Here is a 45,300-nt window from a genome sequence, read left to right as displayed (position 1 = left end):
AGCCGAGGCTGGCGGTGGCGGCCAAAGCAAGCAGGGTGATGCGGGAGACTTTCATGTTGCGTCCTCCAAAAGACATGACCGCGCACCGTGCCGGTCATCCGGGAAGCACGCTAAGGGAACTCCAAACGGGAGACCGTGACCCTGCTCACGCGGGAGCGAGGCGATGGCTTCGCTGTTTCGAACAGATCCCGCCAACGATTGCTGGTACCGGCTCCCCCGTCAGGCTATCGGTTTCGCAACAGCTACAAGCCGAGGTTCGACATGAGCGCTGCCATCTTCGCAAGACACGATGGTGTCTGGCTGAACCAACCAAAACGGTGGACCGCGCAGGGCGACAGCCTCGAGCTCGTCACCGACAAGGCCACCGATTTCTGGCAGAAAACGCATTACGGCTTCTGCCGCGACAGCGGTCATTTTCTGGGCTTTCCGACCGCGGAGGCGTTTACCGCCGAGCTGCGCATCCAGAGCGATTTTCGGGAACTCTACGATCAAGCCGGCATCATGGTGCGTATCGATGCGGAGCATTGGATCAAAGCCGGAATCGAATTTTCGGACGGGCGCGCGATGCTCTCGAGCGTCTTGACCATTGGGCAGTCGGATTGGGCAACCGCGCCCTATGAGCACGCGGCCGGCGATTTCCGGATGCGCGTCACCGTCGCCGACGGCGTTCTGCGATTGCAGACCTCGGCTGACGGCAAGACCTGGCCTCTCGTCCGATTGGCTCCGTTCGCCGCGGCGCGATCCTGTCTCGTCGGTCCAATGGCTTGCACACCGGAGCGCGAGGGATTGCGGGTCAGGTTCAGCGGATTTTCGCTGAAGCCGCCGCTCGGCAAGGATCTGCACGATCTCAGCTAGCGACCAGTGTGGGCTGTTCGCGGCGACGGCCGTCCGCCGTAGCGATGACAACCGACCAGTAAAATTCGTCCGAGAAACAAGCCGTCGCAGCTTCCGGCCCAAAAACAAAAATGGCCCGCATCAAGCGGGCCATTTTCGTATCGGAACCGGTGAAGTCCGAATTTGGTTGCGGGGATAGGATTTGAACCTATGACCTTCAGGTTATGAGCCTGACGAGCTACCGGGCTGCTCCACCCCGCGTTAAACCGTTGCGCGCCTTCGCAAGAATGCCGGGGACGTTGGATTGAGGGCCAACGCGGTGCGCGTGGCTTGCTTCTCCCGTCCCGAAGGCTTCCCTGGAAGGCAACCCCGGGGCCAAGCCCGTCGGGTGCGGGGGGTATGTACCAACCCGGACCGTCTTTGGAAAGGGCTGTGGGGACGTTTTTTTCGACTTTATGACGGCGAACGGGCGCGGATTCCGGGCGATTTGTCGCACACTTGCCAGAAGTTCCACAAACCGCCAGCTTGTCGCAACAAAACAGCGGCGAAACGGCCGTGGGGAGGGAGCGCCGATTCATGTCCTAGAAGCAGTCGTTCCGAGGCGCGAAGGGAACCCGGAACCTCGAGATTCCGGGTTCGATGCTACGCATCGCCCCGGAATGACGAGAAGAAAAATGGGGGGAATCATCAATGACTGACGCATTCGATTTCATCGTGGTGGGGGCGGGCTCCGGCGGTTGCGCGGTGGCGGGGCGGCTGTCGGAGGATGCGGCGACGTCAGTGGCGCTGCTCGATGCCGGCGGGCGCAACGACAGCTGGCGGATCACCACGCCATTCGGGCTCGCCCTGCCGTACAAGACGGCCAATTGGGCCTTCGATACGGTGCCCCAGAAGGGCTTGAATGGCCGCATCGGCTATCAGCCGCGCGGCAAGGGCCTCGGCGGCTCCTCGGCGATCAATGCCATGGTCTATATCCGCGGCCACAAATCGGACTACGACCACTGGGCCTCGCTCGGCAATCAAGGCTGGTCGTACGCGGACGTGCTGCCCTATTTCAAGCGCTCGGAAAACAATTCCGACTTCGACGGCGAATATCACGGCAAGGGCGGCCCGCTGCATGTCAACAGGCTGCGCTCGGACAATCCGATCCATGAGATCTTTCATCAGGCCGCGCGCGAGGCGCAGTTCCGCATCCGCGAGGACTTCAACGCAGAGGATCAAGAAGGCCTCGGCAGCTATCAGGTGACGCAGCACAGGGGCGAGCGCTGGAGCGCGGCGCGGGCCTATGTGACTCCCCATCTGGACCAGCGCGGCAATCTGCGCGTCGAGACCGGGGCGCACGCAACGCGCATTCTGTTCGAAGGTGGGCGCGCGGTCGGCGTCGAATATGTGCAGGGCAAGCAAAGGAAGCAGCTGCGCGCGCGCCGCGAGGTCATCCTCGCCTCCGGCGCGTTCCAATCGCCGCAAGTCTTGATGCTGTCGGGTATTGGCGATGGCGAAACGCTGGCCAAGCACGGCATCGGCGTCGTCAGTCATCTGCCGGGCGTCGGGCGCAATCTGCAGGACCATCCGGATTTCGTGTTCGTCTACGCCTCCGACTACCCGCATTTCGTTCACGCCTCGCTCGGTCGGTTGCCATCCCTGCTCCGCGGCATCCAGCAGTACCGCAAGGAGAGACGTGGCCTGATGACCACCAATTTCGCCGAATGCGGCGGCTTCCTGAAGACGCAGGCCCGCCTCGACGTGCCTGACATTCAGCTCCACTTCGTCATCGCGATGCTCGACGATCACGGCCGCAAGAAGCACAAGGAGCCAGGCTTCTCATGCCACGTCTGCCTGCTCAGGCCGAAGAGCCGCGGCAGCGTTTGGCTGAAAAGCGCCGACCCACTCGCTGCACCGATGATCGATCCGAATTTTCTGGGCGAAGCGGAGGATCTCGAGGCGATGGTCGCGGGCTTCAAGACCACGCGGCGCCTGATGGAGACGCCCGCGCTGCGCGCGCTGCAGAAGAAGGACATGTTCACGGCGGATGTCCGCACCGACGACGACATCCGCAACGTTCTGCGCAATCGCGTCGACACCGTCTATCACCCGGTCGGCACCTGCAAGATGGGCACGGATGCGATGGCCGTGGTCGATCCGAAGCTGAAGGTGCATGGCGTGGACGGCTTGCGCATCGTCGATGCCTCGATCATGCCGACGCTGATCGGCGGCAACACCAATGCACCAACCATTATGATCGGGGAGAAGGCGGCGGATATGATCAAGGGAGAGATGCGGTAGAGCGAAGCCCGCAATCTCCGCCGGCGTCCCGGCCCCGTGCGCAATTGCGCGCCAGGCCGGGACGACGCCTAAGACATTTCTTTACTGACCTCAAATAAACCTGAAACGAACAACACCCCTCAGCCGCCGGAGCCACAAAAATACGGACGATTTTAGCGATCTGAAACGGAACGATCGGTTTGGCGTTCATACGTTCCATTGGCAGGGCTTCGCTCATGAACAGTTTCGATCTCGCCGTGTATACGGCGCTCGCAATTGCCATCGGCTTCGGCTTCAGGACCGGCCTGATCGGCAGCGCCATGACCATCCTCGCTTATCTGCTCGCCGCCCCCATCGCTGTCGCACTGATGCCGCTGATCGTGCCGCAGGTCGCCGGCAATCCGAACGCGCCGCTCGTTCAAAACTGGATCTGCTTCTTCGGCATCTTCATCGTGGTCGGCATGCTGTTCGGCTATATCGGCCGCCTCGCGCTGAGCGACACCATTCGCGACGCCGGGATCGGCGACCGCCTTGGCGGGGCTGCGCTCGGCGCCATCAGGGTGGGCCTCGTCGCCACCACACTTGTGCTGGTGTTCGACCAGATCGTGCCGGCCAACCACCAGCCGCCCTTCCTTGCCGGCTCGCATCTGCGGCCGCTGTTCTCGGCGGTCGGGCAGATGGGGTTCAAGTCGCTGCCGCCGGAGGCCGCCGAGGCGATCGACCGCCTCAAGCAGGAGCGGCGCATCTGAAGCGCGATGGGATCGCGCTCTTTTCTATTGCTTGGACATGATCTTCTCGGAAAACCGCGGCACACTTTTCCGGATCATGCCCCCACATTTGCATCGCAGCGCCAACCCGCATGCATTTTGACGCGGGCACCGCCCTTATCAGCGGCACTGATGTTGGCTAGAGTGCGCCCCATCGAAAACCTGCCTGCTATTGTTCGGGAGTGAAACAGTGGATCTTGGGATCAAAGGTCGCCGCGCCATCGTCTGCGCATCCAGCAAGGGCCTGGGGCGCGCTTGCGCCTTCTCGCTGGCCGAAGCCGGCGTCGACGTCACGCTGACCGCGCGCGGCGCTGATGCGCTGAAGAAGACGGCCGACGAGATCCGGAAGGCCTATCCAGACGTGAAGGTCACCGAGATCGTCGGCGACATCACGACGCCTGCGGGGCGCGAAGCCGTGCTCAAGGCCTGCCCCGAGCCTGATATCCTGATCAACAATGCCGGCGGCCCGCCGCCCGGCGATTTCCGCAACTGGACCCGCGACGACTGGATCAAGGCGATCGACGCCAACATGCTGACGCCGATCGAGCTGATCAAGGCGACTGTCGACGGCATGATGGCGCGCAAGTTCGGCCGCATCGTCAACATCACCTCGGCCGCAGTGAAGGCGCCGATCGACATTCTCGGCCTCTCCAACGGCGCGCGCGCCGGCCTCACCGGCTTCATCGCCGGCCTGTCGCGCAAGACCGTGATCAACAACGTCACCATCAACGGGCTGTTGCCGGGCCCGTTCGAGACCGATCGCCTGACCGGCACCGCCAAGGCCGAGGCCGACAAGCGCGGCACGACGCCGCAAGCGATCCTGGCCGAGCGGGCCAAGCTCAATCCCGCCGGCCGCTTCGGCCAGCCCGACGAGTTCGGCTACGCCTGCGCCTTCCTCTGCGGCGCCAAGGCCGGCTTCATCACCGGCCAGAACATTTTGCTCGACGGTGGTGCGTTCCCGGGAACGCTGTGAGGCCAAGTGGTGCTTCAACCTCTCCAAAGGAGAGGTTGAAGCGAGCTCGCGGCTCGACTGATCAAACTCGAAGCGATTTGCCTTACGACACCGGCGTGGTCCGCTCGTCGCTCCAGTCGATGCCGAGCTCGTCCATGCCGTCGGCGAGCAGATCGCCGAGCATCGGCTCACCCAAGAGGTATCGCACCGTCTCGCGTCGCGGCGACTTGTACTCGCTGCGCGCCTCCACCGCGCGGGCGCGCAAATCGTCCCACTCCTCGACATCGCCGTCGCCACGGCCCAGCCACATCAGCGTGACCAGGTCGACTTGCTCGTCCTCGTTCAGCGCCCGGATGAAGCTGCCGAGTTCGGCTGCGACCGGATCGGAATTGTTGTCCTCGAGCACGTCGATCTCGTCGTCGTCGGCGGGGTTGGAGCCGGAATCCGGATCTGAGTCGGATTCCTTGACGTCGAATTCGCGCGCCTTCTCGATGATAAAGGCGACCTTGTCGGCGGAAATCGCAAGCTCGGGCATGGGCTCCCCCTGTGGATCTCGACGGGTTCCTCACATAACGCAACATCACGACAGATGATCCATTGCGTTTTGCGGCGGAAAATGTGCATCTTTCGGCGCCAATGTCCCCGTCATTCCGGGGCGATACGTGAGCATCGAGCCATGGTGCGCAGTTGCGCACCTGAGAATCTCGAGATTCCGGGTTCGTGACTTCGTCACGCCCCGGAATGACGGTGAGGGTACAAGCAAGAAGCTGGGGGTACGCCCGATGCGGTGGAGGGTCGGCCAGGTCAAAATCACCAAGATCGTCGAAATGGAGACGGTGGGCTCGACCCGCTTCATCCTGCCGGCCGCCACCAATGACGAAATCCGGAAGCTGCCCTGGCTGATCCCGCATTTCGCCACCGAGGAAGGCCGGCTGAAAATGTCGATCCATTCGCTGGTGGTGGAGACGCCGGCGCGCCGTATCGTGGTCGACACCGGCCTTGGCAACGACAAGCAGGGCCGCGGCGTCCCGGTCTGGAATAACCGCAACACGCCGTTCCTGGAGATGATCACCGAAGCGGGCTTTCCGCCCGACAGTATCGACACCGTGCTGTGCACGCATCTGCACGTCGATCATGTCGGCTGGAATACGAAGCTGGTGGATGGCAAATGGGTGCCGACCTTCCCGAAGGCGCGCTACCTGTTCGGCAGGACCGAATATGACTATTGGCGTGACTACAGGGCCGAGCCGGACAAGGTCGCGGTGTTCGACGATTCCGTGAAGCCTATCATCGATGCGGGCCTGGCCGAGCTGATCCCGAGCGATCATCGGCTCTGTGAGGAGATCAGCGTTATCCCGACGCCCGGCCACAGCCCGGGGCACATGAGCGTGCTGATCGAATCCGGCGGCGAAGAGGCGCTGCTCAGCGGCGATGTCGCCCATCACCCCTGCCAGATGGCGCATCTCGACTGGTGCTCGGTCGTCGACACCGACACCGCTCAATCGGCCGCGAGCCGGCACAAGGTGTTCTCGCGCTTTGCCGACACCCCGACGCTGGTGATCGGCGGGCATTTCTCCGCCGGGCACATCAAACGGGACGGGGAAGCGTTCAGGTTCGAGGCGCTGGGATTGTCGTCTTCGTAGGGTGTAGCCTGCGGCTGCGCGAAGCGCAGTCGAGGGCGTAAACCACCCTACGATCCCGGACCACCCCACAAAGTAAGGGCTGCAATGCATCCCTTTTCGGCGGTTGAATTTCCCGCCGTGCTGTTCCATGAAGCTGTTCAACCGATCAGTCCATGCCAAGGGAGAAACCAGAATGAAGCTTGTTCGTTACGGCGAAAAGGGTGCGGAAAAGCCCGGCCTGATCGACAAATCCGGCCAGTTGCGCGACCTGTCGGCCCATCTGAAGGACCTCACCGGCGAGGCCTATTCCCCGGAATCCCTGAAGAAGCTCGCTGCCATCGACCCCGCCTCACTGCCCGCCGTCTCCGGCAAGCCGCGCTTCGGCGCACCCGTCACCGGCATCTCGAAATTCGTCGCGATCGGCCTCAACTACAGCGACCACGCCAAGGAGACCGGCGCTGCCATTCCGACCGAGCCGATCATCTTCATGAAGGCCAACACCTCGCTGTCGGGCCCGAACGACAACGTCGAGAAGCCGCGCGGCTCGACCAAGCTCGACTGGGAGGTCGAGATCGCCGCCATCATCGGCACCCGCGCCAAATACGTCTCGGAAGCCGACGCACTGAACTACGTCGCGGGCTACTGCGTCTGCAACGACGTCTCCGAGCGCAACTTCCAGATCGAGCGCCTGGGTCAGTGGACCAAGGGCAAGTCGCACGACACGTTCGGCCCGCTCGGCCCCTGGCTCGCCACCAAGGACGAGATCAAGGACGTGCAGAACCTGTCGATGTGGCTCGACGTCAATGGTCAGCGCCGCCAGACCGGCTCGACCAAGACCATGATCTTCTCGATGGCCAAGTGCGTGTCCTACGTCTCGCAGTTCATGACGCTGCTGCCGGGCGACATCATCACCACGGGCACCCCGCCCGGCGTCGGCCTCGGCATGAAGCCGCCGACCTTCCTCAATGTCGGCGACGTCGTCACCCTCGGCATCGAAGGCCTCGGCGAGCAGCGTCAGGAGATCGTGGCGGCGTAGGGCCGGTAGGACCTCTCCCCGTCATTGCGAGCGAAGCGAAGCAATCCAGAATTCCTCTGCGGAAACAGACTGGATTGCTTCGTCGCTTTGCTCCTCGCAACGACGATCGCAATTTTCATTTTCGGATGCTCGCAATGAAACTCTCCTTCTCCGCCGCCTCCCCTTTTGCCCGCAAGGTGCGCATCGCCGCGATCGAGCTCGGGCTGATCGACAAGATCGAATTCATGCCGGCGACGGTCGCGCCGGGCACGGCCAACGAGGACTATTCGAAGATCACGCCGCTGAAGAAGCTGCCGGTGCTGATCACCAATGACGGCGACGTCATTCTGGATTCCTACGTCATCGTCGAATATCTCAACGAGATGGCCGGCGGCAGCCTGATCCCGGATTACGGCCCGCGGCGCTGGAAGACCAAGACCAATCACTCCCTCATCAACGGCATGCTCGATTCCATGCTGCTGTGCCGCTACGAGAAGATGGTGCGGCCGCAGGGCCTGCAATGGCAGGCGTGGTCGGACGACCATTGGAACCGGGCCTGGACCGGCATGGCGCGCTTCGAGAACATGCCCGAGGTGCTGAACGGCCCGTTCGACATCTCGCAGATCGGCCTTGTTTGCGTGCTCGGCTATGCCGACTTCCGCTTCGCCGATTGCGGCTGGCGCAAGGCCTATCCGAAGCTCGATGCCTTCTACCAGAAGATGCTGGAGCGGCCCTCGGTGAAGATCTCGGTGCCGCCGGCCGCGTAGCTGGATGATCATCATCTCGCTTTAGGCTTGTTGTTGAGCGGGATCCTGTCGGAAAACCGCTGCACAGTTTTGCGGATCATGCTGCAACCAGCGGGAGTTCCTTATGAGCCTGAAATTTTCCGTCGGCGACCTCACCATCCATCGCGTCATCGAGCAGGAAACTTCCTTCGTGCCGGCACTGGACATGCTGCCGGGACTGACGCCTGAGGTCCTGGCCGAGAACCGGGCGTGGATGCGGCAGGCCAAAGCACTGGACGAGCAGGACGTGCTGCTGCTGTGCTTCCAGTCCTATGTGGTGAAGACGCCTCACCACACCATCTTGATCGACAGCTGCATCGGCAACGACAAGCCGCGCCCCAATCGCGCGAAATGGAACATGAAGACCGACGACACCTATTTGCGCGCACTCAATGCCGCGGGCGTCTCGGTCGACGACATCGACTTCGTGATGTGCACGCATCTGCATGTCGATCACGTCGGCTGGAACACGCGGCTGGAGAACGGCCGCTGGGTGCCGACCTTCCCCAGGGCGCGCTACCTCTTCGCCAAGCAGGAATACGATCACTGGTTCGAGCAGAATACAAAGACGGCGGTCCCGCCCTTCGTCGACAGCGTGCTGCCCGTGGTCGAAGCCAAGCGCCACGAGCTCATCGGCAACGACCACCAGATCGGCGACCACGTTCGTATCCTGCCGACGCCCGGCCATACGCCGGGCCACATCGCTGTTACGATGGGCCGCGGCAAGGACGATGCGGTGTTTTCAGGCGATCTCATGCACTCGCCCTTGCAAACGCTTTATCCGGAGCTGTCGATCAAATTCGACGTCGATCCGGCCAAGGCGGCCACGACGCGCCGCAGCTTCCTCGAGCGTTATTGCGACACCGACACGCTGTGCTGCACCGCGCATTTCCCCTCGCCGTCGGTGGGAAAGATCAGGCGCAAGGGCAACGCGTTCGTGTGTGCGGCGGTTTAGCGCAGTGCCGTAGGGTGGGTTAGCTCTGCGGCTGCGCAAAGCGCAGTCCCCGAGCGTAACCCACCTCGTTAGTGTCCGCGGAAGCCGGAATGGTGGGTTACGCCCCGCGGTTTGCGCTTCGCGCGATCCGCGGGACTAACCCACCCTACGAATCCGCCCGAGTGGAGAGAAGCAATGACATCACTCCCCGACATTCCCCTGCCCGCCGGCATCCGCTCGCGTTATGTCGACGGCATCAACGGGCTGCGCATGCATGTGCTCGAGGCCGGCTTCGAGACCAAGGGCCGTCCCTGCATCCTGCTGCTGCACGGCTTTCCCGAGCTCGCCTTCTCCTGGCGCAAGGTGATGCCAGCGCTGGCCGCGACCGGCTATCACGTGCTCGCACCCGATCAGCGCGGCTATGGCCGCACCACCGGATGGACCGCGAATTACGACGGCGATCTCGCACCGTTCTCGCTCCTCAATCTGGTGCGCGATGCACTCTCGCTCGTATCGGCGTTCGGCTACAGGCAGGTCGATCTCGCCGGGCATGATTTCGGCAGCCCGGTCGCGGCCTGGTGCGCGCTGATCCGGCCCGACGTGTTTCGCTCGGTGACGCTGATGAGCGCACCGTTCGGCGGTGCGCCGCCACTGCCGTTCAACACCATCGATGCGCCGGCGAAGCCTGCGGTCGAAGATCCCGTGCATCGTGAGCTTGCCGCGCTGCCGCGCCCGCGCATCCACTATCAATGGTACTATTCGACACGCGCGGCCAATGCCGACATGCTGCACGCTCCACAAGGCCTGCATGATTTCCTGCGCGCCTATTATCATCACAAGAGCGCGGACTGGGCGGACAACAAGCCGTATCCGCTGAAATCATGGTCGGCGAACGAGCTTGCAAAACTGCCGACCTATTATGTGATGGATCTCGGCGAGACCATGGCCGAGACGGTCGCGAAGGAGATGCCATCGCGCGATGCGATCGCCGCCAACCGATGGCTGCCGGACAGCGATCTTGCTTTTTACAGCGCCGAATATAGCCGGACCGGATTCCAGGGCGGGCTGCAATGGTATCGCTACGGCACGTCGGGCATGCTCAACGACGAGATGCAGCTGTTCGCCGGGCGCAGCATCGACGTGCCCTCCTGCTTCATCTCGGGAAAGCAGGATTGGGGCACCTATCAGCGCCCCGGCGTGTTCGAAGCGATGCAGGGCCGCGGCTGCACGAAGCTGCTCGGCTGCCATCTCGTCGACGGTGCCGGTCATTGGGTGCAACAAGAGCAGCCCGCGGAAGTCAGCCGATTGCTGCTGCAGTTCCTCCGCCGCGCCGCCACAGTCTCCGCAAGCTGAACGACGCCACCCTCCCGCCACAGGGCATTAATCGGCGGTTCAGGGAACATTCGGCAATATCTGACGTTGCGAGATACCGGAGCTGGGTCCGGCGACCATGGAGAACGACATTGGACAAGAAGATCGCCGGACTGTTGGGAGCGGTGGCCGCGCTCGGAACGCTAGGAGCCGCGCAGGCTGCGCCCGCGCCTACGGACGTGCTCCAGGCGAATTCATACGCGGACCTGCTCGAGCCGATTGCGAACGCCAGCGCCTTGCTGCAAGCCATCGATGAAGCGGCTCCGCCAAAAGCGAGCGAAAATGTTCAGCTCGCTCAATTCTACCATCATCATCATCACCATCACCACCACAGCTTCTATCGTCGGCGCTATTACGACTACGACGCGCCGGTCGTGGTGGTCCCGCGATATCGGCGGTATTATTACCACCATCATCACCATCACCACCACCATCATCACAGCTTCTATCGCCGCGACTACTACTGAGGTCGCGATACCAGGATCGAGATGAACAGGACCTCCGGGTCCTGTTTGCATTTGATGACGGGAAACCAGGAAAGGGACGGCACTGCCCAGGAATGGTCATCCGCCCTACCCGTTACGAGCCTTCTCCTTGGCCGCGCGGTGCAGGTGCCGATAGGTACCATCGAATACCGTATCAGATGACGACGTCCACTCGGTGCCTGCGGCCAGCTTGGGCCGATTGGCGTAGATTCGGCGGGCCTGCAGCTCGCGCTCTGCCGCTTCCTCCTCGCCCATGGGCTCCAGTTCGAAGGTCGCTTCCTCGGGAATGACGATGATTTGCGCGAACGGCTCGTTGGGTCGGAAGATATGGGTTCGGCCCTCGGCCGGCGCCTTGAAGACGCAAAAGAACATCATGGGCCACCAATTGCGGATCAACGCGGGGACGGCAATCGGCACGGTGTCGGTCGGATCGGCATAGAATCGCGGATGCGGCTCGGTGCGAACAGCCATGCCTTTCTCGACCTTGAGATCGAGCAGGATCTGATAGGTGTAGAAGGCGTCGCCAAACTTGCGAAACGGCGGCCATTCCGCGCCGCCTTCGGGCGGCTCGCCCCAATTGGCTTCGAGGATCAAGCGCCCCTCTCTGGTCGTGACGTGAAGCTCGAAATCATAGGGATAGAACAGCTCGATGCCGTATTGCGCGCCCTCTGAAAAGGGCACGCAGTGCCAGACCTGCTCACGCGATCCGTTCGCACGTGGTTCGCGCTTGCCAGCCCATCCGGGGATTTCGAGCTTGGTGCGACGCGGCGCCAGCCGGGGTTCATTGAGACGAAATTTGACCTTGTCCATCATTCACCCGTCCACCAACATCCAAAGATTCGAACCTGTACGTCGGGGCCCGGTTCCGTGCGCCCACGCACCATTGTGACGTTCGGATGCAAGCCTTGGCGCGGCTCGCGTGAATTGACCCTGAACGAATTGCAGCCTATAGCAGTTTAGAATGCTTCTAAACTATATCAGGCGCAGTCAGTGAAGAATTTTGCCGATTTGACCGAGCGTGAAGTGCTGGCGGTCGCGATTTCCTCTGAAGAGGAGGATAGCCGCATCTACATGACCTTCGCCGAGGATCTCAAGGAGCGCTATCCGGATTCGGCCAAGCTCTTCGAGCAGATGGCCGAGGAGGAGCGCAGCCACCGCCACATGCTGCTGGAAATGTATGAGCAGCGCTTCGGCCAGCATCTGCCGCCGATCCGCCGCGAAGACGTCAAGGGATTCCTGAAGCGCCGCCCGGTCTGGCTCACCAAGAACCTGCCGCTCGACACCATCCGCAGGGAGGTCGAGACCATGGAATTGCAGGCCGAGCGCTTTTACGTGAAGGCCGCCGAACACGCCCAGGATGTCGGTGTGCGCCGCCTGCTCGGCGATCTCGCGGAAGCCGAGAAAGGCCATGAAGAGACCGCTGCGAAGCTGACAGACCAGATCCTGAGCTCCGACGTGCGCGCCGAAGAAGACCGCACCAACCGCCGCATGTTCGTGCTGCAATATGTGCAGCCGGGCCTCGCCGGCCTGATGGACGGCTCGGTCTCGACACTGGCGCCGTTGTTCGCCGCGGCCTTCGCCACCCACCAGAACTGGCAGACGTTCCTGGTCGGCCTTGCTGCCTCCATCGGTGCCGGCATCAGCATGGGCTTTGCCGAAGCGCTGTCCGACGACGGCTCGCTCACAGGGCGCGGATCTCCATGGCTGCGCGGCCTTACCTGCGGCGCGATGACCACGCTCGGCGGGCTCGGACACACCGCGCCCTATCTCGTGCCCGACCACTGGGCCAACGCGTTCTGGATCGCCACCGGAATCGCGGGCGTCGTCGTGTTCTTCGAATTGTGGGCGATCGCCTTCATCCGCTCGCGCTACATGGACACGCCGTTCCTCCAGGCCGTATTCCAGATCGTGCTCGGCGGCGCGATTGTGCTCGCCGTGGGAATATTGATCGGGGCAGCATAGGCGGCGATGATGATACGACGCAGTTCATGCACCGTCGCGCGCGCTAGCCTGGCCGGCGCATCGATGCTGCTGGCATCGGTCCAAGCCGTGCGCGCCACGGACGAGATCCAGGTCTACAATGCCGGCATCGCCGAAACCGGCCAATTCACCATCCAGCAGCATCTCAACTATGTCGCGCTCGGACAGAAGGATCCGCCGTTCCCCGGCGGGCTCGCCTCCAATCACAGCCTCAACGGCACGCCGGAATTCGCTTACGGCGTGACCGATTGGTGGGAGGTTGGCCTCTATCTGCCGTTCTCCATTCAGGACCAGCGCTTTTATTCGGACGCCTTCAAGCTGAGAACGCTGTTCGTTTCGCCGCACGCCGAACAGCGCAATTTCTTCTACGGCGTGAACTTCGAATTCAGCAATGAGACGCCGCCTTTCTCCCAATCCCGTTTCGCCATGGAGATTCGTCCCATCATCGGGGTGCGGAACAGCGATTACGAGTTCATCGTCAATCCGATCGTCGACTTCCATTTCGGGAAATTCGCGGAACAGCATTTCACGCCGGCTGCGCGCATTGCGCGGAAGTTCGGCGACGATTTGTTCGCAGGATTCGAATACTACAGCGATCTCGGCCAGATCGGCAGCTTCGACAGGCTTGCCGACCAGCAGCACACGCTGTTTGCCGTCACCGACTTCAAGGCCGGCGTATTCGATGTGAATTTCGGCGTCGGCTACGGATTGACGCCGGCGTCCGACCGCCTCGTGGTCAAGACCATCATCGGCTATGCCTTTCCCGTACCGGGGCAGAAATCTGATGCCCACCCACGCATGAATAGCGGGCCGGTCAATCCGTTCACCCACGCTGCGACACGAGGCTTCCAGCCCTGACCGGCGCAGCACCAACTCCAGGTCCTCCATGATGCGCCACTTGCAATACGGCACACCGGCCAAGGTCTTCCATTGGTGCATCGTCGCGCTGCTCGCCGTGCAATACCCGATCGGCTGGCTGATGCCGGACATCCATCGCGGCATGAGCCCGGGTGCCGGAATGACGTTTCACATCTCGATCGGGATCGCGATCCTCGTCCTGACGGCTCTCCGCCTTGTCTGGCGGCTCGCTCATCCGGTCGCGCCCGAAAGCTCTCTTCCCGCCTGGCAGCGCCTGAGCTCCGAGGTCGTCCACTGGCTGCTCTACGCGCTGGTGCTGGCGACGACAATCTCGGGCTGGCTGTTTGCCTCCTTCCGGGGCTGGCCGGTGTCGTTCTTCTATCTCGTGCCGCTGCCGATGCTGGCGTCCGACAACGCCGCTGCAGGCCGCACCATTGACGGCCTTCACCAGGCGATGGAATGGGCGCTGCTCGTCACCATCGTCGTTCACGTCGCCGCCGCGCTTGCCCACATCTTCATCTATCGCGACCGCGTGATGCAGCGAATGCTGCCCGGATAGCGCCCGGGATAACGTCAGGACAGATCAACCGCGATCAAACGGCGGTTGCGGCATCGGTTAAATCTACGCATCATCCATCAGTTGAAGCGCAGGAGCATGTCGTGGCCAAATCGGAATGGAGTTTCAAGAGCGCGATCGAGCTGTCGGCCGCATTGGCGGCGAAGAAGGTCTCCGCCGTCGAACTCACGCAGGATGCGATCGGCCGCATCGAGCGTCATGACGGCAAGATCAACGCGATCTGCGTGCGGGATTTCGGTCGCGCCCTCGACGCGGCACGCGCAGCTGACGCGGCGCTGGCGCGCGGCGAGCGCAAGCCGCTGCTCGGCCTGCCGATGATGATCAAGGAATCTTTCAACATCGCCGGCCTGCCCACGACCTGGGGGTTCGTGCCACAGAAGGATTTCAGGCCGGTGGAAGACGCACTGCCGGTCGACCGCATCAAGCAGGCCGGCGGCGTGATCCTCGGCAAGACCAACGTACCGGTCGGTCTCGCCGACTGGCAGAGCTACAACGACATCTACGGCACCACGAACAATCCCTACCATCTCGGCCGCACGCCGGGTGGATCGTCCGGGGGATCGTCGGCAGCCCTTGCCGCGGGTTATTGCGCGCTCGCCACCGGCTCCGACATCGGCGGCTCTCTGCGCGTGCCGGCCTTTCATTGCGGCATCTTCGCCCACAAGCCGACCCTCAATCTCTGCCCCGCCCGCGGTGAGACGCCGCCGCCATTTCCGGCCCTTCCCCGCGAAGGCGATCTCGCGGTCATCGGCCCGATGGCACGCACCGCTGCGGATCTCTCCTTGCTGCTCGACGTCATGGCCGGACCGGATCCGCTGGATGCCGGCGTCGCCTACAGGCTCGAGCTGCCCGTCGCGCGACATCAGTCGTTGCAGGATTTTCGTGTTCTGGTGATCGACAGCCATCCGCTGCTGCCGACCGATCGGGATGTCCACGGCGCGATCGACAGGCTAGCGACGGATCTTGCAAAGGCCGGCGTGACCGTCGCGCGCGAGAGCGCACTGCTGCCGGATTTCGCCGAGACGTCGCGGCTTTACATGCGCATGCTGCTGAGCTTCCTCGGCGCGTTCTTCCCGCCCGACGAGCTCGCGGATTCGCGGGCGCGGGCAAGCCAATTGTCGCCGGAGGACCGGAGCCTCGGCGCGGAGCGGCTGCGCGGCACCATCGCAAGCCACCGCGCCTGGGTGCTCGACGCAGGCAGCCGCGCCGTGCTGCGCGCGCGATGGCGCGCGCTGTTCAACAGCTTCGACGCGGTGATCTGCCCGATCATGCCGACGCCGGCCTTTCCGCATGATCATCTACCGGAACAGAGCCTGCGGCGCATCAGCATCGACGGCACGGATTATCCCTATTCCGACCAGCTCGCCTGGCCCGGCGTCGCGACGCTTCCGGGCCTGCCCGCGACGGCGGTTCCGCTCGGCCTGTCGAAAGACGGCCTACCGGTCGGCGTGCAGATCGTCGGCCCGTGGCTGGAAGACCGCACGCCGCTGAAGCTCGCCGAGCTGATCGAGCGCGAGTTCGGCGGCTTCGTGCCGCCGAAGATGTTTGACGATTGATGGTTCACCCCACCCGTCATTGCGAGAAGCCCTTGCGACGAAGCAATCCCTACATCCGCGGAAATATCTCTGGATTGCTTCGCTTCGCTCGCAATGACGGAGCAAATAATTGACGGCTTCGATAGGGAGAGGAAGCCTGTAGCCGGATGGAGCGAAGCGTAATCCGGGGCGGCCTTTCCGCGGCAAAGATCCCGGATTACGCTGTGCTCCATCCGGGCTACGGACTCGTCGCAATGACGGAGTCACATAACATCGAGATTCCGGGTTCGCGCTCCGCGCGCCCCGGAATGACAGGGAGGGAGCAAGCACCATGAGCCAGGACCTCGAACAGCTCACCGCGCTCAACCGCGACTACGTCGCTTCCGTGCAGAACTGCGACGTCAAGCGCTTCGACGAGATCCTGGCGCCGGAGTTTTACTGCTCCAATCCTGATAAGACGCTGGTCGACCGCGCCGCCTTCCTCGAGCAAACGGCGCGGCCGATCGCGATCCGCAATCTGCACGCGTTCGACGTCATCATCCGCATCATGGGCGACTTCGCCATCATCCACGCGGCGACGAGCTACACCACCGAGGACGGCCAGCAGGCGACGGGGCGGTATACCGATTGCTGGGCGAAGAAGAACGGGACGTGGCTGGCGGTGTCGGCACACGTGTCGCGGTGAGGCTCCTCCCGTAGCCCGGATGGAGCCCAGCGCAATCCGGGACAGCGCGTCCGCGGCAAGCGTCCCGGATTACGCTTCGCTCCATCCGGGCCACGAACACCGCCGTTGCATCAGCTATCAAACACGATCACGCTGCGCAGCGTCTTGCCGGCCTTCATGTTGGCGAAGCCCTCGTTGATCTCGCTGAGCTTCAACTTGGCCGAGATCCAGTCCTCCAGGTGCAGCCGGCCGCGCAGGTAGAAATCGACCAGGCGCGGCATGTCGACGCGGAAATGGTTGGAGCCCATCGACGAGCCCTGGATCTTCCGCTCCCTCAGGAAGTCGAAACCGTGCAGCTCGATCTTCTGGCCGAACGGGATCATGCCGACGATGGTGGCGGTGCCGCCCGAGGCCAGCATGGCGAACGCCTGCTCGGCGGTCTCCTTGCGGCCGAGCACCTCGAAGGAATGCTGCACGCCGCCATTGGTGAGGTCGCGCACCTGCTTCACCACGTCGCCGTCGGCGGGGTTGATGATGTCGGTCGCGCCCAACTTGGTCGCCAGCTGCAGCTTGGCCGGATTGGTGTCGATGGCGATGATGCGGCCGGCGCCGGCGATCTGCGCGCCGTTGATCGCGGCCATGCCGACGCCGCCGCAGCCGATGACCGCGACCGTCTCTCCGGCCGTGACCTTCGCCGTATTCACCACCGCGCCGTAGCCGGTGATGACGCCGCAGCCGATCAGCGCAGCGAGGTCGAGCGGCATGTCTTTGCGGATTTTGACGATGGCATTCTCGTGCACGAGCATCTGCTCTGCGAAGGACGAGAGATTGAGGAACTGGTGCAGCTTGTCGGGTTTCGACCACTGCATCCGATCTGAGACGCCCGGCAGCATCTTCACCGTGGTGTCGGTGCAGAGCACGGTGCGACCGGTGGTGCAATTGTCGCAGGTGCCGCAGAACACGGAGAGGCAGGTGACGACGTGGTCGCCCGGCTTCACATAGGTCACATCGGAGCCGACCTGCTCGACGATTCCGGCGGACTCATGGCCGAGCACCGCGGGCAGCGGATGCGGATAGAGGCCCTCCATGAAGTGAAGGTCCGAATGGCAGAGGCCAGCGACAGCAGTGCGGATCAGTACCTCGCGCGGGCCGGGCTTCGGCAGGCTGACATCCTCGATGACGAGCGGCTTGTTGACTTCATAGAGGACGGCGGCCTTCATCGAGCACTCCCTGTCGCGCTTTTTTGTTTGATCGTGACGCGCAGCCTACGCTGCCAGAACGAGTTCGCCAACCTCGCTCATGCCGGCCGAGCTATCGCCGAGCAGCAGCGCCGCGATCTTTGCCTGCGTGGCATTTTCCGTCAGCCGGAACGGATCGCCGGGCGTCACCCGATGGTCGATCACCAGCCGCGACAGCAGCAACCTGCGCGCATCGCCGCGCATGCCGTGGATGCGATGCGCCTCCCAGGCGAGCGCCACTGCGCTGGCGACATGATAGAGCAGGCTCGTGGCGCGCCGCGCCTCGGCCTCGTTCTCGGACTTGCCGGCGACCTCGCGCGCGAGGCGGACCGCGCGATCGACGAAGCCGCGCAGATTGTCGCGCCAGGCCTGCGGCACGGAGGGGCTGTCATCGAGCCGCGCATGCAGATCGGCTGAGAGCGCGGATTCCGCGCCGTGGCGGCCGACGGCACGCCGCAGCGCATCGATCGCCACGATGTTGCCGGTGCCTTCCCAGACCGAGCCGAGATGCGCATCGCGCAGCAGGCGGGGCGTGGCGAATTCCTCGATATAGCCGATGCCGCCGCGCATCTCGAGCGCATCGCCGCAGACTTTTCGCGCATCGCGCGTGGCGCGGAATTTCAAGGTTGGCGTCAGGATGCGCAGCAGCGCCGCCGCGTCCTGGCTGCCGGCTTCGGCGCGGTCGAGCGCGTCTGCAGTGAGAAAGCTCATCGACAGCGCCTGCTCGACCGGCAGCATGATCTTCAGCATCTGGCGACGGCCGAGCGGCAGATCGATGATGCGGCTGCCGAACACGACGCGGCTCGTCGCCACCGTCATCGCATCATGATAGGCGCGGCGCATCAGCGCGGTCGACTTGACGCCATTGGAGAGCCGCGACGAGTTCACCATCTCGGCCATCTGCACGAAGCCGCGGTCGAGCTTGCCGACCGCATAGGCGATCGCGCCTTCGAGCTTGATCTCGCCCGAGGCCATCGAGCGGGTGCCGAGCTTGTCCTTCAGACGCACGATCCGATAGTGGTTCTGCGCGCCGTCATCGAGCAAGCGCGGCATCAGGAACAGGCCGACGCCGCGCGTGCCGGGGCCGGCGCCCTCCGGGCGCGCCAGCAGCATCACGACCTTGGCGTCCGCATTCGAGCAGAACCATTTCTCGCCGTAGAGGCGCCAGTGACCGCCCTCCTGCACCGCGCGCGTGGTCAGCATGCCGACGTCGGAGCCGCCTTCCTTCTCCGTCATGAATTGGCCGCCTTGCGTCAGCTTGCTCATGTCGGTCGAGGTCAGGCCATCGAGATACTTTGCCTTCAGCGCCTCACTGCCGAAATTCGAAAGCAATTTGGCGCAGCCGTCGGTCACATTGATCGGGCAGCCCATGCCGAATTCGGTCTGGTTGAACAGAAACGTGAAAGCATGCTTGGCAACGACGGGGTATTTGTCGGGCCAGCCCATGATGCCCTTGGCGTTCGACAGCGCGTGGATGCCGAATTCGCCGAAGGCGGCGTTCTCCAGCTCGCGATAGGCCTGGTGATATTCGATCCACTGCACGTCGCGGCCGAACTTGTCGCGCTGATGCAGTATCGGCGTGTGCCGATCGGCCAGCCGCGCGCATTCGTCGAGACGGCCGCCGGCGAGCTCGCCGAGGCGGCCGAGATGCGGCTCGATGTGGCGAAACAGATTATCCGGCAGATGGATGCGCAGGAGGTCCGTCAGCGCCGGATCGGCACGGTAGAAATTCATGCCTGACGTGTCGGGCGCCAGCAGGCCGGAAGGTGCGGCCGCGGCACTTTTCGGCTGCGCTGTGACCGGCTCGTGCATGATCGTCCTCTTCGTTTCCGCCCGGCGGCAATTCTTATCGCTTGCCGCTTGAGATGATGTCGATCATGCTCCCGTCGCGAGAGGCGATAAAGCTGCAAATTGTCAGGGAGGCATGATTGCCGTGAAGGAGCAATTCGCTCTGCGGAATTGTGATCGGCAGGCCGATGGCGCCGGCTGGCTGTCCGCACGGCGGATGCCTAGATCAACGGCGTCCCGTCCCCGAGAGATCACATCATGGAACATCCGAAATACAAGGTCGCGCTCATCGTCGGCGCCGGCGAAGGCCTGAGCGCCTCGCTGGCACGGCTGCTGTCAAAGCAAGGCATCCGCGTCGCGCTGGCCGCGCGCAAGATCGAGAAGCTGGGCGCACTCTGCAGCGAGACCGGCGCGAAGGCCTATGCCTGCAACGCCACTGAGCCTGAGGAGGTCGAGCGCCTGTTTGGCCTGGTCGAGCGCGAGATCGGCACGCCCGACCTCGTCGTTTACAACGCCTCTGGCCGTTCGCGCGGGCCGTTCGTCGAGCTGGTCCCGGCCGACGTCGCGAATGCCATCGCGGTCAGCGCCTATGGCGGCTTCCTGGTGGCGCAGCAGGCCGCCAAGCGCATGGTGCCGAACCAGCACGGCGCGATCCTGTTCACCGGCGCCTCGGCCAGCGTCAAGGGCTATGCGCAATCGGCGCCGTTCGCGATGGGCAAGTTCGCGCTGCGCGGCCTCGCGCAGAGCATGGCGCGCGAATTATCGCCGCAAGGCATCCATGTCGCGCATTTCGTGATCGACGGCGGCATCCGCAGTGCGACACGCACGGAAGCGGCGGACAAGCCGGATTCGATGCTGGATCCCGATGCCATCGCCGAGAGCTACTGGAACGTGTTGCAGCAGCCGCGCAGCGCCTGGAGCTGGGAGCTCGAGCTGCGGCCTTGGGTGGAGAAGTTTTGAGTGAGTTCGTCATTCCGGCGCCGTCCGCAGGACCGAACCCGGAATCTCGAGATTCCGGTTCGATGCTTCGCATCGCCCCGGAATGACGCCAAGGAGTAGGGAGGCGAAGATGACCACGGAAACCGCCATCGACACCGGCACCAATGAACTCCTCTGCGTCATCCGCGGTCGCGTCGCCGTGATCACGCTGAACCGGCCGGAGGCGCGCAATTCGCTGTCGGACACGTTGACCCCGGCGCTGCGGACCATGATCCGCACCTGCGGTGAGAGTCCCGATGTCGGCGCGCTGCTCATCACCGGCGCTGGCGAGGCGTTCTGCGCCGGCGGCAACGTCAAGGGCATGGGCGCGCATCGCGATCCGAAGAAGCTGGAAATGTCCTTTGACGAGAAGGTCGCCGATCTCCAGGAGCGGCAGCGGCTGCTCACCGGCGCGCTGGCGTCGGTGCGCAAGCCGACCATCGCCGCCCTGCCCGGCCCTGCGGTCGGCGCCGGGCTGGCGATTGCCATGGCCTGCGATATCCGCATCGCCGCGCAATCGGCCTTTGTCGCCACCGGCTATGCCCGCATCGCGCTGAGCGGTGACTACGGCATCGCCTGGCTGCTCACCCGCCTCGTCGGCACCGCACGGGCGCGCGAGCTGCTGTTCACCGGCGACCGCGTCGACGCGGCGCGCGCGGAGGCGATCGGGCTCGTCAACCGCGTCGTGCCCGACGACAAGCTGCAGACCGAAGCATTCGCATTGGCAAAGTCTCTCGCCGAAGGCCCGCGCCTGGCGCTGCGCTACATGAAGGACAATCTCGATGAGGCCCTGCTGTTCGATTTCGAGACGGCGCGCGATCACGAAGCCGAGCGATTGATCCGTCTCACCACGACCGCCGATCACAAGGAGGCGGTGCAGGCGTTCATCGAGAAGCGCAAGGCGGTGTTTACGGGGAAGTAGTTGGTCAGCCGTAGCCCGGATGGAGCGAAGCGAAATCCGGGGTCTCAGTGCTTGTGGCACGAATCCCGGATTGCGCTGCTCCATCCGGGTACGCAGTCAGAACAGGCGGATCCATTCCGTCGTCGCACAAAAAAATGCCCGGCGCTGGCTTGGCCAGGCCGGGCACGGAGTGGTGTCAGGCCGAGGCTGAGGGGCGTTCGGCCTGACGGGAAAGGTCGGCGAGACGCCAGCTCGCGCAGGGGATGTCCTGCGGCGCGACCTGGATCTCCTTGTCGAAGCGCACCAGCTTCCAGTCATCGGGGTGATTGACGAAGACAAAGCCGGATTTGCGTGCCAGCGAGACCATGGTTTCGTTGGAGCGCAGGGTGTCGCCGAACATGTGCTCGGCGCCAAGCGCGGCGGCGCGGCATTCGAGATTCTTCATCAGCGCGGTGGCGATGCCATGGCGCTGCCAGCGGTCGTCGACGGACAGGCCGAATTCGAGCGTCGCGGTCTCGGCGTGGAAGGCGTAGCGCGCCTCGGCAATGATGGTCTCGAAGCCATCGATCAACTTGGTCGCGACTACGGTAAAACGCTCGCGCGCGCCGATGTCGAGAAACTCGCTCAGCAGCCCCTTCGGCAGCTCGCTGATCGCTCCAAAGAAGCGGTTGTAGCGGGAGCGGGTCGTGAGCGAACGGAAATAGTGTTGAAGCTCGTCGGTATCGCGCGGCTCGACGAAGCGAAGGTTGACCGCCCCTCCGTCGCGGGTACGCAGCGTATCCGCGTGTTGCCTCAGGTCTTCCAGACGATAGCTGCTCATGACACGCGACCTCGAAGAGGGACCGCCGGCGCCCCGTGGTCAGGCGGCGCCGGCCTGGCGGCCTATCAGGCCCGCCAGAAGGGTTTGTCGGCCTCGTGGGCGATGTCGGTCCAGGACAGGCCGACGTCGTGCAGATCGCGGGCAGTCCAGTTGGTCAGCTCGCGCCGGGTCCGGTAGCGCTCGTGCCAGATGTGGAGCGTTTCGCCGATCTGGTAGAGCAGCCCGGGCGCATGATGATTTGTCATCGAATTCTGGGTCAAAGTAGACATCTTCAGCTCCTGGAGCTAAGTTGGCCACTAATATCTGCTCACGTTCGCAGATCTACAAACGACAATTTGTACCTTTTCGCATGAATTAAACTCATGTATCATGCTGCCAAATGACTGCCAGATTGCCATCCCTGAACGGATTACGGGCGTTCGAGGCCGCCGCGCGCCATCTCAGCTTCACGGTGGCCGCATCCGAACTGAACGTGACCCAGACCGCGATCAGCCATCAGATCCGGCGCCTCGAGGAGGAGCTCGGCATCCGCCTGTTCATCCGGCAGAACCGCGCGCTCGCGCTGACGCCGGAAGCGCGCGACTACCTGCCCGGCGTTCGCGCCGCCTTCAACGATCTCCGCCTCGCCACCGACCGGCTGCTGCGCAAGGAGGACGACAAGGTTCTGACCGTCTCGACGATCGCTTCGCTCGCTGCGAAATGGCTGCTGCCGCGCCTGAGCGATTTCCAGGAGGCGCATCCCGGCATCGACGTCCGCATCACCACCTCGACCAGCCTCGTCGACTTCCAGCGCGACAATGTGGATGCCGCGATCCGCTACGGCCGAGGCCAATGGCCAGGCGTGCGCGCCGACTGGCTGATGGCGGACGAGCTGTTTCCGGTGTGCAGCCCTTCACTGCTTCGGGGCGACAAATCGCTGCGCACGCCTGAGGACCTAAAGGACCACGTCCTGCTGCATACCACCACCAGCGACGATTGGCGCCTCTGGCTGACGGCAGCGGGGCTTTCAACCAGCATATCGCGGCAGCCCGGCATCACCTTCGACATGACCTTGATGACGGTCCAGGCGGCGATCGACGGCATGGGCGTGGCGATGGGACGGACGTCCTATGTGCAGGACGACATCGCCAAGGGCCGGCTCGTGGTTCCCTTCAAGATCGCGCTGCCGGCCGATGCCGGCTTCTATCTGGTCTCGCCGGAGGGCCGTCGCGAGACGCCGAAGCTTGCCGCCTTCCGCCAATGGATGATCGCTGCAGCGCAGAATAAAGCCTGAAAAACCATCAGCTTCCCCCGGAAAAACCGATTGACTCGCCTCGCGGCGCGCGACAGGGGTTAGGCAGATTGTCGCAGCAGCAATCTGCCGCCTTGCCGTGAAAATGAGTTCCGGTCCGGCCACGTCTTGAAGGGGAGTAACGCCAATGGCTGGACCAGCAGCATCATCAAATCCGCCAGCAATCAAGTCGCGCATCGGCGCGATCCTGCGTGCGACATCGGGCAATTTCCTCGAGCAGTTCGACTTCTTCCTGTTCGGATTCTATGCCGCCGCAATCGGCAAGGCGTTCTTCCCCTCCACCAACGAGACCGCGTCGCTGCTCAACACCTTCGGTGTGTTCTGGCTCGGCGCCTTGATGCGCCCCGTCGGCGCAATCGTCCTCGGCGCTTACATCGATCGCATCGGCCGCCGTCAGGGCCTGATCGTCACGCTGGGCATCATGGCGGTCGGCACTGTCGTCATCGCCTTCTGTCCGAGCTATGCCACGATCGGCATCGCAGCGCCCGTCATCGTGCTGATCGGCCGTTTGCTGCAGGGCTTCTCCGCGGGTGTCGAGCTAGGCGGCGTGTCGGTCTATCTTGCTGAGATTTCGACACCCGGCAATCGCGGCTTCTACACTTCGTTCCAGTCGTCGAGCCAGCAGGTCGCGATCTTCGTCGCCTCCATCCTCGGCTACATCCTGTCCGAGCTGATGCCGGCCGACACGGTCGCGTCCTGGGGCTGGCGCATTCCCTTCTTCGTCGGTTGCCTGATCATTCCCCTGATCTTCTTCCTGCGGCGCACGCTGGAGGAAACGCCTGCTTTCCTCGCCATGAAGAAGCACCCGACCGCGAGCCAGGTATTTGCTTCCGCGCTCGCCAATTGGCGCATCGTCATCCTCGGCATGATGATCGCGATCCTGACCACGACGACGTTCTACTTCGTGACCGTTTACACGCCGACCTTCGGCAAGACCGTGCTGAAGCTGTCGACGCAGGATGCGCTGCTGGTGACGTTGCTCGTCGCCGTCACCAACTTCATCTGGAATCCGGTCGGCGGCGCGCTGTCCGACCGCATCGGCCGCAAGCCGGTGCTGATCGGGATCGCCACCCTCTCGCTGCTCACCGCCTATCCGGCGCTGAGCTGGCTGGTGGCGGCACCGACCTTCGGCAAGCTGCTCGCGGTCGAGATGATGTTCTCGTTCTATTTCGGCATGTACAGCGGCACCATGCTCGGCGCGCTGGTCGAGATCGTGCCGGCGCATGTGCGCACGACCTGCTTCTCGCTGGCCTTCGCGCTCGCAGCCGCGCTGTTCGGCACCTTCACGCCGTTCGCCTCGACCTGGCTGATCGAGCAGACCGGCAACAAGGCTATGCCCGGCGCCTGGCTGATGTTCGCAGCACTGCTGGGTATCATTGCGGCCTCGATCGTCTATCGCGGCGGCGGCAAGGCGGTGCCGACGTATGATCCGGTCGTCGAGCCGACGGCTGGGCATTGATGTCGTTCCGGGGCGCGCGTCGCGCGAACTATGGTGCGCAATTGCGCACCTGAGAATCTATTTCTCCCAGCATTCCTGACGCACGATGGATTCCGGGCTCGATGCTTCGCATCGCCCCGGGATGACAGGGAGCTACAACTCCACCACCACGTAGTCGCTCTCGACCTTCACGGGAATCGTCTCGGCGACATAGGGTCCCTTCACCACGCTTGCGCCCGGCTCGACGTGGGCGGGATAGGCTTTCACGCGAAAGCGACGGGGATCGCAATAGGACTGGCCGGTGCGGATGTCGAACTCCCAGCCGTGCCACGGGCAGCGGATGATCTCACCGAGCTTGGTGTACTCGATCTCGCCGGGATCCTTTGACTGCGCAAGGCCGATCAGCGGCCCCTCGCACAACGCAGCGCCCTGATGCGGGCAGCGGTTCATCAGGCCGAAATACTCGCCCTTGATGTTGAAGACCGCGATCGGCCGGCCGTCGATCTCGAGAAATTTTCGCGTGCCGGGCGGCAATTCATCGACCGCGGCAACCACATGCCGCGCCATGCTCTAAGTCCTCCGCATGATCTGATCGGAAAACCGCTTCACACTTTTCCGGATCATGCGGCAATCCCGTACAGCTTCTTGGCATTGCCGAGATAGAACGCTTCGCGATTGGCCTCGCTCACGCCTGCCGGCAGCACCCGCGACGGCTCGTCATAATCCCAATGCGGATAGTCGGTCGCGAACAACAGCCGGTCCCAGCCGATCCATTTGATGACGTCGAACAGATCCTCGCGCCTTTCGGGATCTTCCATCGGCTGCGTGGTCCACCACACCTGCTCGCGGATATATTCGGACGGGGGCCGCTTCACATGCGGCACCTCGCTGCGTAGCCGCTGCCAGACCTTGTCGAGCCGCCACGCCAGCGACGGCGCCCAGCCGAAGCCGGCCTCGATCATCACCATCTTCAGCTTCGGGAAGCGGTCGAACACACCTTCCAGCACCAGGCTCGCCAGCGCCGATTGCTGGCACTGCGAGTGGCCCACCATCTCCTCGATGTAATAGGACGGCCAGCCCGATGGTGTGATCGGGTTGCCGCCGAAGCCGAAGGCGTGCACGCCGACCGGAAGCCCCGCCTCTTCCGCGGCTTGATAGATCGGCCAATAGCGGCGCTGGCCGAGCGGCTCGACATTGCGGCTGAGCAGCAGCACCTGCACGAAATTCTTGTCGCCGGCGCGCTCGCGAATCTCCGCAGCAGCCGACATCCCGTCCTCATTGCCCACGACAATGGACGCCTTCAGGCGCTTGTCCTTGCTGGTCCATTTGTCGATCTGCCAGTCGTTGATCGCGGAACACAGCGCCGCCGAGAGCTCGTGATTGCGGATGCCCTGCCCGGTGTTGAGCGGATTGAGCACACCGAGCTGCACATTGTTGGGATCGAGCAGCTGCTTCTGCATGAAGGAGAGCGAAGAGCCCTGCGGCCCGCCTTCGGGCGGATAGGCATCGCGGCGCGAGGCGTTGGGCTGGGCCTTCGGATAGGGCGGGCCTTCCATCATGCCCTGATAGGCATGGACGCCGTAGATTTCGAGATGATGCTGCCAGCGTTTGGCGAGGTAGGGATAAAGCTCGGTCCGGGTCGCGCGTGCCGGATGGATGTCGCAGTCTGCAATCGCGGTCTTGGTCGTCAAGGGGGAGGACGTTTCGGTGCTCTCGCGGAACTGGATGTTCATCGCCTTGCCTCCTTTGGCAGCGGGCTCATTTCAGGCGGGGATAGGTAGCATGCGGATTGTCGATCATGATCTTGCGCACGAGATCAGGGGTGAGACCCTCGGGCAGCGCATCCTGGCCGTCGAACTGCCAGTGCGGATAGTCCGTGGAGAATAGGACCAATTCGTCGGACTGCATATGATCAAACAGGCGAATTAATGTCTCGGGTTCCGGCGGCGCATCAAATGGCTGTAATGAGAAGCGGATGTTGCTGCGCACAATGTCCAGCGGCGCGCGATCGACCCAAGGTGTCTCCATCCGCACCCCGCGCCAGAACTTGTGCAGGCGCCAGAGAAAAGGCGAGATCCAGGACACGCCCGACTCCAGCATCACCATCTTCAGCCGCGGATATTTTGCGAACACGCCCTCGACGATCAGGCTGGTGAGCTGGGTCTGGAACGCCTGCGCCTGACCGACATAATCCTCGATGTGATAGGAACCCCAACCGACCGCGGTCGGCGGATTGTGATAGGCGGAACCGGCGTGGATGCCGACCGGAAGGTCGAGCCGTTCCGCCGCCTGATAAATCGGCCACAGCCCGCGCTTGCCGAGCGGCGTGTCGCCCATCACAAGCATCAGCACCTGCACGAAGCGCTTGTCTTCTGCGCACCGCTCGATTTCGGCGACGGATTTCTCGATGCTTTGCGTCGGGATCACGATCGAGCCGCGCAGCCGGGAGTCACGATCGAGCCATTCCCTGGCGAGCCATTCATTCAGCGCGCGGCAGAAGGCGGCCTGCATGTCCTCCGAGAACACCATCTGCACACCGTAAAGCGGATTGCAGATGGCGCAGCTGAGCTGGAAGGGATCGAGCACATGGCGCTGCATGTCCTCAAGGCTTTCGCCGGGCTTGCCGGTCTCGGGACGCCAATCGGGTCGCGCCACGATCGGCGAATTCTTCGGATAGGATTGCGAAACGAGGTCGACCATGCCGCGCGTCGTCACTTGGTCGCGCCAATAATCGTTCAGATAGGGCAGCAGGCTGGTCAGATGCGGCACGGCTGGATGAACATCGCAATCCACCCCACCGGCGATCAGGGACGCCATGACGTCTCCCTTCTCACGTTTCCTCGTCGGTCTCGTCGTGGGGCGGCGCTTGGCCGCTCCGTTCGCGGGCGGCTCTTCGCCGCTCCGCCTTGTAGCCATTCAAGCAGGCCTGCCCCTCGCCCGCAACTCGGCCACCGCTGCTGTCATATGCTAGGAAGGCTGAGCTCGGTTGCGAAGGGAACAAGGGGGAGAGGATGAAAGAACTCGTCGGCATTGCGGAACAGGTGGCAGCGAAACTGATCGCGCGCAAACAGACGATTGCGGTTGCGGAATCCTCGGCCGGCGGCCTGATCGCGGCAAGCCTGCTCGCGGTGCCCGGCGCCTCCGCCTATTTCCTCGGCGGCGCCGTGGTCTACACCCGCGACGCCAGACGCGTGCTGATGGATATTTCAGACGAGGGGATGAAAGGCTTGCGCTCATCCTCGGAGCCCTACGCAAAATTCCTCGCCGAGCAGATGCGCAGCCGCTTCGGCTCCGACTGGGGCCTGTCCGAGACCGGCGCAGCCGGCCCGACCGGCAACCGCTACGGCGATGCCGCCGGCCACAGCTGCATGGCGGTCGCGGGGCCCGCAACGCAGGTGATGACACTGGAGACGGGCAGCAATGATCGCCTCGCCAATATGCAGATGTTCGCGGCGACGGCGCTGAAGTTGTTGTTGAGGAAGCTGGAGGGGTGAACGGTTGCCAGCGACCACGCGTTCAGTTCCGTCGTCCTTCGAGGCTCCCCTTGCGGTGCAAGGGGAGCACCTCAGGATGACGGAGAGGCACTATTGCTCGAGGCAAGGACCGACCTCACCGTCCCAAATGGCGCACAAAAATTCGCACCACATGGCCTTTGAACCGCGGCGCCTCGTCATAGAGATCTGACGCGATCCGCTCGATGGTTTCGCGCAAGGACAAGAACTGCGCTTGCCGGGCGCTGCTTTCGGTGCCCTGCATGCCCGCGAGCTCGTCCATCGCGGCGTCGCTGATCTGGCAATCCACAACGTCACCATCGTTGAGCATGGTGAAGCGGAAGGCCAGACGTTCGAGGTCATGGCCGATGATCCTGTCGCGCGTCAGCGGCATGCAATTGTCCCGTTCGCCCCCGAACGGGACAATGCTGAAATTCGCCGGACTTGTCACCCCACAGCTGGCAGTCGGCTCACAGGCTTCAGTAGGCGAGAGCTGTACCGGTGGGCTTGTCCAGTGCTGCTGCCAGTGACTTGTACTCGTCGCAATCCGTCCCGCAAATGGCCGCGATCCGGTTGAGATGGAACATCGCTTGCTCGCGATTGCCCTGCTCGAGCTGCCACAGGCCATAATATTGCCAGGTTAGCACGTGGTTCGGGTCGATCTTCAGCGCGTGCTCGTACCAGACCTGCGATTGCTTGTAGTCACCGAGCTTGCGGTAGGAGTAACCGATCAGATTGGCGACATTCGCATTGTCGTCGTGGCCGAGTGACTTCAACTGCGCGATCGCCGCAAGGTAGTCGTTGCGCTCATAGATGGTGTCGTAGGCCACGCGGTAGCCTGCGGCAAAGGCCGGATCATCGATACTCGACTGGTTATTGGCCTTCTTGCCCTTCTGTGTGGCTTTGGTGCCGCTGCGCGACGGATAGGTCGGGGCCGGCGTACTCTGGCTGGAAGAGGGGTGGGCGAAGGGATCCATCCCGCCTCCACCTCCACCGCCTCCGCCGCCACCTCCGCCACCTGCTGCCCAGACAGGTGCAGATCCGGCCATGGCAGTGAGCGCCGCAAGATACGCGCCGCGAACGGCAAGCCTGATGATCGGACTGACCATTGTGGTCTCCTGATATCTGCTCGAACACGCCCCGGACGAGATGATAACCCTGCTTCGGCAGGGATATTCCCGCGGGCACGCACGCGGGCATACGACGAGCTCGGCACGACAAGCGTGCTGCCGTTGTTGGGGGCAGCTCTGATCGATTTACTGGAACGCGACCTCGGCAAAGCTACGAAGCTTGCGCGAATGCAGCCGCTCCGATTCCTGCTGCTTGAGCCGCTCGAGCGCCTTCAGGCCGATCTCGAGATGCTGGCCGACCCGGGCGCGATAGAATTCGCTGGCCATGCCCGCGAGCTTGATCTCGCCGTGGAGCGGCTTGTCGGAGACGCAGAGCAGCGTGCCGTAGGGCACGCGGAAGCGGTAACCGTTGGCGGCGATCGCAGCCGATTCCATATCGAGCGCGACGGCGCGCGATTGTGACAGGCGGCGGATGACCTCTGGGCCGGAGATTTCCCAATTGCGGTTGTCGACGCTGGCGACCGTACCGGTGCGCATCAATCGCTTGAGCTCGAAACCTTCCAGACCCGTGACGTCCTCAACCGCTTGCTCCAGCGCGACCTGCATCTCGGCCAGCGCCGGGATCGGCACCCACGGCGGCAACTCGCGATCGAGCACGTGGTCCTCGCGCACATAGCCATGCGCAAGCACGTAATCGCCGAGCCGCTGCGTGTTGCGCAAGCCCGCGCAGTGCCCGAGCATCAGCCAGGCATGCGGCCGCAGCACCGCGACGTGATCGGTGACATTGCGCGCATTGGAGGGACCGGTGCCGATATTGATCAGCGTGATGCCGCGATAATCAGGCGCGACCAGATGGAAGGCCGGCATGTTCGGCGTGCGCGCAGGCGCGACCCCGGTCGTGCTCCCGTCGCCGCGCGTGACGACGTTGCCGGGCGCAACGAACGCGTCGAGCCCGGCTTCGCCGGACTGGAGCCGCTGCTGGCACGCTTGCGCGAAGGCATCGACATAGAACTGGTAGTTGGTGAAGATCACAAAGTTCTGGAAATGCTCGGGGTCCGTGCCGGTGTAGTGGTAGAGCCGGCGCAGCGAGTAGTCGACGCGGGCGGCGCGGAACAGCGAGAGCGGCTCGGGCGCACCTGCCTGAAGCTGGAACGTGCCGTCGGCGATGGAATCGTCCATGGTGGCGAGAACAGGCACGTCGAACGCGTCGCGCAGCGATCGCGTCACCGGCGAGTTCTCGCTGGTGGTGATGGCCGCCTCGATGTTGATATCGCGGCGATAGGCGAAGTGAATCGGGATCGGCTCGGCGGATTCACCGATCTCGACGGGCACGCCATGGTTCTGGATCAGCAGGCCGATCTGCTCGGTGAGATAGGCCCGGAACAGATCCGGCCGCGTCACGCTGGTCTCGTGCACGCCGGGACCGGCGACAAAACCGTAGGAGAGACGCGAATCCAGCCGCGCATGCGTCGCGGTGGTGAGACGGACAAACGGATAATAAGCCCGCACCCGCGTCGTGATCGCTTCACCGGAGACATAGGCCTCGAACCGGTCGCGCAGGAATTTGGTGTTGCGCTCGTAGATCTCTTCGAGGCGGGCGACGGCCGCGGATGCGTCGGAGAAGGATTTGGTGGCGATGGATGGTGGAGACTGCATTGTTCGACCGGCGGGTTTTGGGAACGTGAGTCGAACTATAGCAAAGAAGCAGGTGCCGTAGGGTGGGGTTAGCACAGCGTAACCCACCGCTTCTGCTTCAGCGGATGGAGTAGTTGTGGGTTACGGCTTCGCCTAACCCACCCTACGAAATCGAGCTTGCCGCTCCAGATCCCGGATGCGCGCTAAGCGCGTTCCGGGATGACACGCTTTCGCGTGTCACTTCTCCCGGAACGCCCGCATGAACTGGTCGTGCAGCGGCTTCAAGAGGTAGGACAGCATCGTGCGGTCGCCGGTCTGCACGAACGCCTCCACCGGCATGCCGGGGATCAGCTTGGAATCGCCGAGCTTGGCGACCTCTTCCGCCGACATCGAGACGCGGATGGTATAGTAGCTCTGGCCCGTGCGCTGGTCGGTGGTGACGTCTGGCGAGACGCGGCTGACGACGCCGTTGAGCTCCGGCGTGGTGCGCTGGTTGAAGGCGGACAGACGCAGCAGCGTTTTCTGGCCGATCTGCAGCTTGTCGATATCGACCGGATTGACCTTGGCCTCGACCTGGAGATCGTCGGTCTGCGGCACGATCAGCATCAAGGTGTCGCCGGCGGTGACGACGCCGCCGACGGTGTGCACCGTCGATTGCAGCACCATGCCGTCCTGCGGAGCGCGAATGTCGACGCGGCGGAGCTGGTCCTCGGCCGCGACCTTGCGCTCGATCAGCTCGCCGCTCTTGTCGTTGGTCTCACGCAGATCCTTGGAGACCTCGCTCACCATGTCCTTGTCGACCTGGATGATCTGCAATTCGGTCTCGGTGATCTTGCCCTTGGCCTGGGCCCGCGAGGCGACGTACTGGGCGCGCTCGCCGTTGAGGCGGGCCGAGTCGCGCTCCAGCGTGGTCAGGCGCGAGATCTGCACCAGATGCTTGTCATAGAGATCGCGGACGCCGGTGAGCTCCTGCTGTACCAGCGCGATCTCCCTGTCCTTGGCTTTCTCCTGCGCGGAGAGACCTTCGATCTCCTCGTTGAGCTGCTGGATGCGCTCGCGCAGCTGCGCCTTCTGGCCTGCACGGCCGTTGACACGGACCTCGAACAGCTTGGTTTCGGCGGAGAGCAGCGCCTTGACATCAGGATCGTCACGGCGGTCAAGCAGCGCTTGCGGAAACTCGATCTTGTCGAGACCGCGCTGCTCGGCCTGAAGCCGTGCCGCACGCGCCTGCGCCGCGTCGAGGTTCTTGACGACGATGGCGAGGTTGGCCTTGGTCACGGTGTCGTCGAGCCGCACCACGATGTCGCCCGCCTTGACCACGTCGCCGTCGCGGGCGCGCACCTCGCCGACCACGCCGCCGGTCGGATGCTGCACCTTCTTGACATTGGATTCGACCACGACCTGGCCCGGCGCGATCAGCGCGCCTGAGATCAGCACCGTCGAGGCCCAGCCGCCGAGACCGACGGCGAGGAACGCCACGGTTCCAAGCCCAAGCATCAGATGAAACCGGATGGAGTCCCGGACAGTCTTGGTCGCGGCCGCCTTGGTCCCGCCAACCGTCATCGTGCTCATGCTTTGGTCACTCCGCCTTCGCTGACGACCTTGATCGGCGCCGGCGGCGCGACGCGGGGCTGGAGCACCTGGGCGAGGACCTGCTCCTTCGGACCGAAGGCCTGCATGCGGCCGTCTCGCAGCACCAGGATCTGGTCGACCGCCTCGACGCCGATCGGCCGGTGCGCCACCACGACGACGATGGCGCCGCGCTCGCGGGCGCTCCGGATCGCCCGTGTCAGCGCCTCGTCACCTTCGGTGTCGAGATTGGAATTGGGCTCGTCCAGCACGATCAGGAACGGATTGCCGTAGAGCGCGCGAGCCAGCGCGACGCGCTGGGCCTGGCCGGCCGAGAGCGAGGCGCCCTGCTCGCCGACCTGGGTGTTGTAGCCCTCGCGCATCTTGATGATCATCTCGTGCACACCGGCTGCCTTGGCCGCGGCGATGATGCCGTCGGAGGTCGCCTCGGGGTCGAAGCGGCTGATGTTCTGCGCGATGGTGCCGCCGAACAATTCGACGTCCTGCGGCAGATAGCCGATGTAGCGGCCGAGCACGTCGCTCGACCATTGGTCGAGCGCGGCGCCGTCGAGCCGGACCTTGCCGCGGACCGGCTGCCAGACGCCGACCAGCGCGCGGATCAGCGAGGATTTGCCGGAACCGCTCGGCCCGATCACGCCGAGGCCGTTGCCGGCTTCGAGAGAGAAAGTGACGTCCTGCACGATGAGGCGCTGGTCGCCCGGCGCCACCATGGCAACACCTTCGACCGAGAGGCGGCTGGTGGGCGATTGCAATTGCGTCGGCGTCGCCTGCGCCGGCATCTGCTCCAGAAGCTTGCTGAGGCGGTGCCAGCTCTGGCGGGCCGCGACGAAGGATTTCCAATGCGCGATGGCGAGATCGACCGGCGCCAGCGCGCGGGCCGAGAGGATCGAGCCGGCGATGATGATGCCGGCGGTCGCCTCCTGGTGGATGACGAGCGTGGCGCCGACGGCGAGCACGGCGGATTGCAGCATCATGCGCAGCACTTTGGCGATGGCGCCGAGGCCGCCGGCGACGTCGCTCGCGCGCTGATTGCCGGCGAGGTATTTTTCGTTGGCCGCGCTCCAGCGCGCGTTGAGCCGGCCGGCCATGCCCATCGACACCAGCACCTCGGCATTGCGGCGGCTGGACTGGGCGAGGTCGTTGCGCTGGGCGGCAAGGCCCATGGCCTCCTTGGCCGGCTGGCGGGACAGAAATTCGGTGACCAGCGTCAGGCCGACCAGGATGACCGCGCCGACCAGCGCGGTCACGCCGATCCAGACGTGGAAGGCGAAGCAGATGCCGAGATAGAGCGGCAGCCAGGGCAGGTCGAAGAAGGCGCTCGGGCCCATGCCGCCGAGGAAGGAGCGGACATTGTCGAGGTCGCGCAGCGGCTGCAGCCCCTCGTTGCGATTGCCAACCAGCAGCGGCAGCCGCACGATGGTGTCGAACACGCGCTTGTTCAGGGCTTCGTCGAGTGCGGTGCCGACCCGTCCCAGGATGCGGCTGCGGATCATGTCGAGCACGCCCTGCGCCATGTAGAGGCCGCCGGCGAGCACGATCAGGCCGACCAGGGTCGGGATGCTGCGGCTCGGCAGCACCCGGTCGTAGACCTCCAGCATGAAGATCGACCCGGTCAAATAGAGCAGGTTGATCATGCAGCTCATGAAGCCGACGCCGACGAATGCCGTGCGGCAAGCACGCAGCGCGTCACCGAGCTCTGAACGGCGGAGGCCGGGAACGGCTGCCATCAGTCTGATCTCTTTCGGGTGAGGGGCAGACCCCCTGGATTCAAAGGCGAATCATGGCGTATGCGCCGCGGATTAATATCGGGTTCTCCCCGCTTGCAATGCAATCTAATTCATCCGGGCCTGGCCACATCTACTGCGAACAGCCCGATCCGCAAGTCCGGTGTTTCACAGTCTTTGCGGCTTTTTCGAGCAAAGACAAGCGCCTCCCCCCAGGGCGCTGACAAGCCGCTGGGGAGAGGCGCAAGGTTCCGACCGGTCGGACCGCTAGAGCCGGCCGCCGCCGCGGACCAGCCGGACCACCAGCAGCAGGATGACGGCGCCGATCGCGGAATAGATGATCTCCGAGACCAGCCCGAGGCCGAGATGGATGCCGAGCCTCGGGAACAGGAAGGTCGCGACAAAGGCACCGAGGATGCCGATCACGATGTCGCCGATGATGCCAAACCCGCTCCCCCGCACCACCTTGCCAGCAAGCCAACCGGCAACCAGGCCGACGAACAGGATGACGAGGAGGCTTTGACCAGAAATGTACATAAGATGAAGTCCCTCTCCGTTAACCCGGCCATGGAACGGGAACCGGGATGAACGGGGTCTGAATGGTGTTCCCCGCGGGGCCCCTCAGTCCTGGAATCGCTAAAACAACCCCATGCACAGTAGAAATGGCCATTGCCGCGATGCGGGGTGCGGCCTGTGACAAGGGCGTGCCGGCGCAGGGGATTTTTGAGTTCAGGAGTGCACCGGCTCCGCCAGCACGCATCGTGCCGCCCGGCCAGGTCCGACCTCGACGACCGGCGGCAGCTGCTCAAGGCAGCGGGGCTGGGCCGCAGCGCAGCGCGGGGCGAAGGAGCAGTTGTTCGGCTTTTCGGCCAGCGACGGCGGGGTGCCGGGAATGGTTTCCAGCCGCTGGCCGCGCCTGGCGCCGTGGATGGTCGAGGCGAGCAGGCCGCTGGCATAGGGGTGGACCGGGGCGCGGACGATGTCGCGCAAGGTCCCCTGCTCCACGATCTGGCCGGCATACATCACCGCGACGCGGTCGCAGATCTCGACCGCGACACCAATGTCGTGGGTGACGAAGATGACGGACATGCCGAACTCGCGCTGCAGCTCGCGCAGCAGCAGCAGGATCTGGATCTGCACGGTGGCGTCGAGCGCGGTGGTGGGCTCGTCCGCGAGCAGGATCTTGGGACGACAGGCGAGCGCGAGCGCGATCATCGCGCGCTGGCGCATGCCGCCGGACATTTCGTGCGGATAGGCGTCCAGCCGCCTCCTCGCCGAGGGGATGCGCACGATGTCGAGCATCTCGAGCGCCCGCGCGCGCCCTTCCGCATAGCTCTTGCCTTCATGGCGCACCACGCTTTCGGCGATCTGCGCGCCGATGGTGTAGACAGGATCGAGCGCGAGCGCCGGCTCCTGGAAGATCATCGACACGGTCTGGCCGCGGAACGACGACAGCTGCTCGTCGTTCATCGCGAGCACATCCTGCCCCATCACATCGACCCTGCCGGAAATCTGCGTGCGCTTCTTCGGCAACAGCCGCATCAGGGCACGCAGGGTCACGCTCTTGCCCGAGCCTGACTCGCCGAGCAGGCCCAGCACCTCGCTGGTCCCGAGCGAGAGATTGAGATCGTTCACGGCATAGACCGTGCGCTCGCCGTTGAAGCGGATGTTGAGGCCTGAGATCTCGACGAGCTTTGTCATGACGGCAGTTTGGGCAACCTCTCGTGATAGTCGGTGACGCGCTGGAACGCGGCTCCGATGGTCAGCAAAGTCGCTTCGTCAAAGGAGCGGCCGATCAGCTGCATGCCGACGGGCAGGCCGCTCCTGGTGAAGCCGGACGGCACGGTGAGCGACGGCAGGCCCAGAAAATTCACCGGGCGGGTGAACAGCGTCAGCCGCTGCAGCAGCGCCGGCGCGTTCGGCCCGCCGCCGACATCGCTTTCCTCGATCGTCGGTGCCGGCACGGGCGAGGCCGGCGCGATGATCGCGTCGACGCCAGCGGTTGCCGCATTGTGCGCGGCAAGCGCCGGGCCACGCCAGCGCATTGCCTCGAGATAGGTGATGGCGGGAACGGCGAGGCCGTTCTGAAGCCGCATCAAGGTCTGCGCGCCATAGTCCTGGGGCCGCTCGATCATCCAGCGCTTGTGGAAGGCGGCCGCTTCCGCGGCGAGCACGAGCTGGGCTGCGGCCTGCAATTGCCGCTGATCCGGCAACTCGACCTTGACGATGTCGGCGCCCTCGCGCTTGAGCACCGCAATGGTCTCGTCAAGCACGCGCGCGACCTCGGGATCGAGATCGTCGACATAGAACGATGCGGGCACCCCGAGCTTGAGGCCCTTCAGCGAGCCCTTGGTCGCCGCGACATAGTCCGACAGCGGCTCCTGGCTCGTGGTCGTATCCTCGGGGTCGGGACCGGCGATCAACGCCAGCAGCAGCGCGCAGTCTTCCGCGGTCCGCGCGAGCGGGCCAACTGTATCGAGCGATTGCGACAGCGGCATCGCACCGGCGCGGCTGACGCGGCCGACCGTGGTCTTCAGCCCCGTGACGCCGCAGAAATGCGCGGGAAAGCGGATCGAGCCGCCGGTGTCCGAGCCCAGCGCCGCATAGGTCAGTCGCGCGGCGACGGCCGAGCCGGAGCCCGAGGATGAACCGCCGGTGATATGCGCGACATTCCAGGGATTGCGCACCGGGCCGTAATGGGCGTTGTGCCCGGTCGGGCCATAGGCGAATTCGGCCAGATGCAGCGTGCCGAGCCTGACCTGGCCGGCGTCCTTCAGCCGCTGCAACGCCGTCGACGTCACCGTCGGCACGAAATCGCGGCGGATCAGCGAGCCGCAGGTGCAGACCTTGCCGGCATCGTAATACATGTCCTTGTGCGCGAGCGGGACGCCATGCAGCGGACCACGCACCTCGCCCTTCGCAAGCTCGGCGTCGGCGCGATCTGCCGCCTTCAGCGCGGCTTCCGCTTCGATCGACATGAAGGCGTTGAGATGCGGCTGCCATTGCGCGATGCGGTGCAGCAGCGCGCGCGTCACCTCATGCGAGGACACCTGCTTCATCGCGATCGCGCGCGCGACCTCGGTGAGCGTCATCAAGGCGGGCTCGGTGCTCATTTCGACACCTTCTGGGTCTGCGCGAGCGGATAGAGCGCGGGCTCGAGGTCGAACGGCAGCGTGCCGGCGATGGCGGCAAAGCCCTCGAAGGCAGGTCCGATGGAGTTCGAGATGCGCGTTGCGATCTCCTCGTTCACGGGGACGCCGGCGATCTGCGCCGTCGCCTGGATTTCCTTTGTCGTCGGTCTTGTCATGCGGTTTCCTCTTGGGGCGCGCGGCTATGGCCTGAACCTGGAATCGCCATGTAGCACGCGGCCTCGTGGCCCATATTATCCAGCGCGGTGAGCTTTGGCGTCGCATTTGCGCAGAGCGGCTCCGCAAACGGACAACGGGTGTGGAAACGGCAGCCCGAGGGCGGATCGATCGGATTGGGCGGGTCGCCCGAGATCGGCGGCTTCTCGGTGCGCCTGTCGGGATCGGAGGACGGCATCGCAGCAAGAAGCGCGCGCGTATAGGGATGCGCAGGACTGTCCCAGACCTGGTCGACCGGGCCGAGCTCGACGACCTCGCCGAGATACATGACCAGCACGCGGTCCGAGATGTAACGCACGACGTTGAGGTCGTGGCTGATGAAGAGATAGGTCAGCCCGAACTCGCGCTTGAGATCGGCAAGCAGATTGAGCACCTGTGCCTCGACGGATTTGTCGAGCGCGGAGACGGCTTCGTCCAGGATCACCAGCCGCGGCGACAGCGCCAGCGCACGCGCGATGTTGACGCGCTGGCGCTGGCCGCCGGAGATTTCGTGCGGGTAGCGATTGGCGAAATTTGCAGGGACCAGGCCGACCTTGCCGAGCAGCTCACGGGCCAATGCGCGCGCCGCGCCATCGGCCATGCCGTGGACTTTCGGGCCGAAGGCGATGGACTCTTCGATCGTCAGGCGTGGATTGAGCGAGGCATAGGAGTCCTGGAACACCATCTGCATGCCGCGGCGCAATTCGCGCAAGGACAGCGACTGCCCGACGGTCATGCCGTCATAGATGACGTCGCCGTCATCGCGCGGCATCAGATGCATCAGGAGCCGCGCGGTGGTGGACTTGCCGCAGCCGGATTCGCCGACGATGCCGACGGTCTCGCCCTTGGCGACGGAGAAGGAGACGTTGTCGACGGCGCGCACGGTGCGCTTGGCGGCGAACAATCCGCCACGCACGGGGAAGTGTTTCGTCAGGCCGTTGACCTGGAGCAGCGGCTGCGCAACGCCGCCGCGGTCTTCGACCGGCTCCAGCATGGCAACGGATGTTGTGGTCTCGGTCATGGGCACGGTCCTCCACCTCTCCCCATCGGGGAGAGGTCGGCGCGCAGCGCCGGGTGAGGGGGCGCGGCAAACTCGGTGGAGCGTAACCCCTCACCCGGATTGCATCTGACGATGCAATCCGACCTCTCCCTTCGGGAGAGGTGGGGCACCGACGACGCCTTTGCAGCCTGCGTCTTTCTCATCATGACCTAGTTCCTGATGTCCATGGCGCTGCGCAGGCCGTCCGAGAGCAGGTTGAAGCAGATCGAGACGGCGAAGATCATCGCACCCGGCAGGGCCGCGACCCAAGGATTGACGTAGATCGCGGTGCGCAGCGTGTTCAGCATCAGGCCCCATTCCGGCTCCGGCGGCTTGGTGCCGAGGCCGAGGAAGGAGAGGCCGGCGGCCAGGATCATCGAGACCGAAATGAGACTGGTGGCATAGACGAAGATCGCGCCCAGCACATTGCCGAGGATGTGCACGCGCATGATGGTGAGCGGCCCGGCGCCGGAGGCGCGCGCAGCTTCGACAAAGTCCATGTTGCGCACGCCGGTCGTGACGCTCTCGGCGACGCGGGTGATCTGCGGCACGAACACGATGGTCAGCGCCACGATGGAGTTGAGGATGCCGGCACCCAGCGCGCCCGAGATCGCGATCGCCAGCAGCACGGAGGGGAACGCGTAGAACACGTCGACGGTGCGCATGATCGCGGTGTTGAGCCTGCCGCCGACATAGCCGGCGATGATGCCGAGCGAGGTGCCGATGCAGAAGGCGAGGATCACGGGCAGAATGCCGATGACCAGCGACAGCCGCCCGCCATAGATCAGCCGCGCCAGCATGTCGCGGCCGAGCTCGTCGGTGCCGAGCGGATAGCCTGATGTGCCGATGTGGCGGAGGCGCCGGATCATCGAGCCCTTGTAGGGATCTTCCAGCCCAAGCCAGGGCGCGAGGATCGCGGAGACGAAGATCAGCAGCAGCACGATGGCGCAGGCCATGCTGACCTTGTCGCGCAGGATGCGGCGGCCGACCGTCGCCCAATAGCCGCGGGCGCTGGTGGCGGGCGCGACCTGCAGCGCGGCGTCGGCGGTGGCGGACAAGGGAAGCTCGCTCATCCCCCTAGCCCCGCTTGATGCGCGGGTCGATCGCGGCTTGGGCGATGTCGACCAGGAGGTTGAGGACAACGAAGAACAGCGCCAGCACCAGAATCGTGCCCTGCAACAGCGGCAGGTCGCGCTGGAAGATTGCGGAGTTGAGCAGGAAGCCGGAGCCCGGCCAGGAGAACACGGTCTCGATCAGGATCGAGCCGCCGAGCATGTAGCCGAGCTGGAGCCCCATCACCGCGAGCGCGGTCGGGGCGGCGTTCTTGATGACGTGGCGGAACACCCCGCGTTCGTGCAGACCCTTGGCGCGCAACGCCTCGACGAAGTCCTGCGAGAGAATATCGCCGGTGAGCGCACGCACGGTGCGGGTGACGATGCCCATCGGGATCACCGAGGTCGTGATCGCCGGCAGCACGAGATATTGCAGATGCGCCCAGTCCCAGGCCCACGAGTTGGAGCCGTTGGGACCGGCGCCGACCGCGGGCAGCCAGTTCAGCTCGACCGAGAAGATGATGACCAGCACCATGCCGAGCCAGTAATGCGGCACCGAAACGCCGGCGATGGCAAAGGAGGTCGCGACCTTGTCGATCCAGGTCTCGCGGAAATAGCCGGCGATCAGGCCGAGCAGGATGCCCATGGTGAAGCCGATGACGGCCGCGGCAATCGCCAGCGTGACGGTGTTGCCGACCGCACGCATGACTTCGGCCAGCACCGGGCGGCCGGTCGCGATGGAATTGCCGAGGTCGCCATGCAACGCGCGCAACAGCCAGAGTCCGAACTGCGCCGGCAGCGGCCGGTCGAAACCGTAGGCGGCGCGGAGCTGTGCCGCGAGCTCCTGCGAGGCATCGGCGGGGAGCACCGCGACCAGCGGATCACCCGGCGTGATGTGCACGAGCAGAAAGCACACCAGCGCCACGCTGATGACGATCGGGATGACATAGACGATGCGTCTGGCGGTATAGGCGAGCACGTTTGGTTACTCAGGTTAGCGCGGAGATGCCGTCATGGCCGGGNCCCGCCTGCGCGGCCGAAGCCGCTTCGGCGAGGCGAAGGCCCGGCCATCCACGTATTTTACTTAGCCCGGTCATTCCGGGATGGTCCGAAGGACCAGACCCGGAATCTCGAGATTCCGGGTTCGATGCTGCGCATCGCCCCGGAATGACGGGAGACCTGGATGCGCGATCACCTCACTGCATCGCAATCGGCGAGAAGTCGATGAACCAGCTCTTCGGCTGGATCACGCCTGTCACTTTCGGGCTCATGGCGCGCGGGCCGACGTCGTGGGCGACGTAGAGGAAGGCGGCGTCGTCGACGGAGGCTGCATGCAGCTCGGCGAGCGCGGCGTCGCGCGCGGCGGGATCGAAGGTCTGCCGCGCCGTCTTCACCAGCTCGTCGAATTTGGGATTGTTGATATAGCCCCAATTGTTCGAGACCGGCGGGGCCATGCCCGATTGCAGGAAGCGCACCAGCGCGAAGAACGGGTCCATCGCCGCATAGGTGACGTTGGTCGCGTTCGAACCGTTGGCCGAAGGGTCCTTGGCGCCGCGGCGCCAGTTGGTGAACAGCGTATTCCACTCGATGACATCGAGCTGCACGTCGAAATAGCATTCGGCGAGCGCCTGCTGGAGATATTCGTTCATCGGCAGCGGCTGCATCTGGCCCGAGCCCGAAGCCGACGTCTGGATCTTCACCGTCAGCTTCTTGTTCGGACCGAAGCCGGCCTCCTGCATCAGCTTTTGCGCGGCCGGCTTGTCGTACTTGATCTCGAAGGTCGGTTTTCCCCGCCAGGGATGGCCGGGCTCGAAGGTGCCTGATGCGGGCACCATGAGCCCCGCAAGCAGCCCATCCCTGAGGCCTTCGCGATCGACGCAGAGATTGGCGGCCTTGCGCACGCGGATGTCGTTCCAGGGCGAGCCCTCGACGCGCGAGAACTGCCACGGCCAGACATGCGGCTGCTCGTTGGCGTAGAGCTTGAAGCCGCGCTGCTTCAGCTCGGGCAGCGCATCCGGCGCCGGCGCCTCGACCCAATCGACCTGGCCGGACAGCAGCGCCGCGGTGCGCGCGTTGGCCTCCGGCATCGGCAACAGCACCATCTTGTCGATCTTGGGCACGCGGGCCTTGTTCCAATAGTCAGCGTTCTTGACCAGCTCGAGCCGCTCGCGCGGGGTGAAGCTCGCCATCTTCCACGGGCCGGTGCCCGCGGCGTCCTTGGCAAAGGCGGCCCAGGCGGCCTGCGACTTGGCCTTGGCATCAGTGCCTTCGGCCTTTTCATAGAAATGCTGCCACTTCGCCGGGCTCGCCATGAACAGGTTGGTGAGATTGATCGGCAGGAAGCTGTCGGGCTCCTTGGTGGTGAGCTCGACGGTCATGTCGTCGATCTTCTTCGCGGAGGCCAGCGTCGGCATGCGTGAGGCGGTGACGCCGACCTGGCTCGGATCGAACTGCGGCGCGTCCTGCTTCAAGACCTTGTCGACGTTCCACACCACGGCATCGGCATTGAACGGCGTGCCGTCATGGAAGGTGACGCCGGGGCGCAGCTTGAAGGTCCATTTGGTCTTGTCGGCATCGTCGACCTTCCATTCGGTCGCAAGGCCCGGGATGACCACGCTCGGCTTGTCGGCGGAGGACAGGTCCCAGCCGGTGAGCGCGTCATACATGGTGAGGCCGGTGAAGCGGTTGCCTTCAAAACCCTGATCGGGCTGACCGAGCGTGCGCGGAATATCCGCCGCGGTCATGCCGATGCGCAGCACGGTCTCGGCGCCGGCCGCGCGCGGCCAGGCGGCTGCAGAGGTCAGGGCGAGTGCAGCAATCAGTGCTGCGCGCGCGGTTGTCTTGATAAGCATTGCCGTCGTCCTTTTCCCGGAAACGATGATTAATTTTGATGCAAACGTATGCAATGGCTATGCCAGTGGAGGAAAGTTATTCTGCAAATTGCCCCTGCGACGACAAGTCCTTGTGATCGCGCGTGTGCATGGGCACCGCCCTGCCTATTCTGGCATCAAGATTGCAGGTTTGGCCCCGGATTTCTCCTGGGAGCTTTGGGCCATGCGTATTCGTGTTACGACCTGTCTCGCTGCGCTTGCGCTGGCGATATCAGCACTCTCGGCGCGCACCGAGACGGTGGTGCGCTACGGCATCTCGATGGCGGATATTCCGCTGACGACGGGCCAGCCCGATCGCGGCGCCGGCGCCTACCAGTTCACGGCCTACACGATCTACGATCCGCTGGTGGCCTGGGAGATGGACGTCGCCGACCGCCCGGGCAAGCTGGTGCCGGGGCTCGCGACGGAATGGAAGGTCGATGACAGCGACAAGACCAAGTGGCGCTTCGCCCTGCGCAAGGGCGTGAAGTTTCACGACGGCAGCGAGTTCAACGCCGATGCGGTGATCTGGAATCTCGACAAGGTGCTCAACGACAAGGCGCCGCAATTCGACAAGCGCCAGAGCGCGCAGGTGAAGACCCGCCTGCCCTCGGTCGCCAGCTACGCCAAGATCGACGACTTCACCGTGGAGATCACGACCAAGACGGTCGACTCCTTCTTTCCCTATCAGATGCTGTGGTTCCTGGTCTCGAGCCCGGCGCAATATGAGAAGCTCGGCAAGGACTGGGACAAGTTCGCAAGCCAGCCGTCAGGCACCGGCCCGTTCAAGCTGACAAAGCTGGTGCCGCGCGAGCTTGCCGAGCTCAGCAAGAACCCGGACTATTGGAACGCGAAGCGGATTCCCAAGGTCGACAAGATCGTGCTGGTGCCGATGCCGGAAGCGCTGACGCGCACCAATGCGCTGCTCGCCGGCCAGGTCGACCTGATCGAGACGCCGGCGCCCGATGCCGTACCGCAGCTCAAAGCCGCCGGCATGAAGCTCGTCGACAACGTCACGCCGCATGTCTGGAATTATCATCTCAGCGTGCTGCCGGGCTCACCCTGGACCGACATCCGCCTGCGCAAGGCACTGAACCTTGCCATCAACCGTGACGAGGTCGTCGGCCTGATGAACGGTCTCGCCAAACCCGCCAAGGGCCAGGTCGACCCGTCGAGCCCATGGTTCGGCAAGCCGAGTTTTGAACTGAAGTACGATCTCGCTGCCGCGAAGAAGCTGGTCGAGGAAGCCGGCTATTCCAAAGCAAAGCCGCTGAAGACCACCTTCATCATCGCGCAGGGCGGTACCGGCCAGATGCTGTCGCTGCCGATGAACGAATTCCTGCAGCAGAGTTTCAAGGAGATCGGCATCGAGATCGACTTCAAGGTGGTCGAGCTCGAGACGCTCTATACGCATTGGCGCAAGGGCGCCGCCGACGAGATGAATGCCGGCATCACCGCCAACAACATCGCCTATGTCACGTCAGACCCGCTCTACGCCATCGTCCGCTTCTTCCACTCCGGCCAGATCGCGCCTGTCGGCGTCAACTGGGGCGGCTACAAGAACCCTGAGGTCGACGCGCTGATCGACCAGGCCAAGCAGACCTTCGACAGCACCAAGCAGGACGAACTGCTGGCCCGGGCCCATGCGCTTGTCGTCGACGATGCCGTGCTGGTCTGGGTCGTGCACGACACCAACCCGCACGCCCTGTCGCCGAAGATCAAGCAGTTCGTGCAGGCGCAGCACTGGTTCCAGGATCTGACCACGATCGGGGTGGAGTGAAGAAGCACGGCTGTCGCAGGGTGGGTTAGCCCTGCGACTGCGCGAAGCGCAGTTCGCACGGTGTAACCCACCATGCTTTTCGCAAATGCCGACCGAAGTCGGTGGGTTACGCTCAACGGACTGCGCGTCGCGCATCCGCTGAGCTAACCCACCCTACTCGCTGACCACGACCGGGATCGAGTGAGGGCGGCGAGCACAGGTGCCGTAGGGTGGGCAAAGCGACTTGTCCGCCGTAGCTCGAAGAGCGAAGGCGGAAGCGTGCCCACCATTGGGTTGCGATGGACGCAGGTCGTGGGCACGGCGCAATGCGCCTTTGCCCACCCTAGGAGACTATCGCGAGCTGTTGAGCGCAAATGCCTCAACCGGCTCGTCATTGCGAGCGCAGCGAAGCAATCCAGAATCTTTCCGCGGAGACACTCTGGATTGCTTCGCTGCGCTCGCAATGACGGAGTGTGGGCGACGGCGGAGCCCTCTCGCTCGCCCCTACTTCGTCAGCAGCGCATACGCGCCGGTCCAGCCCTCCGGCGGCGGATTGGCTTTGAACTCCCTGATGCGCGCTTCGTAGAGCTTGAACAGCTTTTCCAGTGTGTCGGCCTCCTCGCTGCGGCGG

43 protein-coding genes and 1 tRNA gene are annotated in these 45,300 nt (G+C 64.1%); 21 read left to right on the top strand and 23 right to left on the bottom strand.

Annotated features, from left to right (window positions below; genetic code table 11):
* Positions 1 to 261 precede the first annotated feature (261 nt).
* On the top strand, positions 262 to 855 hold the full coding sequence (locus AOQ71_RS11860) for a DUF1349 domain-containing protein (protein ID WP_057746282.1): 594 nt from the start codon (positions 262 to 264) through the stop codon (positions 853 to 855).
* A gap of 163 nt (positions 856 to 1,018) precedes the next feature.
* Here AOQ71_RS11860 and AOQ71_RS11855 read toward each other — a convergent pair.
* Positions 1,019 to 1,095: transfer RNA gene (locus AOQ71_RS11855), tRNA-Met, on the bottom strand.
* Positions 1,096 to 1,524: 429 nt separating this feature from the next.
* On the opposite strand from AOQ71_RS11855, the gene AOQ71_RS11850 reads away from it, so the two are divergent.
* The 3 genes from AOQ71_RS11850 (at position 1,525) to AOQ71_RS11840 (ending at position 4,836) form a co-directional block, all read left to right on the top strand.
* Positions 1,525 to 3,117 carry a GMC family oxidoreductase gene (locus tag AOQ71_RS11850; RefSeq protein WP_057746279.1) on the top strand — a complete coding sequence of 531 codons (1,593 nt, stop codon included), beginning with the start codon at positions 1,525 to 1,527 and terminating at the stop codon, positions 3,115 to 3,117.
* Between the two features lie 215 nt (positions 3,118 to 3,332).
* Positions 3,333 to 3,845 (top strand): CvpA family protein, encoded by a 513-nt coding sequence (locus AOQ71_RS11845; RefSeq protein WP_057746276.1) that lies wholly within the window; start codon positions 3,333 to 3,335, stop codon positions 3,843 to 3,845.
* A 208-nt stretch (positions 3,846 to 4,053) separates the two neighbouring features.
* Complete coding sequence (locus AOQ71_RS11840; protein ID WP_057746273.1) at positions 4,054 to 4,836, top strand: SDR family oxidoreductase; 783 nt, start codon at positions 4,054 to 4,056, stop codon at positions 4,834 to 4,836.
* An 82-nt stretch (positions 4,837 to 4,918) separates the two neighbouring features.
* On the opposite strand, the gene AOQ71_RS11835 is transcribed toward AOQ71_RS11840, so the two are convergent.
* On the bottom strand, positions 4,919 to 5,350 hold the full coding sequence (locus AOQ71_RS11835; protein WP_057746270.1) for a DUF3775 domain-containing protein: 432 nt from the start codon (positions 5,348 to 5,350) through the stop codon (positions 4,919 to 4,921).
* 247 nt (positions 5,351 to 5,597) lie between these two features.
* Here AOQ71_RS11835 and AOQ71_RS11830 point away from each other — a divergent pair, with 247 nt between their 5' ends.
* The 6 genes from AOQ71_RS11830 (at position 5,598) to AOQ71_RS11805 (ending at position 11,009) form a co-directional block, all read left to right on the top strand.
* Positions 5,598 to 6,458 (top strand): MBL fold metallo-hydrolase, encoded by an 861-nt coding sequence (locus tag AOQ71_RS11830; protein WP_057746267.1) that lies wholly within the window; start codon positions 5,598 to 5,600, stop codon positions 6,456 to 6,458.
* A 172-nt stretch (positions 6,459 to 6,630) separates the two neighbouring features.
* The gene (locus AOQ71_RS11825; RefSeq protein WP_057746856.1) at positions 6,631 to 7,473 is read left to right on the top strand and encodes a fumarylacetoacetate hydrolase family protein; all 843 of its coding nucleotides are present in this window, start codon (positions 6,631 to 6,633) and stop codon (positions 7,471 to 7,473) included.
* Between the two features lie 134 nt (positions 7,474 to 7,607).
* Entirely contained in the window at positions 7,608 to 8,219 is a 612-nt protein-coding gene (locus tag AOQ71_RS11820; protein WP_057746852.1) for a glutathione S-transferase family protein, read from the top strand.
* A 103-nt stretch (positions 8,220 to 8,322) separates the two neighbouring features.
* Positions 8,323 to 9,192: an MBL fold metallo-hydrolase gene (locus tag AOQ71_RS11815; RefSeq protein ID WP_057746264.1), complete on the top strand. Its 870-nt coding sequence runs from the start codon at positions 8,323 to 8,325 to the stop codon at positions 9,190 to 9,192.
* Positions 9,193 to 9,366: 174 nt separating this feature from the next.
* A complete protein-coding gene (locus AOQ71_RS11810; RefSeq protein ID WP_057746261.1) occupies positions 9,367 to 10,524 on the top strand; it encodes an alpha/beta hydrolase in 1,158 nt (385 codons plus the stop codon).
* A gap of 110 nt (positions 10,525 to 10,634) precedes the next feature.
* The gene (locus AOQ71_RS11805; protein WP_057746258.1) at positions 10,635 to 11,009 is read left to right on the top strand and encodes a hypothetical protein; all 375 of its coding nucleotides are present in this window, start codon (positions 10,635 to 10,637) and stop codon (positions 11,007 to 11,009) included.
* A gap of 105 nt (positions 11,010 to 11,114) precedes the next feature.
* On the opposite strand, the gene AOQ71_RS11800 is transcribed toward AOQ71_RS11805, so the two are convergent.
* Complete coding sequence (locus AOQ71_RS11800) at positions 11,115 to 11,837, bottom strand: hypothetical protein (RefSeq protein WP_057746255.1); 723 nt, start codon at positions 11,835 to 11,837, stop codon at positions 11,115 to 11,117.
* 180 nt (positions 11,838 to 12,017) lie between these two features.
* Between AOQ71_RS11800 and mbfA the strand changes: the two genes are divergently transcribed.
* The 5 genes from mbfA to AOQ71_RS11775 all read left to right on the top strand — a co-directional run bounded on the left by mbfA (position 12,018) and on the right by AOQ71_RS11775 (position 16,662).
* Entirely contained in the window at positions 12,018 to 12,989 is a 972-nt protein-coding gene (gene mbfA / locus AOQ71_RS11795) for an iron exporter MbfA (RefSeq protein ID WP_057746251.1), read from the top strand.
* Positions 12,990 to 13,052: 63 nt separating this feature from the next.
* Positions 13,053 to 13,865, top strand: a complete 813-nt coding sequence (locus AOQ71_RS11790) for a hypothetical protein (protein ID WP_057746849.1) — start codon at positions 13,053 to 13,055, stop codon at positions 13,863 to 13,865.
* Positions 13,866 to 13,893: 28 nt separating this feature from the next.
* A complete protein-coding gene (locus tag AOQ71_RS11785) occupies positions 13,894 to 14,424 on the top strand; it encodes a cytochrome b (protein WP_057746248.1) in 531 nt (176 codons plus the stop codon).
* A gap of 101 nt (positions 14,425 to 14,525) precedes the next feature.
* A complete protein-coding gene (locus AOQ71_RS11780) occupies positions 14,526 to 15,998 on the top strand; it encodes an amidase (protein WP_057746245.1) in 1,473 nt (490 codons plus the stop codon).
* Between the two features lie 310 nt (positions 15,999 to 16,308).
* The gene (locus AOQ71_RS11775) at positions 16,309 to 16,662 is read left to right on the top strand and encodes a nuclear transport factor 2 family protein (protein WP_057746242.1); all 354 of its coding nucleotides are present in this window, start codon (positions 16,309 to 16,311) and stop codon (positions 16,660 to 16,662) included.
* Positions 16,663 to 16,772: 110 nt separating this feature from the next.
* On the opposite strand, the gene AOQ71_RS11770 is transcribed toward AOQ71_RS11775, so the two are convergent.
* Entirely contained in the window at positions 16,773 to 17,861 is a 1,089-nt protein-coding gene (locus tag AOQ71_RS11770) for a Zn-dependent alcohol dehydrogenase (protein ID WP_057746238.1), read from the bottom strand.
* Between the two features lie 45 nt (positions 17,862 to 17,906).
* Positions 17,907 to 19,691, bottom strand: coding sequence for an acyl-CoA dehydrogenase family protein (locus AOQ71_RS11765; RefSeq protein ID WP_057746235.1), 1,785 nt, complete (start codon positions 19,689 to 19,691; stop codon positions 17,907 to 17,909).
* Positions 19,692 to 19,925: 234 nt separating this feature from the next.
* Here AOQ71_RS11765 and AOQ71_RS11760 point away from each other — a divergent pair, with 234 nt between their 5' ends.
* Positions 19,926 to 20,627 carry an SDR family NAD(P)-dependent oxidoreductase gene (locus AOQ71_RS11760; protein ID WP_057746232.1) on the top strand — a complete coding sequence of 234 codons (702 nt, stop codon included), beginning with the start codon at positions 19,926 to 19,928 and terminating at the stop codon, positions 20,625 to 20,627.
* A gap of 109 nt (positions 20,628 to 20,736) precedes the next feature.
* Complete coding sequence (locus tag AOQ71_RS11755; protein ID WP_057746228.1) at positions 20,737 to 21,567, top strand: enoyl-CoA hydratase; 831 nt, start codon at positions 20,737 to 20,739, stop codon at positions 21,565 to 21,567.
* Positions 21,568 to 21,742: 175 nt separating this feature from the next.
* Here the strand turns inward: AOQ71_RS11755 and AOQ71_RS11750 are convergent, their stop codons facing one another.
* Together AOQ71_RS11750 and AOQ71_RS11745 are read right to left on the bottom strand one after the other, a co-directional pair.
* Positions 21,743 to 22,366, bottom strand: a complete 624-nt coding sequence (locus tag AOQ71_RS11750) for a GNAT family N-acetyltransferase (RefSeq protein WP_057746225.1) — start codon at positions 22,364 to 22,366, stop codon at positions 21,743 to 21,745.
* 65 nt (positions 22,367 to 22,431) lie between these two features.
* On the bottom strand, positions 22,432 to 22,635 hold the full coding sequence (locus AOQ71_RS11745; protein ID WP_057746222.1) for a DUF1127 domain-containing protein: 204 nt from the start codon (positions 22,633 to 22,635) through the stop codon (positions 22,432 to 22,434).
* 110 nt (positions 22,636 to 22,745) lie between these two features.
* On the opposite strand from AOQ71_RS11745, the gene AOQ71_RS11740 reads away from it, so the two are divergent.
* The gene (locus tag AOQ71_RS11740) at positions 22,746 to 23,639 is read left to right on the top strand and encodes a transcriptional regulator GcvA (RefSeq protein ID WP_057746221.1); all 894 of its coding nucleotides are present in this window, start codon (positions 22,746 to 22,748) and stop codon (positions 23,637 to 23,639) included.
* Positions 23,640 to 23,784: 145 nt separating this feature from the next.
* Positions 23,785 to 25,116, top strand: coding sequence for an MFS transporter (gene tcuC, locus AOQ71_RS11735; protein ID WP_057746218.1), 1,332 nt, complete (start codon positions 23,785 to 23,787; stop codon positions 25,114 to 25,116).
* A gap of 132 nt (positions 25,117 to 25,248) precedes the next feature.
* On the opposite strand, the gene AOQ71_RS11730 is transcribed toward tcuC, so the two are convergent.
* From AOQ71_RS11730 to AOQ71_RS11720, 3 genes are read right to left on the bottom strand one after another with little or no spacing between them, the layout of a single operon-like run.
* Positions 25,249 to 25,662 (bottom strand): Rieske (2Fe-2S) protein, encoded by a 414-nt coding sequence (locus AOQ71_RS11730; protein ID WP_057746215.1) that lies wholly within the window; start codon positions 25,660 to 25,662, stop codon positions 25,249 to 25,251.
* Between the two features lie 53 nt (positions 25,663 to 25,715).
* Positions 25,716 to 26,828: an amidohydrolase family protein gene (locus AOQ71_RS11725; RefSeq protein ID WP_057746212.1), complete on the bottom strand. Its 1,113-nt coding sequence runs from the start codon at positions 26,826 to 26,828 to the stop codon at positions 25,716 to 25,718.
* A gap of 25 nt (positions 26,829 to 26,853) precedes the next feature.
* Positions 26,854 to 27,912 carry an amidohydrolase family protein gene (locus AOQ71_RS11720; protein WP_057746210.1) on the bottom strand — a complete coding sequence of 353 codons (1,059 nt, stop codon included), beginning with the start codon at positions 27,910 to 27,912 and terminating at the stop codon, positions 26,854 to 26,856.
* 194 nt (positions 27,913 to 28,106) lie between these two features.
* Between AOQ71_RS11720 and AOQ71_RS11715 the strand changes: the two genes are divergently transcribed.
* A complete protein-coding gene (locus AOQ71_RS11715) occupies positions 28,107 to 28,589 on the top strand; it encodes a CinA family protein (protein ID WP_057746205.1) in 483 nt (160 codons plus the stop codon).
* Between the two features lie 115 nt (positions 28,590 to 28,704).
* On the opposite strand, the gene AOQ71_RS11710 is transcribed toward AOQ71_RS11715, so the two are convergent.
* The 13 genes from AOQ71_RS11710 to AOQ71_RS11650 form a co-directional block, all read right to left on the bottom strand.
* Positions 28,705 to 28,980, bottom strand: a complete 276-nt coding sequence (locus AOQ71_RS11710; protein WP_057746200.1) for a DUF1488 family protein — start codon at positions 28,978 to 28,980, stop codon at positions 28,705 to 28,707.
* A gap of 85 nt (positions 28,981 to 29,065) precedes the next feature.
* Complete coding sequence (locus AOQ71_RS11705; protein ID WP_057746198.1) at positions 29,066 to 29,695, bottom strand: tetratricopeptide repeat protein; 630 nt, start codon at positions 29,693 to 29,695, stop codon at positions 29,066 to 29,068.
* Positions 29,696 to 29,842: 147 nt separating this feature from the next.
* On the bottom strand, positions 29,843 to 31,312 hold the full coding sequence (locus AOQ71_RS11700; RefSeq protein ID WP_057746195.1) for an AMP nucleosidase: 1,470 nt from the start codon (positions 31,310 to 31,312) through the stop codon (positions 29,843 to 29,845).
* Between the two features lie 216 nt (positions 31,313 to 31,528).
* A complete protein-coding gene (locus AOQ71_RS11695; protein WP_057746192.1) occupies positions 31,529 to 32,863 on the bottom strand; it encodes an HlyD family type I secretion periplasmic adaptor subunit in 1,335 nt (444 codons plus the stop codon).
* Positions 32,860 to 34,608, bottom strand: coding sequence for a type I secretion system permease/ATPase (locus AOQ71_RS11690; protein WP_057746189.1), 1,749 nt, complete (start codon positions 34,606 to 34,608; stop codon positions 32,860 to 32,862). Before AOQ71_RS11690 ends, AOQ71_RS11695 begins: the two co-directional genes overlap by 4 nt.
* Positions 34,609 to 34,872: 264 nt before the next feature.
* Complete coding sequence (locus tag AOQ71_RS11685) at positions 34,873 to 35,142, bottom strand: GlsB/YeaQ/YmgE family stress response membrane protein (RefSeq protein WP_057746187.1); 270 nt, start codon at positions 35,140 to 35,142, stop codon at positions 34,873 to 34,875.
* A 192-nt stretch (positions 35,143 to 35,334) separates the two neighbouring features.
* Positions 35,335 to 36,306 (bottom strand): ABC transporter ATP-binding protein, encoded by a 972-nt coding sequence (locus AOQ71_RS11680; protein WP_057746185.1) that lies wholly within the window; start codon positions 36,304 to 36,306, stop codon positions 35,335 to 35,337.
* Complete coding sequence (locus AOQ71_RS11675; RefSeq protein WP_057746182.1) at positions 36,303 to 37,718, bottom strand: Asp-tRNA(Asn)/Glu-tRNA(Gln) amidotransferase GatCAB subunit A; 1,416 nt, start codon at positions 37,716 to 37,718, stop codon at positions 36,303 to 36,305. The genes AOQ71_RS11680 and AOQ71_RS11675 overlap by 4 nt, the downstream gene beginning before the upstream one ends.
* A complete protein-coding gene (locus AOQ71_RS11670) occupies positions 37,715 to 37,912 on the bottom strand; it encodes a hypothetical protein (RefSeq protein ID WP_057746179.1) in 198 nt (65 codons plus the stop codon). Before AOQ71_RS11670 ends, AOQ71_RS11675 begins: the two co-directional genes overlap by 4 nt.
* Complete coding sequence (locus AOQ71_RS11665) at positions 37,909 to 38,970, bottom strand: ABC transporter ATP-binding protein (RefSeq protein WP_057746176.1); 1,062 nt, start codon at positions 38,968 to 38,970, stop codon at positions 37,909 to 37,911. The genes AOQ71_RS11670 and AOQ71_RS11665 overlap by 4 nt, the downstream gene beginning before the upstream one ends.
* A 188-nt stretch (positions 38,971 to 39,158) precedes the next feature.
* Entirely contained in the window at positions 39,159 to 40,061 is a 903-nt protein-coding gene (locus tag AOQ71_RS11660; protein ID WP_057746172.1) for an ABC transporter permease, read from the bottom strand.
* A gap of 4 nt (positions 40,062 to 40,065) precedes the next feature.
* Complete coding sequence (locus tag AOQ71_RS11655; RefSeq protein ID WP_057746169.1) at positions 40,066 to 41,019, bottom strand: ABC transporter permease; 954 nt, start codon at positions 41,017 to 41,019, stop codon at positions 40,066 to 40,068.
* A 217-nt stretch (positions 41,020 to 41,236) separates the two neighbouring features.
* On the bottom strand, positions 41,237 to 42,892 hold the full coding sequence (locus AOQ71_RS11650; protein WP_057746166.1) for an ABC transporter substrate-binding protein: 1,656 nt from the start codon (positions 42,890 to 42,892) through the stop codon (positions 41,237 to 41,239).
* Positions 42,893 to 43,094: 202 nt separating this feature from the next.
* Here AOQ71_RS11650 and AOQ71_RS11645 point away from each other — a divergent pair, with 202 nt between their 5' ends.
* Positions 43,095 to 44,690: an ABC transporter substrate-binding protein gene (locus AOQ71_RS11645; protein ID WP_057746162.1), complete on the top strand. Its 1,596-nt coding sequence runs from the start codon at positions 43,095 to 43,097 to the stop codon at positions 44,688 to 44,690.
* The last annotated feature ends 610 nt before the right edge of the window (positions 44,691 to 45,300 follow it).

The organism is Bradyrhizobium manausense (assembly GCF_001440035.1).
In the GTDB taxonomy this organism is placed as follows: Bacteria; Pseudomonadota; Alphaproteobacteria; order Rhizobiales; family Xanthobacteraceae; genus Bradyrhizobium; species Bradyrhizobium manausense.
The sequence above is the reverse complement of the archived record's forward strand: the minus strand, read 5'-3'. Positions and strand labels throughout refer to the sequence as shown.

Bases quoted from the DNA above. Each gene is read 5' to 3' on its own strand.
- AOQ71_RS11860 (WP_057746282.1), top strand. From the start codon at position 262: ATGAGCGCTGCCATCTTCGCAAGACACGATGGTGTCTGGCTGAACCAA.
- AOQ71_RS11850 (WP_057746279.1), top strand. From the start codon at position 1,525: ATGACTGACGCATTCGATTTCATCGTGGTGGGGGCGGGCTCCGGCGGT.
- AOQ71_RS11845 (WP_057746276.1), top strand. From the start codon at position 3,333: ATGAACAGTTTCGATCTCGCCGTGTATACGGCGCTCGCAATTGCCATC.
- AOQ71_RS11835 (WP_057746270.1), bottom strand. From the start codon at position 5,350: ATGCCCGAGCTTGCGATTTCCGCCGACAAGGTCGCCTTTATCATCGAG.
- AOQ71_RS11830 (WP_057746267.1), top strand. From the start codon at position 5,598: ATGCGGTGGAGGGTCGGCCAGGTCAAAATCACCAAGATCGTCGAAATG.
- AOQ71_RS11825 (WP_057746856.1), top strand. From the start codon at position 6,631: ATGAAGCTTGTTCGTTACGGCGAAAAGGGTGCGGAAAAGCCCGGCCTG.
- AOQ71_RS11820 (WP_057746852.1), top strand. From the start codon at position 7,608: ATGAAACTCTCCTTCTCCGCCGCCTCCCCTTTTGCCCGCAAGGTGCGC.
- AOQ71_RS11815 (WP_057746264.1), top strand. From the start codon at position 8,323: ATGAGCCTGAAATTTTCCGTCGGCGACCTCACCATCCATCGCGTCATC.
- AOQ71_RS11810 (WP_057746261.1), top strand. From the start codon at position 9,367: ATGACATCACTCCCCGACATTCCCCTGCCCGCCGGCATCCGCTCGCGT.
- AOQ71_RS11800 (WP_057746255.1), bottom strand. From the start codon at position 11,837: ATGGACAAGGTCAAATTTCGTCTCAATGAACCCCGGCTGGCGCCGCGT.
- AOQ71_RS11790 (WP_057746849.1), top strand. From the start codon at position 13,053: ATGCTGCTGGCATCGGTCCAAGCCGTGCGCGCCACGGACGAGATCCAG.
- AOQ71_RS11785 (WP_057746248.1), top strand. From the start codon at position 13,894: ATGATGCGCCACTTGCAATACGGCACACCGGCCAAGGTCTTCCATTGG.
- AOQ71_RS11775 (WP_057746242.1), top strand. From the start codon at position 16,309: ATGAGCCAGGACCTCGAACAGCTCACCGCGCTCAACCGCGACTACGTC.
- AOQ71_RS11770 (WP_057746238.1), bottom strand. From the start codon at position 17,861: ATGAAGGCCGCCGTCCTCTATGAAGTCAACAAGCCGCTCGTCATCGAG.
- AOQ71_RS11765 (WP_057746235.1), bottom strand. From the start codon at position 19,691: ATGCACGAGCCGGTCACAGCGCAGCCGAAAAGTGCCGCGGCCGCACCT.
- AOQ71_RS11760 (WP_057746232.1), top strand. From the start codon at position 19,926: ATGGAACATCCGAAATACAAGGTCGCGCTCATCGTCGGCGCCGGCGAA.
- AOQ71_RS11755 (WP_057746228.1), top strand. From the start codon at position 20,737: ATGACCACGGAAACCGCCATCGACACCGGCACCAATGAACTCCTCTGC.
- AOQ71_RS11750 (WP_057746225.1), bottom strand. From the start codon at position 22,366: ATGAGCAGCTATCGTCTGGAAGACCTGAGGCAACACGCGGATACGCTG.
- AOQ71_RS11745 (WP_057746222.1), bottom strand. From the start codon at position 22,635: ATGTCTACTTTGACCCAGAATTCGATGACAAATCATCATGCGCCCGGG.
- AOQ71_RS11740 (WP_057746221.1), top strand. From the start codon at position 22,746: ATGACTGCCAGATTGCCATCCCTGAACGGATTACGGGCGTTCGAGGCC.
- tcuC (WP_057746218.1), top strand. From the start codon at position 23,785: ATGGCTGGACCAGCAGCATCATCAAATCCGCCAGCAATCAAGTCGCGC.
- AOQ71_RS11730 (WP_057746215.1), bottom strand. From the start codon at position 25,662: ATGGCGCGGCATGTGGTTGCCGCGGTCGATGAATTGCCGCCCGGCACG.
- AOQ71_RS11725 (WP_057746212.1), bottom strand. From the start codon at position 26,828: ATGAACATCCAGTTCCGCGAGAGCACCGAAACGTCCTCCCCCTTGACG.
- AOQ71_RS11720 (WP_057746210.1), bottom strand. From the start codon at position 27,912: ATGGCGTCCCTGATCGCCGGTGGGGTGGATTGCGATGTTCATCCAGCC.
- AOQ71_RS11715 (WP_057746205.1), top strand. From the start codon at position 28,107: ATGAAAGAACTCGTCGGCATTGCGGAACAGGTGGCAGCGAAACTGATC.
- AOQ71_RS11710 (WP_057746200.1), bottom strand. From the start codon at position 28,980: ATGCCGCTGACGCGCGACAGGATCATCGGCCATGACCTCGAACGTCTG.
- AOQ71_RS11705 (WP_057746198.1), bottom strand. From the start codon at position 29,695: ATGGTCAGTCCGATCATCAGGCTTGCCGTTCGCGGCGCGTATCTTGCG.
- AOQ71_RS11700 (WP_057746195.1), bottom strand. From the start codon at position 31,312: ATGCAGTCTCCACCATCCATCGCCACCAAATCCTTCTCCGACGCATCC.
- AOQ71_RS11695 (WP_057746192.1), bottom strand. From the start codon at position 32,863: ATGAGCACGATGACGGTTGGCGGGACCAAGGCGGCCGCGACCAAGACT.
- AOQ71_RS11690 (WP_057746189.1), bottom strand. From the start codon at position 34,608: ATGGCAGCCGTTCCCGGCCTCCGCCGTTCAGAGCTCGGTGACGCGCTG.
- AOQ71_RS11685 (WP_057746187.1), bottom strand. From the start codon at position 35,142: ATGTACATTTCTGGTCAAAGCCTCCTCGTCATCCTGTTCGTCGGCCTG.
- AOQ71_RS11680 (WP_057746185.1), bottom strand. From the start codon at position 36,306: ATGACAAAGCTCGTCGAGATCTCAGGCCTCAACATCCGCTTCAACGGC.
- AOQ71_RS11675 (WP_057746182.1), bottom strand. From the start codon at position 37,718: ATGAGCACCGAGCCCGCCTTGATGACGCTCACCGAGGTCGCGCGCGCG.
- AOQ71_RS11670 (WP_057746179.1), bottom strand. From the start codon at position 37,912: ATGACAAGACCGACGACAAAGGAAATCCAGGCGACGGCGCAGATCGCC.
- AOQ71_RS11665 (WP_057746176.1), bottom strand. From the start codon at position 38,970: ATGACCGAGACCACAACATCCGTTGCCATGCTGGAGCCGGTCGAAGAC.
- AOQ71_RS11660 (WP_057746172.1), bottom strand. From the start codon at position 40,061: ATGAGCGAGCTTCCCTTGTCCGCCACCGCCGACGCCGCGCTGCAGGTC.
- AOQ71_RS11650 (WP_057746166.1), bottom strand. From the start codon at position 42,892: ATGCTTATCAAGACAACCGCGCGCGCAGCACTGATTGCTGCACTCGCC.
- AOQ71_RS11645 (WP_057746162.1), top strand. From the start codon at position 43,095: ATGCGTATTCGTGTTACGACCTGTCTCGCTGCGCTTGCGCTGGCGATA.